Here is a 57,154-nt window from a genome sequence, read left to right as displayed (position 1 = left end):
TGGGCTGCGTTCGCTGTTGACATAGCCGTCTACACCTCCATCTACGGAATATGGTGAGGCCCGGCATGACCCCGCATTCCCCGTCCCAAACGGGCAACCAGACGGCAGTCACTCTGGTCACACTCGGGGTGTCCCTGGTCCCAGCGCTCCTCGCCCTGCTCCCGCTGACCCTGAACGGGGTCCAGCAGGTGCTGGGAGCCCTGGGCCGGACCTCCGCCCCGGAAGGCGCCTCGCTCGGATCAGGAGCCGTGATGCTCACCGCGGCTGCGCTCCCGTTTCTCGCCGGAATCACGGCGGTAGGCATCGGGCGGGCTCGCCGTCTGGAATGGCGCAGGACCTGGGAAGCATGTGCTGCCTCCGCCTTCGTCACTGGCCTCGCGGCGTGCTGCGTAGCCATGGTGTTCGCTGCGATATGAAGATCCGGCTTGTATCCGCCGCAAACAGAGGGCGGAGCACGCTGGGGGAGTGAGGGGCCGCCGCCGAAGAATCCCATCGGCGGCGGGCCTCCCTTTGCAGACCGCCCGGCCGGAAAACCTGAGAACTCCGACGGGCCGGCCTGATGACAAAATCCGTCTTCGTCGCTGTCAGGCTGTCCGCGAGAGGGCGGCCTCCCAGCCCCGAAGGAATCGAGCCGCTAGGTTCTTCACCGTGCCCTGCCTTGAGATATCGGACCTGATCACCGCTACTGATCCGCGCAGCGGCCACCGTCTGCCGGTACGCCGCGGCGATGTGCTGCGCCAGGTTCGCGAGTACGGTGATCAGTGCGCCGCTCGCATTGTCTCGGCCCTGCCTGTGAACCAGGGCGACATCCTCGACCCGGACGCCGTTGACCGGCTGCTGGTCACCGTACACACCGAGTTGCAGCGCCTCAGCGAAGAGCTTCGCATCGGCGAGCGCCTGGTCCATCTGCTCGGCCCGCTGTGCACCGCAGTCCACGCGACCGCGACGCGGTCCGGACCGTTGCGCCTTGTCGATGTCGGCTGCGGCCTGGGCTACCTCGTCCGCTGGCTGGCGGCCACCGGTGCACTCGGCCCCGACGTCGAGCTCGTCGGAGTCGACCTCAACGCCGCCTTGGTCAACGAGGCCGCTCGCCTTGCCCGCTCGGAGGGACTGGACTGCAGCTTCGTCCACGGCAACGCCTTCCACCTGCCCGATGCCGCCACCATCTATATCTCCACCGGTGTCCTGCACCACATCCGAGGTCCTGCCCTGACGGAGTTCTTCCGGCTCCAGGCCGAGTCCTCCGCGCTCGCCTTCTGCCACTACGACATCGCGGCAACCCGGCTTGCGCCGATCGGCGCCTGGGTGTTCCACCGCGCCCGGATGCGCCACCCGCTCGGCCGCCACGACGGAGTGGCCTCCGCGCAGCGCGCCCACAGTGACGCGGCACTGCTGCGGGCCGCAACAGTCCCCGGTATGCGACCGCTGCTGTACGAACCGAACGGTCTGGCAAACCCCTTCTGTACCACCTTGCGTCCCGTCCTCGGCATCCGTCCGCATCTGGAAGTGCCGCTCCGCCAGGCCCTCGGTCGAGCCTCTCGCAGGCTCGTCGGCCCTGAGCAGTTCCCGGAGGGCACCCAATGAGCCCTGCCCTGCCGCTTGCCGCACTCGGCCTGATCGACGCGGCCTTCAGCGGCTTCCGCGCATACGCCGGACGTGATGCCCGCATCCGCAAACACCGCGCCACCACCCGAGCCGCACTGCGCGGCTTGGCTGTCAGCTCCGCCCTGCTTCTTGCCCCCGCCCTGACAGCGATCGCCACGCTGGTCGCCGCGGCCAACCGCTCCCAGGCTCACGCTGCCCTCCTTCGCGGCGCCACCGGCTACCTGCTTCCCCTCACCGCCTACGCCGCCTCGGTCCTGCTCTCCCTCGCCGCGTACTTCCTGCTGCCGTTCCGCGCCAGCACCCTGGCAATGGTCGTCGGCCTCGGCCCCCTGACCCTGCTGCGCCCGCTCGCCATCGCCGCTGCCTGCCTCGGTGCCCTCGCCAACGGCGGTGGCTGGCGGTCCCTGCTCGTCGGCGTGATCGCCGGCACAGCGGTGCTGTGTGTCGAGCCGATCGTCCACCACCGCTGGTACGCCGAGCCGCTCTGACCAGGGCGTGCTACGCAAGCAGACCAAGGCCATAGATGGCCTGGCGCCGTGGGGCGTGGCGATCCGCGAAATCCGTGATGCCGCCCAGACCCGCATCCTGCACGATTCCTTCCCCTCGGCGCCGCCTGAGCGCGCAGCCGGTCCATGCAGCAGCACGGCGTAAGCCGTCCTCTCCGCCTTGCTCGGGGCGGCTGGCCTGGCGCCTCCGGGGTCGGGAATGACCTCGTCATGCCTTTCCATGCCTTGTCCGCGTTCGGAGTGCTGAGCATCGGCCCTCCCGGGCTCGCAGCACTGCCCTGGTACCAGCTCATGCTGGACACACTTGCCGGCCCCACCGCTCCCTGGCGCAGGCAGCAGCACCCGACGGCCTCGGCCGCAGCAGGATCACCGTAGAAGCGGCCGAAGCCGACCCGCAACACACCCGGCGCCGGGGGATCAATACGGGGAGGGCAGGCGGGATACACCACGAGCGCCGACGGTCTCTCAGCGGCACGGTGTTCTGCACGCCGTTGCCGGTGTGGGAGAGGACGGCGTCGCGGCGGGCGAGGGCGGCGGCGCGGGCGGGATCGCCGGGGGAGGTCCAGCCGTGGATGTCGGCGCGGATGAGGGCGCCGATCCATTGCTGGTACGGGTTGTCGAGGGTGGCGGTGAGCGGCGGTTTCAGGCCGTTCGCCAGGTTGCGGTAGGCGACGCGCTCGGCGGTGAAGGTCTGGAGGTAGGGCAGCCGGAGAAGCCAGAGCTCGCCGACCTGCTCGGTGGTGAAGCCGGGGCCGTAGGTCTCCAGGAGGTCCAGGCCGAGGATGGCGTAGTCGATGTCGTCGTCGCGGGCGCTGCCGTGGATGTTGCCGCGGGTGCACTGCGGCCACTCCGGGCGCAGCTCGAACTCCTCCGGCAGGGGATCGAGCGCCGGAATGTAGTCGGTCAGGGGAAGGGCGTCGGCGCGCCGCAGGTAGCGGTCGATCCGCTCGCGCGTCCAGTGGTCGCCGCGCTCGACGGGCTTGCCGAGCATGTTGCCGGCGATCCGGCCGAGCCAGCCGCCGAGGATCTTGTCACCGAGGTCGTCCATGGGGGACTCGTACCCGCTGGTGAGGAGCGATAGGGTCCGAACGGCGCGACCTGCCTCTAAGGGAGATCGATTGTGACGAACAGAGCGACGGCGCGAGTGCTGATCGCCGCTGACAAGTTCAAGGGCTCGCTCACGGCCGTACAGGTCGCCGAACGGGTCACGGCAGGGCTGCGCAGTGTCGCGCCCGGCGCGGTGATCGAGGCGGTGCCGGTCGCCGACGGCGGCGACGGCACCGTTGACGCGGCTGTCGCGGCGGGTTTCGAACGCCGTGAGGTGACGGTGACGGGGCCGCTCGGCGAGCCCGTCAGGGCCGCGTACGCGCTGCGCGGCGACACGGCCGTGGTGGAGATGGCCGAGGCCTCCGGGCTGCGGCATCTTCCGGCGGGCGTCTTCGCGCCGCTCACCGCCACGACGTACGGCACCGGGGAGCTGCTGCGGGCGGCGCTGGACGCGGGTGCGCGCAGCGTCGTGCTCGGAGTCGGCGGCAGCGCGACGAACGACGGCGGCGCCGGCATGCTGACCGCCCTCGGCGCACGGTTCCTGGACGCGGAGGGGGCGCCCGTCGGGCCCGGTGGCGGTGGGCTCGCGGCGCTCGCCACGGCAGACCTGAGCGGGCTCGATCCCAGGCTGGCCGATATCGAGGTCGTCCTCGCGAGCGACGTGGACAACCCGCTGCTCGGGCCGAAGGGCGCCGCGGCGGTCTACGGTCCGCAGAAGGGTGCCTCGGCGGAGGATGTCGCGGTGCTCGATGCCGCGCTGGGGCGGTACGCGGCCGTGCTCGACGACCGTGCGGGCGGCGCCGCGGAGGCCCCGGGCGCCGGTGCGGCGGGTGGTGTGGGCTTCGGCGCGCTGGTCGGGCTCCGGGCCAATTTCCGGCCCGGCGTGCAGGTGCTCCTGGACATGCTCGGCTTCGCCGACGCCCTCGGCCGTGCCGACCTCGTCATCACCGGGGAGGGCTCCCTCGACGAGCAGACCCTCCACGGCAAGGCCCCGGCCGGCGTCGCCGCCGCCGCACGCGCCCGTGACCTGGAGGTCATCGCGGTCTGCGGCCGCCTCGCCCTCGCCCCCGGCGCGCTCGGCGCCGCCGGGATCCGGCGTGCGTACGCCCTTACGGACCTGGAGCCGGACGCCGAGCGGTGCATGGCGGAGGCGGGGCCGCTGCTCGAGCGGCTGGCGCAGCAGATCGCCCGCGACTTCCTGTAGGCCCTGTCCGGGGAGGCGCGAAAACGGGGTGGGCCCGAGCCAGAAGGCTCGGGCCCACCCCGTTTCCGCGTAAGAACTACGGAACTACGGAAGCTCCGCGGTCCGCGCTTCCCGCCGGTTGTTCCGGATCGTGTTGACCCGCCGGGTGGTCGCGAAGAGCGGAATGAGCGCGGCGGCGATGATCTGAAGGGCCGCGCCGGTCTGCAGCAGCAGGTCGCCGCCGGGGACGGCGAAGGCCCAGCACACCAGGCAGGCCATGCTCAGGAAGATCCAGGCCAGGGTGATGAGGGCGAGGCGCCCTCGCGGCTTGGGGTACTCGACGCGGCTGACCATGAGCCAGGCGATGGCGAGGATGGCGAGCACGGTCGGGATGAACGGCAGCTGGAGAAGGACCACCGAGATCACCGTCAGCGCCCCGAAGGGGCTGGGCATGCCCTGGAAGATGCCGTCCCGCACGGTGGTGCAGGAGAAGCGGGCGAGCCGGAGCACCACAGCCAGCAGGACGACCACCGCGGCGACGGCCGACACCCGCCCGTGGGCGTCGTCCGCGACCAGGCCCCAGACGACCACGAAGTAGGCCGGCGCGAGGCCGAAGCTGATGAGGTCGGACAGGTTGTCGAGCTCGGCGCCCATCGCGGAGCTGCGGAGCTTGCGCGCCACGAGGCCGTCGAAGAGGTCGAAGACGGACGCCATGAGCATCAGCAGGACCGCGGTGGCGGCGCTGTGGCGGGCCATGCCGCCGTTGGCGTCGGCGTTGCCCATGAGGTGCGGGACCAGGACCCCGGTGGTGGTGAAGTACACCGCCATGAAGCCGCAGATCGCGTTACCGAGAGTAAGCGTGTCCGCTATCGACAGCCGAGTGGAGAGTGGCATGTCATCGACGTCGTCGATCTCGTCGTCGAGGTCGGCGGCCCAGGCCGCCTGAGCGGTATCAGGATCAATCACGGTCAATGCGAGTCACCCCAGCCACAGTCGCCTGGCCGACCTCGACGGCGGACTCGACGCCCTCCGGGAGGTAGATGTCGACCCGGGAGCCGAAACGGATCAGGCCGATCCGCTCACCCTGCTCGACCTTGGTGCCGGCAGGCACATACGGGACGATGCGGCGGGCGACAGCTCCCGCGATCTGCACCATCTCGATGTCACCGAGCTCGGTGTCGAAGTGCCAGACAACGCGCTCGTTGTTCTCGCTCTCCTTGTTGAACGCCGGGACGAACCCGCCGGGGATGTGCTCCACGGACGTGACCGTGCCCGCGAGCGGGGCACGGTTCACGTGGACGTTCAGCGGGCTCATGAAGATCGCGACGCGGGTGCGCCCGTCCTTCCACGGCATGATGCTCTGCACCACGCCGTCGGCCGGGGAGATGACGCGGCCCTGAGTGATCTCCCGCTCAGGGTCACGGAAGAACCACAGCATGCCCGCCGCGAGTGCGGTGGCGGGTACGGCCACGGCCGCCCAGCGCCCGGAATGACGGGCGCGGGTGAGGCTGACCGCTGCGGTGGCCACGGTCGGGAGGAGCCACGGCGACGCTCCGCGCGCGAGGCGGACCCGGCCGCGTTGTGCAGAGGAATGGCTGTGGGGCATGGAAGACCTTCGTAGCGGAGGGTGCCGCAAGATGGTTCTGGGGACGGCGGCTTTCATGAATGGTATCGGTTGAGACCTGCAACTGGGCAAGCCAGCAGCCGAGTCGATGGCCGAGAAACGATGACTGGGTGTGACCATTATCTCGGGCAAATCGACACATTCAGGACTTTCAGCCCTGGAGTCGGTACTCCTCCAGCAGTCGGCGCCCGATGATCATTTTCTGGATTTCGGCGGTCCCCTCGCCGATCAGGAGCATCGGAGCCTCGCGGTAGAGCCGCTCGATCTCGTACTCCTTGGAGAAGCCGTAGCCGCCGTGGATCCGGAACGCGTCCTCCACGACCTCCTTGCAGTACTCCGCCGCCAGGTACTTCGCCATGCCCGCCTCCAGGTCATTGCGCTGGCCGGAGTCCTTCTTGCGGGCCGCGTTGACCATCATCTGGTGGGCCGCCTCGACCTTGGTGGCCATCTCGGCGAGCTTGAACTGGATCGCCTGGTGCTGTGCGATCGGCTTGCCGAAGGTCTGCCGCTGCTGCGCGTACGACACGCCGAGCTCGAACGCACGCTGTGCCACCCCGCAGCCACGAGCGGCCACATTGACCCGGCCGACCTCGACGCCGTCCATCATTTGGTAAAAGCCGCGCCCGCTGTCGCCGCCGAGCACTCGATTTGACGGAATCCTCACGTCCTCGAGGATCATCTCGGTCGTGTCGACGCCCTTGTAGCCCATCTTCTCGATCTTGCCGGGGATGGTCAGCCCGGGGACCGTCGGATTCGGGCCGAAGCCCGGCTCCTTCTCGATGAGGAAGGTCGTCATGGACTTGTGCGGCGCCGAGCCCTCCGGCTGCCCCTCGTCGGTGCGGCACAGCACCGCGACGAGGTTGGCCGAGCCGCCGTTGGTCAGCCACATCTTCTGGCCGTTGATGACGTAGTCGTCGCCGTCCCGTACGCCCTTGGTGCGGATCGCTGAGACGTCCGAGCCCAGCCCCGGCTCCGACATGGAGAAGGCGCCGCGCACCTCGCCGGCCGCCATGCGGGGCAGGAAGTGGTCCTTCTGCTCCTGGGTGCCGTGCTGCTTGATCATGTACGCGACGATGAAGTGGGTGTTGATGATGCCGGAGACGCTCATCCAGCCACGGGCGATCTCCTCCACCGTGAGGGCGTATGTGAGAAGGGACTCACCGAGGCCGCCGTACTCCTCCGGGATCATCAGGCCGAAGATGCCGAGTTCCTTCAAACCTTCAACGATTTCGGTCGGATACTCGTCCTTGTGCTCCAGCTCGGTCGCGACCGGCAGGATCTCCTTGTCGACGAACGTCCGGACGGTGGAGAGGATCTCCCGCTGGATGTCGGTCAGCCCGTCGGTCTGCGCGAGGCGGCTCATGTGCTCAGTTCTCCCTCAACTCGGGGCGGCCGGGCTGCTCGCCGCCGCGCTCCTTGATGTACGTGGCGGTGGGCACCATCACCTTGCGGCGGAAGACGCACACCAGGGTGCCGTCCTGGTTGTAGCCCTTGGTCTCTACGTAGACGATGCCCCGGTCGTCCTTGGACTTCGACGGCCACTTGTCCAGGACGGTGGTCTGGCCGTAGATGGTGTCGCCGTGGAAGGTCGGCGCGACGTGCTTGAGCGACTCGACCTCCAGGTTGGCGAGCGCCTTGCCGGACACGTCCGGAACGGACATGCCCAGGAGGAGGGAGTAGACGTAGTTGCCCACGACGACGTTCTTGCCCTGGACGGTTGTCGTCGCGTAGTTCGCGTCCATGTGGAGCGGGTGGTGGTTCATGGTCAGAAGGCAGAAGAGATGGTCGTCGTACTCGGTGACCGTCTTACCGGGCCAGTGCTTGTAGATGGCACCGACCTCGAACTCTTCATACGTGCGGCCGAACTGCATTACCCCTCCGGGGTGGTGGTCTGGTTGGAGCCTCTGGTGCATTGTCGCTGGGTGGCGCCTCGGGGTGGGGGTGACTGCGCCGTGGGCGGCTGCCCGCCGGTGGCCGGTTGCTCGCGCAGTTCCCCGCGCCCCTTCAGGCGAGCCCTCACGCCGTCACCTCAAGGGGCGCCAGCCCGTGCGCACGGCGGATCTCGTCCGCGATACGGCCGATGATCTCCGTGATGCCGAAGTCCTTCGGGGTGAACACCGCCGCGACCCCGGCGTCGATCAGTCTCGCCGCGTCGGCCGGGGGGATGATGCCGCCCGCGATGACCGGGACGTCGTCCACGCCCGCCCTGCGCAGGCGGGTCAGGACATCGGGGACCAGTTCGGCGTGGGAGCCGGACAGGATGGACAACCCGACGCAGTGGACGTCCTCCGCGACCGCGGCCGAGACGATCTGCTCGGGGGTCAGGCGGATGCCCTGGTAGACCACCTCGAAGCCGGCGTCCCGCGCGCGTACGGCGATCTGCTCGGCGCCGTTGGAGTGGCCGTCCAGGCCGGGCTTGCCGACCAGCAGCCGCAGTTTGCCTACGCCCAGCTCGGCCGCCGTGGCGGCGACCTTGCGGCGGACCTCGGCGAGCGGGGTGCCTGGCTCGGCGGCCACGGCGACGGGGGCGCTGCTGACGCCGGTGGGGGCGCGGAACTCGCCGAAGACCTCGCGCAGGGCGAAGGACCACTCGCCGGTGGTGACGCCCGCGCGGGCGCATTCGACGGTGGCTTCCATGAGGTTCTCGGTTCCGGCGGCGGCCGACTTCAGCGCCTCCAGCGCCTTGGCCGCCCGGGGCTCCTCGCGGTCCTCGCGCCATGCGCGCAGCGCGTCGACGACCCGGGCCTCGTTCGCCGGGTCGACGGTCATGATGGCCGCGTCCAGGTCGGAGGTGAGCGGGCTGGGCTCGGTGCCCTGGAACGAGTTGACTCCGACGATCTTCTCCTCGCCGGACTCGATCCGGGCCCGGCGCTCGGCGTGCGAGGACACCAGCTGCGACTTGAGGTAGCCGGACTCCACGGCAGCCATGGCGCCGCCCATCTCCTCGATGCGCGCCATCTCGGCGAGGGACTCGGTGACCAGCTCGCTCACCTTGGCCTCGATGACATGCGAGCCGTCGAAGATGTCCTCGTACTCCAGCAGATCGCTCTCCAGGGCCAGCACCTGCTGGATGCGCAGGCTCCACTGCTGGTCCCAGGGACGCGGCAGGCCCAGCGCCTCGTTCCAGGCGGGCAGCTGCACGGCACGCGCGCGTGCGTCCTTCGAGAGGGTGACGGCCAGCATCTCCAGGACGATGCGCTGGACGTTGTTCTCCGGCTGGGCCTCGGTCAGGCCGAGGGAGTTGACCTGGACGCCGTAGCGGAAGCGGCGCTGCTTGGGGTTCTCGATCCCGTAGCGGTCGCGGGTGACGGTTTCCCAGATGCGGTTGAAGGCCCGCATCTTGCACATCTCCTCGACGAAGCGGACGCCCGCGTTGACGAAGAAGGAGATCCGGGCGACCACATCGCCCATCCGCTCGGCCGCCACCTGCCCCGAGTCGCGGACCGCGTCCAGGACGGCGATCGCGGTGGACATGGCGTACGCGATCTCCTGGACCGGCGTGGCGCCCGCCTCCTGCAGGTGGTAGCTGCAGATGTTGATCGGGTTCCACTTGGGGATGCGGCCGACGGTGTAAGCGATCATGTCGGTCGTCAGGCGCAGCGAGGGGACGGGCGGGAAGACATGCGTCCCGCGCGAGAGGTATTCCTTGACGATGTCGTTCTGGGTGGTGCCCTGGAGCTTGGTGATGTCGGCGCCCTGTTCCTCGGCGACCACCTGGTACAGCGCCAGCAGCCACATGGCCGTGGCGTTGATCGTCATGGAGGTGTTCATCTCCTCCAAGGGGATGTCCCGGAACAGCGTGCGCATGTCGCCCAGGTGGGAGACCGGGACCCCGACCCGGCCGACCTCGCCGCGGGCGAGGATGTGGTCGGGGTCGTATCCGGTCTGCGTCGGGAGGTCGAACGCGACCGACAGGCCGGTCTGGCCCTTGGCGAGGTTGCGCCGGTAGAGCTCATTGGACGCCTCGGCCGTGGAGTGCCCGGCGTATGTCCGCATCAGCCACGGACGATCCTTCTGACGCTTCGTCATCGCTGGTGTCCTGTGTCCTGTCCCCGGTCCCGGCTCAGATGTTGCGGAAGCGGTTGATGGCGTCGATGTGCGTGGCCCGCATCTGCGGGTCGCTCACGCCGAGGCCCTCCTGCGGGGCGAGGGTCAGCACGCCGACCTTGCCCTGGTGGAGGTTGCGGTGCACGTCGTACGCGGCCTGGCCGGTCTCCTCCAGGCGGTACGTCTTCGACAGCGTCGGGTGGATCTTGCCCTTGGCGATCAGGCGGTTGGCCTCCCACGCCTCGCGGTAGTTCGCGAAGTGTGAGCCCACGATCTTCTTCAGGCTCATCCACAGGTAGCGGTTGTCGTACTCGTGGTTGTAGCCGGACGTCGATGCGCAGGTCACGATCGTGCCGCCCTTGCGCGTGACGTACACGCTCGCGCCGAAGGTCTCCCGGCCCGGGTGCTCGAAGACGATGTCCACGTCCTCGCCGCCGGTCAGCTCCCGGATCCGCTTGCCCAGGCGCTTCCACTCCCGCTGGTCCTGGGTGTGCTCGTCCTTCCAGAACTTGTAGTCCTCGGCATTGCGGTCGATGATCGCCTCCGCACCCATGCTCCGGCAGATCGCCGCCTTCTCCGGGCTCGACACCACGCAGATCGGGTTCGCCCCGCCGGCCAGCGCGAACTGGGTCGCGTACGAGCCGAGGCCGCCGCTGGCGCCCCAGATCAGGACGTTGTCCCCCTGCTTCATCCCGGCGCCGTTGCGGGAGACCAGCTGCCGGTACGCGGTGGAGTTCACCAGGCCCGGCGCCGCCGACTCCTCCCAGCTGAGGTGCTTGGGCTTGGGCATCAGCTGGTTGGACTTCACCAGCGCGATCTCCGCCAGTCCGCCGAAGTTGGTCTCGAAGCCCCAGATCCGCTGCTCGGGGTCGAGCATCGTGTCGTTGTGCCCGTCGGCGGACTCCAGCTCCACGGACAGGCAGTGCGCCACGACCTCGTCGCCCGGCTTCCAGGCGTTGACCCCGGGGCCGGTGCGCAGCACGACTCCGGACAGGTCCGAGCCGATGATGTGGTACGGCAGGTCGTGACGCTTGGTGAGCGGTGAGAGCCTTCCGTAACGCTCCAGGAAGCTGAACGTCGACACCGGCTCGAAGATCGACGTCCACACGCTGTTGTAGTTCACCGAGCTCGCCATCACCGCGACGAGTGCCTCACCGGGGCCGAGCTCCGGCACCGGCACGTCGTCCAGGTGCAGCGACTTGCGGGGGTCCTTCTCGCGTGTGGTCAGGCCCGAGAAGATCTCCACCTCGTCCTTGTGGACGGTGATGGCACGGTACGACTCGGGGAGCGGCAGGGCCGCGAAATCTGCGGCGGTGCTGTCCGACGCGAGAATCGCGTCCAGGATGTCCTTCACGGTGGCCTCCGGCGAAGCGCGACGTAGACGGGGGGTTCTGTGCTGCTGGTGGTGCCGTCGGTTCGGCGGTGCTGCTTTCCCGTGACGGTCGCACGGGTGGGGCCAGAGCGCGCGGTGGCGCGAGTGTGAATGCCTGTGACGCAGGCGTCCGGGCCTTTGGGGACAGACGGCGCGCGGGGTGTTTCTGCGCGCCGTCCGCCCGGACAGGATTCACGTTATGGCACGGGGTGCCACTCGGCAAGACACTCCGTGCCACCAATTTTGCACAGTTGGCATCACGACGTCACGCCTGAGCAATGAACCGTGGGCCTGCTACGCGCTGTCGCCGCGCAGCGCCTTCTCGATCGTGCGCATGACCTCCGCCGGCGAGGCGTCCGTTCGGGCGACCGCGATGACGACCTCGCCGACCGTGGACACGGTCGCGGTCGGAGCCGGGGCGAGGCGGCGTCCGCCTCCTATGCCGGATCCGAAGGTCACCTTGATGACCTGGAAGGCGTGGTCGAGCTGGGCTTCCACGTCGCCCTTGCCGCCGGCGCGGAGCCAGCGCCGCAGGACGTGGTTGTGGGCCGCGACGACGGCCGAAGCGGCGACTTCCGCCAGGAGCGGGTCGTCGTCGCCGTCGTGGTGGTCGGCCTCGTCGAAGTGGCCGAGGAGGTAGCGGGTGAAGAGCCGCTCGTAGCGGGCGACGGAGGAGATCTCGCGCTCCCGCAGGATCGGGATCTCGCGGGTGAGCCGGTACCGCTCGACGGATACCTCGGGGGCCTCCGCGTACATCCGCAGGACCTCCGTGATGCCCCGGCAGACCGTGTCGAGGGGGTGCTCGTGCGGCTCGGCCGACTCCAGCACCTCTCCGACCCGCACCAGGGTGTCGTCGTGGTCGGGGAAGATCGCCTCTTCCTTGGAGCGGAAGTGGCGGAAGAACGTACGGCGCGCGACCCCGGCCGCCGCCGCGATCTCGTCGACCGTGGTCGCCTCGTAGCCCTGGGTCGCGAAGAGGTGCATCGCGGCAGCCGCCAGGTCCTGGCGGACACGGTGCCGCTGGGCCGTGGCTGCGGTCGTACGCGGGGGCTTGACGGGCTGGGCCATCCTACGTTCCTTGCTTGGCTGTGCGGCGTGCCGCAGGGCACCGGGCAGGGCTTCTCCGCCTTGAGGCTATGAGGCTACGTCAGGGGCACATGGGGACCGTACTGCGTTTCCCCGTACGACCGGGAATCCGGGGCGGACCGCCCCGGATTCCCGGTATGGCTCAGCGACGGGCGTACTCGCGGAAGCCGCGCCCGGTCTTGCGGCCCAGGCAGCCGGCCGAGACCAGGTGCTCCAGCAGCGGGGAGGGCGCCAGCCCCGGGTCGCGGAACTCCTTGTGGAGCACCTGCTCGATCGCGAGGGAGACATCCAGGCCGACGACGTCGAGGAGCTCGAAGGGCCCCATCGGGTAGCCGCCGCCGAGCTTCATCGCCGCGTCGATGTCCTCGACGGTCGCGTAGTGCTCCTGGACCATCTTCACGGCGTTGTTCAGGTACGGGAACAGCAGCGCGTTGACGATGAACCCGGCCCGGTCGCCGCAGTCCACGGCGTGCTTCTTCACCTTGCCGCACACCTCGCGCACGGTGGCGTGGACGTCGTCGGCGGTGAGCACCGTGCGGACCACCTCGACGAGCTTCATCGCGGGCGCCGGGTTGAAGAAGTGCATGCCGATCACGTCCTGCGGGCGGGACGTGGACGTGGCGATCGCGATGACGGGCAGGGACGACGTGGTCGTGGCGAGCACCGCGCCGGGCTTGCAGACCTTGTCCAGCGTCGCGAAGAGCTGCTGCTTGACCGCCAGGTCCTCGGCGACGGCCTCGACCGCCAGGTCCACCTCCGCGAAGGCGTCCAGCGAGCCGGCCGCGGTGACCCGGGCCACGGCGGCGTCGCGCTGCTCCTGGGTGAGCCGGCCCTTGGCGACCGAGCGGTCCAGGGACTTGGCGAGCTGCGCGGCGGCCTTGTCGGCCTTGTCCTGGCCCCGGGCGGCGAGGACGACCTCGTAGCCGGCCTTGGCGAAGACCTCGGCGATGCCGGTGGCCATGGTGCCGGACCCGGCGACGCCGACGCGGCTGACGGGACGGCCCTGGTCCGCCGCGCCGCCGGCCTGCGGGGTGTCGGCGTCGGGGACGACGGTGGCGCTGCCGGAGGCCTCGTACGTGTAGAAGCCACGCCCTGTCTTGCGGCCCAGCAGGCCGGCGGCGGACAGCTGCTTCAGCACGGGGGAGGGGGCGTGCAGGCGGTCGCGGGAGGCCTCGTACATCGCCTCCAGGACCGTCTGGGCGGTGTCGATGCCGATCAGGTCGAGCAGGGCGAGCGGTCCCATGGGCAGGCCGCAGCCCAGCCGCATGGCGGCGTCGATGTCCTCGCGGGTCGCGTAGCGGGCCTCGTACATCGCGGCGGCCTGGTTGAGGTAGCCGAAGAGCAGGCCGTCGGCGATGAAACCGGGGCGGTCGCCGACCGGCACCGGCTCCTTGCCCAGGGCCCGGACCAGCGCGGTGACGGATTCGGTGGCCTCGGGGGAGGTGAGGACGGTGGAGACGACCTCGACCAGCTTCATCTTCTGGGCGGGGGCGAAGAAGTGCAGGCCCAGGACGCGGTCGGGGCGCGAGGTGTGCGAGGCGAGCTGCGTGACGGACAGCGCGTTGGTGCCGGTGGCGATGATCGCGCCGGGCTTCACGATGCCGTCGAGGGCGGTCAGGACCTCACGCTTGGTCTCGAAGTGCTCGGTCACGACCTCGATGACCAGATCCGCCTCGGCCGCGGCCTGCAGGTCGGGGAACGTACGGAATCGGGCGAGGGCGGCGGTGCGCTCCTGCCCGGTGATCCGCTCGTGCCGCACGGCGCGGGCGGTCGACGCCTCCACGGTCTCGACGGCCTGGCGGGCGGCGGCTTCGCTGATGTCGATGCCGATGACCTCATGGCCCGCACAGGCCATGACATCGGCGATTCCGGTGCCCATCGTGCCGAGGCCGATGACGGCTATCAGAAGAGGGCTTTGCGGGCTCTGGGAGCTTTGAGGACGGTCCATCGCGAGACTCCAGATGCTGAGGGTCCCGTGGCCGTGGCACACGGCGCACACGGGTTACGAGGAGTTGGGTGGAGCCGCGGGGCGTGTACGCGGGTATGCGTGCCCACACGTGAGGGTGATGGCGGACCCTGTCCCGGGGCCTCGCCGCGATGGTGCCGAACCGACAACGGCCGCACAAGGTGGCTGCGTCACCAGGCCACTGCGTGCGTTGGTTCGAGGGTAACCGGCCAGTAACCTTCCCGCCAGCCCTGCGCGCATGTGATGTGGGTCGCTGACAGATGAGCGGGGTGCGGGCGGTGCGTACCGCGTAGTCTGTCGCCGGTGGACACCGCATTACGCGAAGAACTCGCCGCGACCCTCACCGAACCGGGGGAATCCCTGGCCGTCCGGCTGGACGCCGCCGTCGCCCTCGCCGAGGCCGGCGACGCCCGCGCCTTCGAGACCCTCGTCATGGTGCTCAACTACCGCGACCCCGGCCTCGCCGACATAGCCGCCCGCGCCCTCGCCCGCCTCGCCGACCCCCGCACCGCCCGGGCCGCCGCCGCCCTCGCCACCAACCCGCTGCGCACCTCCTACGCCCTCCCGGCGATCCGGCTGCTGGTGTCGCTGCGGGCGGCCGAGGCCGTGCCCGCGCTCACGCAGACGCTGGAGCTGCTGCTGGCCGAGCCGGGGTCGCCGTACCGGCGGATCGCGCTGGAGTGCGTGGAAGGGCTGGGTGAGCTCGCCGACCGGCGGGCGGTGCCCGTGCTCCGGTCGGCGAGCGAGGACGCGCGGCTGCGCGAGGCGGCGCGGATCGCGCTGGCCCGGCTGGAGCAGCGCGGCGGTCAGGAAGCCGTCGAGTAGCCCAGCAGGGAGTCGAAGTTGGCGGCGTAGGCATCGTGCGCCGTGGCGCCGTCGATGCGCAGCAGCGCCTCGTCGTTCTCCCGCAGCGAGGAGTCGTCCAGGTTGTGGGAGCCGGTGAAGGTCCACTTGGTGTCCGTGTGACCGGCGTAGTTGCCCTCGACCAGGAGGTACTTCGAGTGCACGAGGTAGGTGCCGTCGTTGAGCTTGCGCAGCTTGATGTTGCTGGAGCCGCTCAGCGTGGAGATGATCGCCGAATTGGTGTTGGAGTAGACGATCTGGACCGAGCAGCCCTCGCTCGCGAGTTCCGCGAGCCGGTCGGCGACCGCCTCCCGGTACAGGTTGAAGGCCGCCACCCTGACGATGGTCTTGTGCGTGGAGGTGCCGACCGTGCTGTTGCCGGTGCAGATGACGTTGTCGAGGATGCCCACCACGACGTCACCCGACTGCTGCGGGAAGAAGTAGTACTTCAGGGTGTCCGCCGTCCCGGTGATGTAGGCGGCGTTGGCCCGGTCCTTGGCGGCCAGCTTGGCGAAGTAGTCCGCGTAGGCGGTGTACAGCGGGGTGTTGCCGACCACGGTGTACGCGTTGTTCCAGTACTGCGCTGTGTTGAGGGCGGTCTGGTTGGCGGAGGTCTGGATGACCACGTCCTCGCCCACGCCCGCGGTGGCGCCCACGCGGGAGAAGGTGAAGAACTTGTTGTGGTTGATCGCGTTGGTGCCCGTTCCCAGGCATGACACGTCGTCATTGAGGGCCGTGCCGCAGAGCGTCACCCAGGAGCTGCTGCTGGTGTTCGTCCCCAGGACCGAGATCAGGTTCTGTGCGGCGGCCCTGCCGCTGTAGTCGTAGTCCAGCACAACCCTGACGTTGACACCCCGGTTGTACGCCGACACCAGCGCGTCCGTGTAGTCCTGGTCGGTCAGGGCGTACAGGGCCGTCCGGATCAGCCGCCCGGACACCGTGTTGTTGATCGCCCCGATGATGTGGTCCTTGATGGCGTCCTGCTCCGCCGTCGTGCCCTTGGGGTTGTTGAACACGGCGCCGGTGGCGATGGGGGCGTCGTCGGCCTGCGCCGGGGCGGCGTTCGGCAGGACGAGCGCGCCCAGCAGCAGTGCGGTGGCCGCTATACGTCTGAGAATGGGGATCACTCCTGTGTCGTCGGTTGTCGAGCAGCCGGGCGACACGGCGGCCCCCCGGCGAGATCAGCCGCCAGTATGGGGCAAAGATCCGTCGATGATCATCTCAAATTCTCACCGTGTGTCACGCGCGTAGCGGACCTCCGTGAGGAGGGTGCCGTCGTACTCCTCCTCCTGCGATGCCCCGTCAGGGGTGAAGCCGGCCTTCTCGTAGAAGCGGCGCGCGCGTGCGTTGTCTGCGAGCACCCAGAGCCGCATGCGCGTGAAGCCCCGGGCTGCGGAGGCCGCGAGGGCGGCGTCGGTGAGCGTGCGCCCGATGCCGGTGCCGATGAGGCCGGGGCGGACGTAGATCGCGTACAGCTCGCCGTCGGCGGGGGTCGTGTCGTCGCCGCGGTAGGGGCCGTGGGCGGCCCAGCCCGTGATCGAGTCGCCGTCGACGGTGACCAGGTTCTCGACGCGGCCGGTGGATCCGGCGAAGAAGTCCCGGCGGCGGGCGGCGTCCTCCTCGACGCTCATCGCGTCGAGGTAGGCGGGCGGCACGATCCCGGCGTACGCCGCCTGCCAGCCCCGCACCCGGATCGCGGCCACGGCGTCGATGTCGGCCTCGGTCATCGGTCGTACGAACGTCATGGCGGCACCCTAGGCAGCCTGGCAGGCCTTGACATGTGACTAAAAGGTCACCTATTTTTGAAGCATGGCAGAGGAACAGGACGCGGTGTTCAAGGCGCTCGCCGACCCGACCCGGCGCAGCCTCCTCGACGCGCTGTTCCATGAGGACGGACAGACACTCAGCTCCCTGGAGGCGCGCTTCGACGTCACGCGCTTCGCCGTGATGAAGCACCTCAGGCAGCTGGAGGAGGCCGGCCTGGTGGTGACCAGGCGGCGCGGCCGGGAGAAGCTCCACTTCCTCAACCCCGTCCCGATCCGGCTCGTCCACGACCGGTGGGTGAGCAAGTACGCGCAGCCGTGGGCCGCCGGTCTGAGCGACCTCAAGAGCCGACTGGAGAGAACGATGGAAAAGGTCTTCGAGCTCTACATCCGCACCACCCCGGAGCGTCTTTGGGAGGCGATCACCGATCCCGAGATCCGCTCCAAGTACAACTTCGGCGCCGGGATCACCTCGGACTGGAAGCCCGGCTCGCGCTACGTCATGGGCGCGCCGGGCGCCCCCGGGCCGCTGGGCGAGGGGGAGATCCTCGAGGTGGACCCGCCGCGCAGGCTCGTGCAGACGATGACCGCGCTGTGGAGCGACGAGGTGAAGAGCGAGGGGGAGTCCAGGATCACCTGGGACATCGAGCCCGTCGGCGACTCCTGCCGCCTCACCGTCACCCATGACCGGCTGCGCGAGGGCGCCAACGACGAGCTCTTCGGCGGTTGGCCGATGATCCTCTCCGGTCTGAAGACCTGGCTGGAGACGGGCGAGCTGCTCACCACGCCGGGATCGCTGCTCTACACCTGAAGCATCAGCTGGGTGGGCGGGTCGGCCGGTGCGGGGACCGGCTCCGGATCCGGTTCCGGGGCCGGGGCCCGCAGCGGCCGCCGGCTCGGTCCGATCCCGTACTCGGTGGCGAATTCGTGCACCTGGCGGGTGATCCGCCGCTGGTACCACGTGGGGGCGTAGGCCCCGTCCGCGTAGAGCGCCTTGTAGCGCGTGAGCAGCCGCGGGTGGTGGACGGACAGCCACGCCATGTACCACTCGCGCGCGCCGGGGCGCAGGTGCAGGACGAGCGGGGTGACGGAGGTGGCGCCGGCCTCGGCGATGGCGCGGACGGTGGCGCGCAGCTGCTCGGGGGAGTCGCTGAGGTAGGGGAGCACGGGGGCCATGAGCACCCCGGACGCGATCCCGTTCTCGTTGAGGGTGCGGCAGACGTCCAGCCGCTTCTGGGGCGAGGGGGTGCCCGGCTCGACGGTGTGCCACAGCTCGCGGTCGAGGAAGCCGACGGAGACGGCGGTGGAGACATCGGTGACCCGCGCCGCCTGCCGGAGGATCTCCAGGTCGCGCAGGATCAGTGAGCCCTTGGTGAGGATGGAGAAGGGGTTGGCGCGGTCGCGCAGCTCGCCGAGGATGCCCGGCATGAGGCGGTAGCGGCCCTCGGCGCGCTGGTAGCAGTCGACGTTGGTGCCCATGGCGATGTGCTGGCCCTGCCAGCGCGGCGCGGCCAGCTCGCGGCGCAGCAGTTCGGGGGCGTTGACCTTGACGATGATCTGCGAGTCGAAGTCCAGGCCGGTGTCGAGGTCGAGATAGCTGTGCGTCTTGCGCGCGAAGCAGTAGACGCAGGCGTGGCTGCAGCCCCGGTAGGGGTTGATCGTCCATTCGAACGGCATGCGCGAGGCGCCCGGCACGCGGTTGACGATCGAGCGGGCCCGCACCTCGTGGAAGGTGATCCCGCGGAATTCGGGGGTGTCGAACGTACGGGTGACGACATCGGTCCCGAAGAGTGCGGCGGTGCCGTCGCGGCTCAGGTTGTCCCAGCGCATGGTGCCTCCTCGTGTTGCCCTTGAATCGAGAATAGAACACCTGAGCGAATAACGTCGAGTGCGATGCTGTGCCCGCAGACGGAAGACCTACGCACAGACCTACGCACCAGAGCAGAGGACGGGCACATGGGCCAGGTAGAGGCCACCACGCAGCGCGAGATCGAGGCGGGTCCGGAAGAGGTGTTCGCCGTGCTCGCCGACTACACCGGCACCCGCGAGAAGCTGCTCACCGAGCAGTTCAGCGAGTACGAGGTCCGGGAGGGCGGCAAGGGTGAGGGCACCCTCGTCCACTGGAAGCTCCAGGCCACCGAGAAGCGCATCCGGGACATCCTCTTCGCGGTGACCGAGCCCACCGCCGGGCAGCTCGTGGAGACCGACCAGAACTCGTCCATGGTGACGACCTGGACCGTCACCCCGGCCGGCGAGGGCCGCTCCAAGGTCGTGACCACGACCACCTGGAACGGCGCCGGCGGCATCGGCGGCTTCTTCGAGCGCACCTTCGCCCCGAAGGGGCTGAACCGGATCTCCGACGCCGTGCTCGCGCGGCTGGCCGCCGAGGTGGAGGGCGCCAAGTAGGGCGCCAGGCCCTGGGGCCTGTCCGGCGGATCTCCGTGGCGTCGCGTGCCCTGGCACCAGCGCTCGCGGCGTTGCCGAAACGCCCACAGGAAACCACCCTGTGGGCGCTCCGGCGCCTTGCGACCGCCGGCGCCAGACCCCGCTCCTTCACCCACGGAGATCCCCCGGACAGGTCCCAGTCACCGATACGGGTGGTTCTGCTCCCCGGAAGGGAATCGTCGCGCCTGCTGATCGTTGTCGGTCGCAGGGCAGGCGCGACGAGGGGAGTGGACGGGTGGGCACGAGCACGCTGACCGAGCCGGCGGCCGACGACGCGGCGGCCCCGCCGTCCGAACCCGTGGCGAGGGCCCCCGAACTCTCCCCGCGCCGGATCCGGTTGATCTTCATCGGCCTGATGCTGACGCTGCTGCTCGCCGCGCTCGACCAGATGATCGTGGCGACCGCCCTCCCCAAGATCGTCGGCGAGCTGCACGGCCTGGACAAGATGTCCTGGGCCGTCACCGCCTACCTCCTCGCCTCCACCATCGGCCTGCCGCTCTACGGCAAGCTCGGCGATCTCCTCGGCCGCAAGGGCGTCTTCGAGTTCGCCATCGTCGTCTTCGTCATCGGCTCCGCCCTGGCCGGCTGGTCCCGCTCCATGGACGAGCTCATCGCCTTCCGCGCAGTACAGGGCATCGGCGGCGGAGGGCTCATGATCGGCGTGCAGGCGATCATGGCCGACATCGTCCCGCCCCGCGAACGCGGCCGCTACATGGGCCTGATCGGCGCCGCCTTCGGCCTCGCCTCCGTCGCCGGACCGCTGCTCGGCGGCTTCTTCACCGACCACGCCTCCTGGCGCTGGTGCTTCTACGTCAACGTGCCCTTCGGGCTGCTCACCCTCGCCCTCATCGCCGTCGTCCTGCGCCTGCCCAAGCCGGACGTCCGCCCTCGCCTCGACGTCCTGGGCGCACTGCTGCTCGCCACCGGCTCGACCTGCCTGGTCCTGCTGACCAGTTGGGGCGGCACGCGTTACGCCTGGGGCTCGGAGGTGATCGTGGGGCTCGGCGCAGGCGCCCTCGCGAGCGCCCTGCTGTTCGTGGTGGTGGAACGGTTCGCCGCGGAACCCGTCATCCCGCTGCGGCTGTTCCGCGACGGCATCTTCAACGTCACGGCGCTGATCGGGGCCGTGGTCGGCGTCGCGCTGTTCGGCGCGGCCAGCTATCTGCCGACCTTCCTGCAGATGGTCGACGGGGTCTCCGCCACCGAGTCCGGGCTGCTGATGCTGCCCATGATGCTCGGCGTCGTCCTCGCCTCCGTCGCCTCCGGCCAGCTCATCAGCCGTACCGGCCGCTACAAGCTCTTCCCGGTCCTCGGCGGCGCGCTCTCGGCGACCGGTATGTGGCTGCTGTCGCGGCTGGATGCGGACACCCCCCGCCCCGAATACAGCGCGTACATGCTGGTGCTGGGCCTCGGCATCGGCCTTACCCTCCCCGTCCTGGTCCTCGCCGTCCAGAACTCCGTACACCCCGGCGACCTCGGCACCGCCACCAGCGCCAACAACTACTTCCGCCAGATCGGCGGTTCCGTCGGCGCCGCCGTCTTCGGCACGCTGTTCGCCAACCGCCTCGCCGCAAGCCTCCCGCAGCGCGCCGGCCTCCCGGACGCGCGGTCGCTGACCCCGCAGCTCGTCCACGCCATGCCGCCGGCGCTGCGCGACGCGTACGTACGGGCGTACGCCGACGCCATGCCGCGGATCTTCCTCTACCTGGTGCCGGTGCTCGCGGTCGGCTTCCTACTGGCCTTCCTGCTCAAGGAGAAACCCCTGGTGACCCAGACCCAGCAGCACCAAGTCCCCGGCGCCCGCACCGCTGCGGGCGTCCCCGTCTGCGGCACCGTCCAGCACTCCGACGGCTCCACCGTCCCCCGCGCCGCCCTCACCCTCATCGACTCCACCGGCCACCAGATCGGCCGCGGGGCCACCGCCGACGACGGCCGCTACGCCCTGTCCACCCCCGGCAACGGCTCCTACGTCCTCATCGCCGCCGCCGGCGGCCACCAGCCCCAGGCCGTCTCCGTCACCGTCGGCCAGCACCCGGTGGAGCTGGATGTCGTCCTCGGCGGCGCCGGCCGCCTCGCCGGCACCGTCCACACCTCCGACGGCGCCCCCGTCCGTGACGCCATCGTCACCCTCACCGATGCCCGCGGCGACGTCATCGCCACCACCCGCACCACCCGCGACGGCACCTACCTCCTCACCGACCTCATCTCCGGCGAGTACACCCTGGCCACCACCGCCCCCGCCTACCGCCCCGCCGCCCTCCCCGTCTCCGTCCAGCCCTCCCGCGAGACCCGCCAGGACATCGAACTCGCCGGCGGCGCCATCCTGCGCGGCATCGTCCGCGCCCCGGGCGGCCGCACCGTCGAGGATGCCCGCGTCACGCTGCTGGACGCCGCCGGCAATGTCCTCGACTCCGTCAGGACGGCCACCGACGGCATCTTCCGCTTCGTCGACCTCGCGGCGGGCGAGTACACCGTCATCGCCTCCGGCTACCCGCCCGTCGCCACCGTGCTGCAACTGGCGGGCGGCGGGCGCACGGAGCGCGACCTGCAGCTGGGGCACGAGGACTGACCGTCCGGCACGGTTCTTGTCCAGGCGCGTCGAGTTCGGGCCCACGGAGCCTGCTGACCCGTTCCGTCAGGATCGGCCAGGCGCCGTGGAGCCAGGAGATGAGCCCGCGGTCGTCACCCCGTTTCCACGTAAGATCCGTCCTCCCTCGCCGGGGCGGTAGGGCTGGGGACGGTTTCGGGCGGTCCCCAGGGCGGGTCCAGCCAGTAGGCACCGGTGAGTTCGGCGTACGGCCCGCAGTGGCCTGAGTGGTCGAGCAGGCACCCAGCGGTGGTGGAGGCACTGTCCATGCCGGAGTAACGCATATATGCACCCGGTGGTACGCCCCGCGCTCCGGCGTTCACCTGTTGGAGGGAAATGCGCCCCTGGCGGAGGACGGAGGCGCGTACATCATCTCTGCATAAAAACAACGGATCTGTAGCCGAATCCGGACATACGACACCGTATTAGGTCATGAGATAGCGGGCGTTGCGGACAAAACTGTTCGGTCATCGAGAACCAAAGCGCTTCATCCAGACGCGGAGGTACTGAGATGTCCAGGTTGATCACCATCGGCCAACGACAGACGTCCGTCGGCGCCTTGATGGTCGTCGTCCTTCTGTGCGCGGGACTCGTCGGTCCCGTCCATCGGGCCGACGCCTTCGGCGCACACTTGTACGGGCAAAGAGCCCTCGCCGTGGCCGCTTCCAAACGCGGGGCGCCCTACGCCTACGGCGCCACCGGACCCGGGCGGTTCGACTGCTCGGGGCTGATGCTCTACTCCTTCCGCGAGGCGGGCAAGCGGCTCCCCCGCACCGCCGAGGGGCAGTACGAGCGCACCTACCATGTCGGCCGCCGCCAGCGCGTCCCTGGTGACCTGGTCTTCTTTCCGGTCGGTGGCGGGATCGTGCATGTCGGTATCTACGCCGGTCACGGCCGGATCTGGCATGCGCCGCGGCCGGGCGGGCGGGTGCGGCTGGAGCGGATCTGGACCCGAAATGTCCGTTATGGGCGGGCGGACTGACGCGGTTACCGGATCTGAAATCGCTGCCCGCCGGGGGTAGCCGGAGGGCCCGGGTGTCTGCTGGAGTGTCCTGTTCAAGAGTGTTGGCCAAAGCAACACGGAACGGGACGGACTTCGGTGCACATATCGCGCATATCCGCGGCCGCGGCGGCCGCTTCACTCGTCGGTGTCGTCGCGGCATCGGGCACCGCTGCCGCGGCCACGCCCACAGTGAGCTGTACGTCACACAAGTCGGGACTCGCGAAGGAGCTGAAGGCGGACATCACGGCCGCGCTCAAGAACCGCAAGAGCATGGTGGCGGTCTCGCTGTACGACCGGAGCACGGGCACCGCCTGCTCGTACAGGGCGGGGGTGAAGTACGACTCGGCGAGCGTGGTGAAGGCCACGCTGCTCGCGGCGCTGCTGCGGCAGGCGCAGGAGGCGGGCAGGGGGCTGACCACGCGGGAGAAGTCGCTGGCGAAGGCGATGATCACCAAGTCGGACAACACGGCGACGACCAAACTGTGGAAGCAGGTCAAGGTCAAGGGCGTCCAGCACTTCCTGAACCTGGCGAAGATGACGAACACCAAGCCCGGCGCCAACGGCTACTGGGGGCTCACGCAGATCACCGCGGGCGATGAGGCGAAGCTCCTCAAGCTGCTGACCTCGAACAACAAGGTGCTGACCAAGGCGTCGCGGTCGTATGAGCTCTGGCTGATGAACAAGGTCGTCACCGGTCAGCGCTGGGGCGTGCCGGCCGGGGCGCCGAGCGACGCGACGGTTCATGTGAAGAACGGGTGGCTGCCGCGGTCGACGCACAAGTGGCGGGTGCACAGCATCGGCGCGTTCACGGGCAACGGCAATGACTACGGGATCGTGGTGCTGTCGGAGGACGACAAGACGATGGACTACGGCATCGCCACGATCCAGAAGATCGCCAGGGCCATCCACGGCGACCTTTGATTCACCCCTCCTCGCAGGGCGTGCCGCGAGTCAGCGCGTACCGTGCGCCGATCCGGTACGTCCCGGCCGCAGGCGCTTGGAGCCGGGTCCACGTTCCGGACTCCGACAGGCAGCCGTGCAGCGAATCCGTGGCGCCCTCGATGCCGAGCCAGGGGGAGTAGGGGATCCGCAGGAGGTAGGAGCCGGCGGCGGGGACGTGGACGGTGAGGTCGGCGGAGCCGGCGTGGGTGACGGTGGCGGGGGCGTCGGCCAGCGGCTGGGTGCCGGTGACGCGGAACAGGCGCCAGTGGGCGTCGTGCCACACGGGCAGGAGCCAGGAGTGGGAGCCCGAGGTGATGAGCTTGGACTCGGCCAGGCCCGCGCCGTCCGGCTCGTCGGAGGGCAGGACGACGTAGCGGACACCCCAGTTGCGCAGCCAGGCGCGATAGGTGGCGGCGGTGAGGGTGCCGTCGTAGAAGAGGGGGTTGCGCTCCACGTCGGCCTGGCGGTTCCAGCCCCGGGCCAGGTTGACGACGGGGGCGAGCCCCGAGGCCTCCCAGTGGGAGCGCAGCGGCACGACCTCGACGCGGCCCCGGTTGGCCTGTAGGCGGCGGAGCTCGGTGATGAGCGGCTTGGCGTGCGCGATGGTGGCGGTCACCGGGGCGGTGTTGATCAGGTCGGCGACCGGTTTGCTGGTCTGCCAGACGGCGACGGCCGAGAAGGTCAGCCAGAGCGCGACGGTCCTGCGGGTCCCCATCCGTCCGGCCAGCGCGGCCGACAGCAGGACCACACCGCCGAAGAGCAGCGCGAGCCGTTCCGCGTTGCTGCCTATGGGCGACGGTATCGCGAAGGTGAGCGCTATCCCGGTCGCGTAGACCACCGAACCGGCGCGCACCGTACGCCAGTCGCGCGGCACCAGCACGGCGGCCAGCACCGCCGCGGCGAAGGGCAGGGCCGCGAAGTACCAGGCGAAGGGCTGCACTCCGGAGAACGGGAACAGCAGCGAGGTCGCCCCGACGACCACCGGCGGGCCGGCGGCGAGGACGTACGCGGGCCGGCGGCGGCCGGTGAGGAACAGGGCGGCGGCCAGGACCTCGACGAACAGCCCCGCGACCGGGCTGCAGGCGGTGGCGAGGGCGCCCAGGAACGAGGCCGCGACGAGGCGCCGGGTGCTGGGGACCAGGGCCCTCGGGATCATGGCCCTCGGGATGCGGGCCTCCGGTACGAGGTCCTTCAGGACCAGGTCGGCCGCCGCCAGGCCGAACAGGATGCCGAGGGCGAAGGTCACCCGGCCCGAGGCGACGTCGCACCAGAGGGAGAAGGCCGCCCACAGCGCCGGCAGCAGCGGCCGGGCGATACCGGAGCGCACCAGCAGGCGGGCCGCGATGGTGGCGGAGAGGGTGGCCGCGAGGACGGCGGTGGTGCGGACGCCGAGCAGGCCCATGACGTAGGGGGAGAACAGGCTGTACGAGGCGGGGTGCATGCCGCCGTACCAGGAGAGGTTGTACGCGGAGTCCGGGTGCTTCAGTGCGAAGTCGGTCCAGGCGTACTGGGCGGCCAGGTCACCGGCGTCGTTGGCGAGAAAGAGCGCCCATATGAGGCTGAGGACCGCCGCGAGGAGGGTGGCGGCCACGACGGGCCGGTGGAGCCGCAGGCGTATGGGGGCGAGTCGGAGTGAGAGGGGCTCCAGCGTGGTGGCCATGGCGGCGATTTCCTTCGGGCGGGTTGGCGACCCCGCACCTGTGGATCTGGAGTCCGATCAGCGACAAAGGACGCTAACACGGGGCTGTGTGGTTGCCTCCGGGAGGAGAACGCACGGGTATCGCATGGGGATCGCACGGGGATCGGGCCGCGATCGCGCGGGCGTGCGCCGGATTCGGCCATTGGCTTACGCGGGGCTGCACCGGAGCCGTACCGTGGTAGCGGAGTCACGGATCGTTGTGAACGGATCGTCGCCAGTCGCGAGCGGAGCGCGCCATGGATCGTCGGGACCTTCGGGTACCGCAGGGCGGGGAATCCCGCTCCGGTCTGTCCGGACGGGTGCCCCTCGCCGTGGTCGTGGTGGACGGTCAGGGCCTGGTCTCGCACTGGAGCACGGGCGCCCGCAGACTGTTCGGGCGGGCCAAGGAGGAGGCGCTGGGCCGGCCGGTGGTCGACCTGCTGCCGGTGTCGGGCACGCTGACCGACGACGCGGACCGTTCGGGCGGTTCGGGCGGCGGCGCGGCGAGCGGAGCCGCGTACGACCCGGACGATGACCTCGGCCCCGATCTCGACGCGTCGCTCAACGGCGAGACGTCCTACCCGACCGCGGGCCGTGCCCGGCTCTGCGACCCGGAAGTGGATGTCCTGTGGTGGGCCTACCCGCTGGTCGGCCCCGGGCCGGAGCGGCTGCTCATGCTGGCCGCCGACGCCGCGCAGCTGCACGCCCCGCCCGAGGAGGCCGACGGCCAGGACGAGTTCGAGCGGATCGCGCCAGGTTTCGCGCTGCACACGGAATTCCCCGGCGCCGAGGAACTGGCCAAGCGGCTGCCGGAGATCCTGCCCAGCATGAGCGTCTCCGAGAGCCGCCGGATCGTCTCCCAGGTACTCGAACTCGGCTATCCGGTGCTGGAGATCAGCCAGCACGACCGGGTGCCCGTCACCCCGGACTGGGGCGTGCCCAAGCGGGCCGAGCGCCGCGCGGGTCAGCGGCGGGCCGCGGCCGGTTCGGCCGCGGTGGCAGGGAAAGCGACAGCGCCACAGCCCGGCGAGGTCGAGAACGACCTCGAATACGCCGCCGTCCGCGAGCACCTGGAGTTCCTCAACGAGGTCAGCGGCCGCATCGGCTCCTCCCTCGACCTGGCCCGTACGATCCAGGAGGTGAGCGCGGCCGTAGTCCCCCGCTTCACCGATGTCGCGGGCACGTATCTGCGCGAGCAGGTCCTGGCGGGCGAGGGCTTCCCGGACGGGCCGCCGGATGTCACCACCATGTGGTACCGGGTCGCGGTCGAGCACAACGACGAGCCGGGGCGCTGGGACGACGTGGTGCCGGTCGGCGAGTCGATGCCGTTCCCCGAGCAGACGCCGTTCTTCCAGTGCATGACCAGCGGCCAGCCGGTGCTGGTGCCCCGGATCACCGAGCCGATGGGCGACGCGATCGCCTCGCAGTTCGAGAAGCGTGACATCCGGCCGCTGATCACCGGGCGGTCGATGCTCGTCGTCCCGCTGAAGGCGCGCAATGTGGTGCTCGGCTTCATGATCCTGCTGCGGCACGCCCAGCGGGCCGTCTTCAACGACATGGACCGGGTGACGGGGGCCGAACTGGCGGCCCGCGCCGGGCTCGTGCTCGACAACGCGCGCATGTACACGTACCAGGAGAATGTCGCCGACACCCTCCAGGACAGCATGCTGCCGCAGATCACCCCGCGCATGCCCGGGTGCGATGTGGCCACCCGCTATCTGCCCGGCACCCGGCTGGGCCGGGTCGGCGGAGACTGGTTCGACACCATCAAGCTGCCCGGCTCGCGGCTGGCACTGGTGGTGGGCGACGTCATGGGCCACGGCCTCAACTCGGCCGCGATGATGGGGCAGCTGCGGACCGCCGTGCAGACCATGGCGGCGATGGACATGCCGCCCGTGCAGCTCCTGCGCAATCTCGACGACCTGGCGCAGCGGCTCGGCGAGCACTATCTGGCCACATGCCTGTACGCCGTCTACGACCCGGTCGAATCCGAGCTGCTGATCGCCAACGCCGGTCACATCCCGCCCGTGCTCGTCAGGGCGGCCGACGGACGCAGCGAACTGCTGGACATCCCCACCGGCGCGCCCATCGGCATCGGCGGCGTCCCATTCGAGACCGTGAAGGTGCCCGTCGCCCCCGGCGACCGGCTGGTGCTCTGCACCGACGGCCTGGTCGAGGTGCGCGGCCAGGACATCGGCCAGGGGCTGGCCGCGCTCTGCGAGAGTGCCGCACACCCGGCCGCCTCCATGGACGACGCCTGCGACACCATCATCCGGGCCCTCAACCGGCCCGGCGGCCGCAAGGACGACGTCGCCCTCCTCATGGCGCGGCTCAACGGCATCCCCCGCGAGGACGTCGCCATGTGGCAGCTCGCCCTCGACCCCCGCGAGGTGGCCCGGGCCCGGCAGCTCACCCGCGACACGCTGGTGCGGTGGGGCTTCGAGGACGCCGCCGAGACGGCCGAACTGCTGGTCGGCGAGGTCGTCACCAATGCCGTACGCCATGCCCACACCCGCCACATCGAACTGCGGCTGGTCCGGGCCGACGCCCTGCTGTGCGAGGTCGCCGACGACGACCACTCGGTGCCGGTGCTGATCGGCGCCGGGCCGCAGGACGAGTTCGGGCGCGGCCTGCGGATCGTCAGCCGGCTGGCCCGGGAGTGGGGCGCGAGCCGTACCGCGCAGGGGAAGACCGTGTGGTTCGAGCAGTCGCTGCCGCCGCGGGGGCGCGGGCGGTAGGGCGGGGGTAGTAGCGGAATCCCGGGTACGGATTGCGCCAGACGCTTGTCAGGGTCAATCCGCCCCTGTAGCACGGACCCTGACTATGCGTTGGCTATGCGGCCGATCCTGGGGAGTGCGCATGAACGTGTCCAGTTCCAGCGGGTATCTGCAGGCGTGGGAGAGCTACTGGCGCGATCTGGCCGACGAACCCGGAGCGGCCTTCTGGGACTCCGAGGCCGAGGTCGCCGCCGCTCTCCATCTCCCGCTCTTCGAGGGCTACTTCGACGACTCGCTGCCGATCGTCGACCTCGGCTGCGGCAACGGCACCCAGACCCGGTACCTCGCCGGGCGGTACGGGCGCGCCATCGGCGTCGACCTCGCCGCGGCCGCCATTGACCACGCCCGGCGGGCGGACCCGCGAGGCCTTGCCGAGTACCGCCGGCTCAACCCGGCGGACGAGGCCGTGGCGCGGGCGCTGCACGCCGAGCTGGGCGACGCGAACGTCTACATGCGCGGCGTCCTCCACCAGTGCGAGCCGGACGAGCGCCAGCCCCTGGTCGCCGGAATCGCCGCCCTCGCCGGCGCCCGGGGCCGGGTCTTCGCCGACGAACTGTCCGGCGCCGCCAAGGGCGTCCTCATGGGCCTGGCCCAGGGCCCCGGCGGCCCGCCCGCCAAGCTGGCGGCCGTCTTCGCCCACGGCATCGCGCCCGGGGAGGTCCCGGACGAGGCGATCCCGGCGTTCTTCCGTACGGCCGGGCTCGATGTGCTGGACCAGGGTGCGATCGCGCTGACGACCACGGAGTACGCGGCCGACGGCTCACGGATCCTGGTGCCGACGAACTGGCTGGTGGCGGGGCGCCGGAGCTGACCGGGCGGTGTGACAAAACCGGATGCGGGGGCGGCCCCTCCTCCGTACCGTGCGAGGCATGGGTATTGCGCGCAACGTCGACGTCCGGGTGATCCACGAGGACGAGATCGAGGAGTGGGGACGGGCCGCCCGGCGAGGGTTCCTGTCGCAGTACGAGGCCGGCGACCTCCCGTGGCGCAAGCGCACGTTCGAGCCGGGGCGCTGGCAGGCGGCCTTCGACGGGGACCGCTGCGTGGGCACTTTCCGCAGCATCCCCTTCGAGCTCACGGTGCCCGGCGGTGCCACGCTCGCGGCGGACGGCATTGCGGGGGTGACGGTGACCTCGACACACCGACGGCAGGGGCTGCTGGGCCGGATGATGGAACGGGACCTGGCCGGTGCGCGGGAGCGCGGCGAGGCGGTGGCCATGCTGTATCCGGCCGAGTACGCCATTTACGGCCGGTTCGGCTTCGGGCCCGCACTGCGGCAGGGCGGATGCGAGATGTCCATCCCCTCCTCCGGCGGGCTTCGCGCGGGCGTCGGCAGCGCCGGCACCGGCCGGATCGACCTGGCGACCATGGCCGAGGTGCGCAAGCACGGACCCGAGCTGTTCGACCGGTTCCGCGTCACCCGGCCCGGCACGATCAGCCGCGCGGCATGGCACTGGGAGGGCGACACCGGGGAGATCGCCCGCCCCGGCGAAACCTTCAAGGAGCCGTTCTACGCCCTGCACCGGGACGCCGGCGGCGAGGTGACCGGCCTGCTGGCCTACCTGGTCGACGACGCCTGGGCCGACGGCGGCCCCAACCACACCCTCAGAGTGCTGGACCACTTCGCCACCGACCGCGAATCCGAAGAGGCGCTGTGGCGGTACGCCTTCTCGGTCGACTGGATCCGCAAGGTGCGCGTCGAGAACATCGCGCCGGACGACCCGCTGCCGCTGCTCCTCAACAACCCCCGGGCCGCCGTGCCGACGGAGGACTGCGCGGACGGCGTGTGGCTCAAGGTCCTCGACGTACCCGCCGCCTTCGGCGCCCGTACGTACCGCGGACCCGGCCGGGTCGTGCTGGAGGTCGCCGATTCCGGTCCCGGCGGCTCCGGGTACGCCGCGGGCCGCTGGGCCGTCGAGGCCGCCGCCGACGGTACGGGGCGGGCGGAGCGCACCGATGCCCCGGCCGACCTGGCCATGGACGCCGGCGCGCTGGGCTCGCTGTACCTGGGCGGTGCCTCGGTGCCGCTCCTCGCGGCGGCGGGGCTGGTGCGGGAGCTGCGTCCCGGGGCGGTCGAGCGGGCGGATGTGCTGCTGCGCAGCTCGGTCGCGCCCTGGTGCCCGGACGAATTCTGAGCCGTTCTCCTGATCAGGACAGCGTGAGCGTCCCCGCGTCGGCGTCCAGCACGGCCGGGACGCCGAGCGGGACGGTCAGGCTGCTGTCGCCGTGCCCGAAGCCCAGTTCCTCCACGACCGGCACGCCGAGCGGGCCGAGCCGGTCCAGGAGGACGGCCCGTACGTCGTCGTAGGGACCGCAGTCGCGCCAGGAGCCGAGGGCTATACCGGCGACGCCGTCCAGCAGGCCGGAGCGCAGGAGCTGGGTGAGCATCCGGTCCAGCTGGTAGGGCCGCTCGCCGACATCCTCCAGGATGAGGATGCCGCCCCGCAGGGTGGACCGGGAGCGCGGGGCGCCGATCTCGGAGGCGAGCATGGCCAGGCAGCCCCCGACGGTGACGCCCTGGGCGCGGCCCGGCACCAGGGGAGCGGCGGTGGGGGAGGTGAGGACCCGGGCCCGGGCGGGCTCGAAGAGGGTGTGGCGCAGGTGCCGCTGCGTGGGCTCGTCCTTGACGAAGGCCACGCCGGCGGCCACGGGCCCGTAGAGCGTGCCGAGGCCGAGGCGCAGGGCGAAGGCCTCATGAAGGACCGTCACATCGCTGAAGCCGACAAAGGTCTTGGGGCCCGCCGCGGCCAGCGCGTCCCAGTCGAGCAGGTCCAGCATGCGCTGGGCGCCGTAGCCGCCGCGGGCGCACATCACGGCGGCGGTGCCGGGGTCGCACCAGGCGTCCTGGAAGTCGCGGGCCCGTGCCGCGTCGTCGCCGGCGAGGTAGCCCAGGCGCGGGTCGCGGTCCCGGACATGCGGGGCGAGCACCGGGTCGAGGTCCCAGGCGCGCAGGATGTCGAGCCCCGCGTCCAGCCGCTCGGGCACCACCGGGCCGCTGGGGGCGACGACGGTGACGCGGTCGCCGGGGACCAGGGGGCGGGGCCGCGACAGAGGTACGAGGGCCGCTTGCTCCACTTGCGTCGCCTGCTTCACTTGCTCAGCTCCAGGGGAGGTGTGCCGGGCGGGTCGAAACCGAAGACCTGCCCGTACAGCGACAGTTCGGCGTGCAGGCAGGTGATCATGGTGTCCTCGCGGCGGAAGCCGTGCCCCTCGCCCTCGAAGGCGAGATACGCGTGCGGAATGCCGCGCCCGGCGACCTCTTCGAGGAAGCGCTCGCACTGCGCGGGCGGGCAGATCACGTCGTCCAGGCCCTGGAGGAGGAGGAAGGGCGAGCGGATCCGGTCGGCGTGGTGAGCGGGGGAGCGCTCGAGATAGCGCTCGGGCACCTCCGCGAGGGGGCCGATGAGGCCTTCGAGGTAGTGGGACTCGAAGTCATGGGTCTCGGCGCCCGCCGCCCAGCTGTACAGGTCGAGGATCGGATACTTGATCGTGCCGCAGGCGTAGACCTCGGTCGAGGTGAGCGAGGCGCCGCTGGTCCAGCCGCCCGCGCTGCCGCCCCGGATCGCCAGCCGCGCCCCGTCGGCGGTGCCCTCGTCCGCCAGCGCCCGGGCGACGGCCGCGCAGTCCTCGACCTCGACCACTCCCCACTGCTCGCGCAGCCGCTCGCGGTACGCCCGCCCGTAGCCGGTCGAACCGCCGTGGTTGACCTCCACCACACCGATGCCGCGCGATGTGAAGTACGCGATCTCCAGGTCCAGGACGAGCGGCACCCGACTGGTGGGGCCGCCGTGCACCCACACCGCGTAGGGCGGCAACTCGCCCTCGGGGGCGGTGAAATCGGGGCTCCGGGGCGGGTACACCTGGGCGTGGATCTCCCGGCCGCCCGGGCCCCTGAAGACCCGCTCGACGGGCTCGGGCAGATACGCCGGGTCCACCGCGTCCTGGTGTGCCGCGCCGATCACCCGGGAGCGGCCGGTTCGGGTGTCGAACTCGACGACCTCGTAGGAGCTGTGGGCGCTCGCGGCGGTGCCGATGACGCGGTCGCCGGCCACGGCGAGCGAGCCGCCGGCCCACTCGGTCCACGGCCCTGGCGCGTCGGTGAGCTCACCGGTGGCGAGGTCCAGTATCCCCAGGCGCTGCGCGCCCACGCCGTGCAGGACCGCGACCTGGCCGCTGTCGACCGGCCCGCTGTTGAGGGGGGCGAACCAGCGCGCCCCCATCTGCCAGAGTGCTCCGGCGAACTCCTCCTCGCGCGGGCACAGGCCGACCGCCTCGCCGGTGGCGGGGTCGACGCGGTGCAGATTCCACCAGCCGGTGCGGTCGGTGGCCGCCAGCAGTGTGCCGTCGGGTGCCCATTCGGCCTGGGCGACCGATTCCCGTGGCCCGCCGATGAGTGTGCGGGGCCCGGCGAGAGTGCCCTCGTCCGTGACCTCGGCGATCCGCAGCTCGGTGCCGTCCCAGGGCATCCGCGGATGGTCCCAGGCCAGCCACACGGCCTGCCGTCCGTCCGGGGACAGCCGGGGCGCGGTGACGAACCGGTGCGTGTCGTCGGCCAGTTCCCGCACCGCGCCCCGGTCCTCGGCGGCGGAGCCGTCCAGCGGCACGGCGGCGAGCACCCGGCGTACATCGCCGGGTCCCTCACCCGTGTACTCCTCGAGGACGCACCACACCTCGCCCCGGTCCAGGTCGATCCGGGGGTCGGCCCAGCGCAGCCCGCCCCCGACCGCCGACACCGGGGTCAGCGGCCTGGGGGCCCCGTCGCCCGGCGCGTCCGGCTCGTATGCGTACAGCCGCTGGTCGGGGAAGTGCGAGAAGACGACTAGGGCCTGTCCGGCGGATCTGGGGCGGATAGGCCGCGGCGTCTGGTGTGGTGCATCGCAAGGCGCCGGAGCGCCCTCAGGGTGGTTTCCTGAGGGCGTTTCGGCAACGCCGCGAGGTGCCGCCCGCCGCGCCAGCGGCTGATGTCGCTGTGGCGTCGCGGACCCGGCCCAGATCCGCCGGACAGGCCCTGGTCCAGGCGCCCCGGCCCAGGCCCGGCCGCCGTACTCGATGACCCGGGTGCGCACATTCCACGGCGCCGGGAGCACCGGCTCGGTGCGCCCGTCCACGCGGCGGCGCACCAGGGCTCTGCGGCCGCCCTCGGCGGGGCGGGGCTCGGTCCACCACACCTCGTCTCCCACCGCGCCGGGCCATTCGGGCCCCCCGTCGTGCGCGGCCGCCGTGCGCGCGTCGATCGGCGAGACCCAACTGCCGTACGGAGCTTGGCGCTTCATCGGGCTCCGCCCCGCAGGAACCGGTCCAGCACCCGCACCCCGAAGTGCAGTGCCTCCACCGGAACCCGCTCGTCGACCCCGTGGTACATCCCGGCGTAGTCGAAGCCCTCCGGCAGCTTCAGCGGCGAGAAGCCGTAGCCGGTGATACCCAGCCGGGAGAACTGCTTGGCGTCGGTGCCCCCGCCGATGCAGTACGGCACGACATGGCCCTCCGGATCGAAGTGCTGGAGCGCCTCGCGCATCGCGGCGTACGTCGGCGAGTCCACGGGAGCCTCCAGCGGCACCTCCCGGTGCTGGAACTCCCACTCGACATCGGGCCCGGTGAGCCGGTCGAGGGTCTGGGCGAACTCCTCCTCGCCGCCGGGCAGCATCCGCCCGTCGACATACGCCGTCGCGTGCCCCGGAATGACATTGATCTTGTAACCGGCCTGCAGCATCGTCGGGTTGGCGCTGTTGCGGACGGTCGGCTCGACCAGCGCGGCCGCCGGGCCCAGCTTGGCCAGCAGCGCGTCGACATCGTCGAAGTCCGGCTCGATGTCGTGCAGCGCGGCGAGTTCGGTCAGCGCGGCCCGCACGGTGGGGATGATCCGCACCGGCCACTCGTGCCCGCCGATCCGGGTGATGGCGGCGGCCAGCCGGCTCACCGCGTTCTCCCTGTTCACCTTCGAGCCGTGCCCGGCCCTGCCGCGCGCGGTGAGCTTGAGCCAGGCGGTGCCCCGCTCACCGGCCCCGACGGGATACAGCCGCATGCCGCCGCCCGCGTGGAAGGTGAAGCCGCCGGACTCGCTGATGCCCTCCGTGCAGCCCTCGAAGAGGCCTGCGTGCTCGGCGGCCAGATAACCGGCCCCGTACGCCGCGCTGTCCTCCTCGTCGGCCGTGAAGGCGAGCACGATGTCGCGCGGCGGCCGCAGGCCCTGCCGGGCCCAGGCCCGTACCGTCGCCAGGATCATCGCGTCCATGTTCTTCATGTCGACGGCTCCGCGCCCCCACACCACCCCGTCGCGCACTTCGCCCGAGAACGGGTGCACCGTCCAGTCGGCGGCCTCGGCGGGAACGACATCCAGGTGCCCGTGGACCAGCATCCCCGGCGCGGCCCGGTCCGTGCCCGCGATCCGGGCCACCACATTGGCCCGCCCGGGCGCCGACTCCAGGATCCGCGCCTCGATGCCGGCGTCGGCGAGCCGCTCGGCCACATACTCGGCCGCCGGACGCTCGTTGCCGTCGCCGCCGCCCCGGTTGGTCGTGTCGATCCTGATCAGGTCCGAGGTGAACCGCACCACCTCGTCCATGGCCTGCTGGTCCATGCCCTGCTCGTCCATGCGCTCATCAACCCCGTCAGCCATATTGTTCCTCCACCGCCGCCGACACGACCGTGGTCACCGCCTTGAAGCACCGGATGCCCTCGTACATCGTCGGCGACACATACCGCACCGTGCGCTCGCCGGTCCGCTCCACCCCCGGCACGACGGCCGCCGCCCCGGCCAGATGCACGGCGTCGAACTCCACCTCGACGCCGAACGGCCCGCCCCGGTGCGGCTCGTGCCGCACCGCCAGCGCGGCCGCCTCCTTGGCCGCCGTCCTGATGTCCGCCGCAGTGCGCGCCGGAGGGCGGCACACCGCCGCGTACCGCGACACGTAGTCCTTGACCGCGACCGTGCGGGCCCGGGGTGCGTAGGACAGGGCGTCCCGCGCGGTGCGGTCGTCACCGGTGACCAGCACCACCGGAACCCCGTACTCGGCGACGACCAGCGCGTTGAGGTGGCCCTCGCTCGCCGGCTCGCCGTTCACCCACACGCCGGTGATGGAGTTGGCGAGATAGGTGTGCGCCAGCACCCCCTCGGTGCCCGCGCCCGTGTGGTAGCCGACGAACGCTATGCCGTCCACGTCCCCGTGCTGTACGCCCTCCACCATCGACAGGTCCTTGTGTCTGCCGGTCAGCATCTGGGCCCGCTCGTCCAGCTGCTCCAGCAGTAGATTGCGCATCGTCCAGTGGGCCTCGTTGACCAGGACCTCATCGGCGCCGCCGTCGTGGAAACCGGCGATGGCGGCGTTCACGTCGGAGGTGAACATGTGCCGGCAGCGCTGCCACTGCTCGCTGCCGGGCAGTACGTCAGCGGGCCAGGTCACGCCGGTGGCGCCCTCCATGTCGGCGCTGATCAGGATCTTCATGGAATGTCACGCTACGCGCTGCCCCCGGATCGCTCCAGGCCCCCCGCCAGGACCTGTGGACAACTTCCGTAGGATCGTCCCCGAGGACCCCGACTGCCCCAAGGAGCCGTGCACGTGAACGTCCCCAGGGTGTTCGGACCCGGCCCGATGCCCGGGAGCCTGACGCTCGGCGGCACGCCCGACGTATGGCTGGCCCGCGTCGCCGACCATGTGCCCGCGCCCGACTTCGAGGCCGGGCGGGCGATGCTCGACGCCGCCGAACGGGCCCGGTACGAGGCGTTCCTGCGGCCCGCCGACCGGGAGATGTACGCCGTGGCGCACATCGCGCTGCGGCGGCTGCTCGGGGCGTACCGGGGTGAGGATCCCGGGTCCGTCGTCCTCGTCCGCGAGGACTGCCCGGTGTGCGGGGGGCCGCACGGCCGCCCAGCCGTGGCCGGGGGCGGCGGGCCGTTCTTCTCGCTGTCGCACAGTGCGGGGCTGGTGCTGCTGGCCTTCGCCGCCACGCCGGTCGGCGTCGATGTGGAGGAGATCCCGGCCCCCGGGGTCGTGGAGGAGCTGCGGGAGGCCATCCTCCACCCCGGGGAGCGCGCCGAGCTGGACGCGCTGCCGCCCGCCGACCGGGCCGCCGCCTTCGGGCGCTGCTGGGCCCGCAAGGAGGCGTACCTCAAGGGCACCGGCGCCGGACTGGCCGACAACCCGGACCGCACGCGCGTCGGCGCCGGCCCGGTCCCGTACCCCGTCCCGGGCTGGACGGTCACCGACCTGGCGGTCCCGGCGGGGCACAGCGCGGCACTGGCGACTGCAACTCCTTGTTAACGAGATTGTGTACAGCTGTCCGAGTCGTTGACTCGGACGGCCGTCGCCCCTACCGTCGCTTGGCGCACCACCCAATGAACGACAGTTCGCAGGACGAACCATGTCTCCGGGAGTGCCAATGCGTCGTACGTTATGCACGTTCCTGGCGGCCACCGCGCTGTTCGCGGCGGCCGCTTGCGGTGGTGGTTCCGGCAGTCCGTCGGCCAAGAGCTCCGACGGTACGAAGACGATCAAGATCGGCGCCATCGCCATCGCGGACACCGCCCCGGTCTATCTCGCGGTCAGCAAGGGCATCTTCAAGAAGCACGGGCTGAACGCCAAGATCACGGCGGTGACCGGCGGCGCGACCAGCATCTCGGGTGTGGTGGGCGGTCAGTTCGACTTCGCTTTCGCCAACACCACCTCGGTACTGACCGCCGCCGCACAGGGCCTGCCGATCAAGGTGGTCTCCAACGGCGCGTCCTCGACCGGAGTGGTGGGCAAGGACTTCTGTGCGGTCCTGGTCAAGAAGGACAGCCCGGTGAAGAGCGCCAAGGATCTTGAGGGCAAGACCATCGCGGTCAACCAGCTCAAGAACATCGGCGACACCACCATCCGGGCGTCGGTGCGCAAGGACGGCGGGGACCCGTCCAAACTCAAGTTCGTCGAGATGCCCTTCCCCGACATGCCCGCCGCGCTGAGCAAGGGCAGTGTCGATGCGATCTGGGTGCCGGAGCCCTTCGTGACCATCGCCACGGGATCGGGTGCCAGGCCGGTGACCTGGCCCTTCGCCGAGGCGGCGCCCGACCTGACGGTGGCGATGTACTTCACCGGCACCAAACTCGCCCAGCAGGACCCGGACCTGGTCAAGAGCTTCACCGCCGCCATCAAGGAGGCTTTCGCGTACGCCGAGGCGCACCCGGAGGAGGCGCGCAAGGAACTGCTGAGCTACACCAAGATCGACGCGAAGACCGCCGACAAGATCATCCTGACGAAGTGGCCCCAGGACATCAATCGGGCATCGGTCGAGACCATCTCCGACGACGCCCTCAACGACGGTGTGCTGACCAAGAAGCCCGACCTGGACGCTCTGCTGCCGTGAGGGGACGGGTGCGGGATATCGCATACGGAATCCTGGGCCTCGGCATACTGTTCGCAGTGGCCGAGGCCGTGCCCCGACTCGGCCTGATATCCCGCGACTTCCTGCCGCCTGCCGACGAAATACTGCATACACTCGGCCGCGATCTGGCCGGCCGTGAACTCTGGACCGCCCTGGGCGAGACCATGCGCGCCTGGGCCATCGGCCTCGCCATCGCCTTCGTCCTCGCGCTCGCGCTCGGCGTGCTCATCGACGCCATCCCCGGAGCCCGCGCCGCCACCACCTCGACCGTCGAATTCCTGCGCCCCATCCCCTCCGTGGCCCTCATCCCGCTCGCCACCCTCCTCTACGGCGCCGACCTCGGCTCCAGCCTCCTGCTCATCGTCTACGCCTCCTTCTGGCAGGTCCTCATCCAAGTGCTGTACGGCGTCGCCGACGTCGACCCCGTCGCCCGCGACACCGCCCGCAGCTACCGGCTCAGCCACTGGACCATCCTGCGCCGCCTCGTCTGGCCGACCGCCCTGCCCTACGTCATGACCGGCCTGCGGCTCGCCGCCGCGGTCGCCTTCATCCTCGCCGTCACCGCCGAACTGGTCATCGGCAGCCCCGGACTCGGCCTCCAGATCCAGCTCGCCCAGTCCGGCGGCGCGGTCGCCGAGGTCTACGCGCTCATCGCGGTCGCCGGCCTCACCGGCGTCGCCGTCAACCTCGCGGTACGGCAGTTGGAGCGACGGCTGCTGTCCTGGCACCCCTCCGTACGAGGGGAGACCCCGCGATGATCCGGTTGCTGCTGCGCCTCGTCAGGCTCCTCGCCCTGCCCGTGGCGCTCGTCCTCGGCTGGTGGGGCTACAGCGCGCTCAGGCCCAGCTTCTACGTGCCCTCGCCGCCGCGCATCGCCACCGCCTTCGCCGACGTGTGGTTCACCCGCCGCCTCCTGGACGACGTCCTGCCCAGCCTCGGCCGCCTGCTGGCCGGTTACGCGCTCGCCGCGCTCCTCGGCATCGCGCTCGGCGTGGCCATCGGGTCGTACCGGAGGCTGCGGCTGACCGCCGAGCCCGTCCTGGAGTTCTTCCGGGCCGTCCCACCGCCCGTGCTCGTACCGCTGATCATGCTGGTGGCCGGGCTCAACGACACCATGAAGGTCCTCGTCATCGTCTCCGGCGCGATCTGGCCCGTACTCCTCAACACCGTCGAGGGAGTGCGGGCCCTGGACGAGGTGCTCGCCGACACCGCACGCGCCTACGGTCTGCGCGGCGCGTCGCGGCTGTGGCACCTCGTGCTGCCCGCCGCGAGTCCGCAGATCATGGCCGGGCTGCGGCAGGCCCTGTCCATCGGCATCATCCTGATGGTCATCGGCGAGATGTTCGCCAGCACCTCGGGCCTCGGCTACACCGTCGTGCTGTTCCAGCGAGGCTTCCAGATACCCGAGATGTGGAGCGGCATCGTGCTGCTCGGTCTTCTCGGCTTCCTCCTCTCTCTGGCGTTCCGGGTCGTCGAACGCCGCGTTCTGTACTGGCACCAGCGGGAGACGCATGCTTGAGATCACCGGCCTGCGCAAGGTCTACGAGGGCCGTGGCCGCACTGTCGAGGCCCTGCGCGCCATCGACCTCAAGGTCGACGAGGGCGAACTCGTCTGCGTCGTCGGCCCTTCCGGCTGCGGCAAGACCACCCTCCTCAAATGTGTCGCCGGCCTCCTCACCCCCACCGCCGGCCAGGTCCGCCTCGCCGGCCGTGCCGTCTCCGGGCCGCCGCCCGGCATGGCGGTGGTGTTCCAGGAGTACGGCCGCAGCCTCTTCCCCTGGATGACCGTCCGTCAGAACGTCGAACTCCCCCTGCGCGAGAAGGGCGTTCCGCGCCCGCGCCGCGAGGAGCTCGTCACCGGCGCCCTCCAGGCCGTCGGCCTGTCCGACGCGGGCTCCGCCCACCCCTGGCAGCTCTCCGGCGGCATGCAGCAACGCGTCGCCATCGCCCGCGCGGTCGCCTACGAGCCCCAGGTCCTGCTGATGGACGAGCCCTTCGCCGCCGTCGACGCCCAGACCCGCGCCGACCTCGAAGACCTCCTCCTCGGCATCTGGCGGCGGCTCGGCATCACCACCGTCCTGGTCACCCACGACATCGACGAGGCCGTCTACCTCGCCCAGCGCGTCATCGTCCTGTCCGGCGCCCCCACCGTCGTCCAGGAAGAACTGCGCATCGACCTCCCCGAGGACCGCGACCAGATCGTCACCCGCTCACTGCCCCGCTTCGCGGAGCTGCGCACGCACGTCTACGGCCACATCCGCGCGGCGAAGGCATGACTGACCACGGGGTCAGTCGAGGACGGACCAGGCGAGGAGCCGGTCGATGAGGGTGCGGTCGCCGTCGATGCGGAGGCGGTCGAGGGGGAGACGGCCGTAGAGGGCCAGGAGGAGGTCGCCGGCGGGGCCGTGGAGTCGGGCGGCGGGCGGTTGACCGCCGTCGGCCGGAGCGCCGGCCGGGACGGGGGCGGCGCCGGAGGGGGTGAGGTCGAGGAGCCAGGACGGGCCTTCGGCGGTGTGGAGAGCGACGCGGGCGGGGGAGTGCGGCCAGGCGCCGCAGGTGCCGTACTCGACGGTGAGGAACTCGTCGATGGCGTCGACCGCGACGGCGGCCGGAAGCGGTTCGGGGCGGCCGGCCGCCTCCTGGGCGTCGCGGGCGTGGACGGCCGCTTCCTGGACCTGGTGGCGGGCGACCGCACCCGCGGTCATGGGTGCGCCGGACGCGCCCCACCAGGTCCAGCACCCCGCCTCCGGCCCGGCCGCCTCCAGCGCGGCGAGCAGCAGGGCCGTCGACTCGGCGGACCAGACCGCCAGGTCGCCCTGCGGTGTGGTGTCGCCGACGGCGCCCGGCTCCGGGCGCTTCTCGGCGGGTCCGGCCGTGACCACGGCGGCCCAGAAGCGGTGCACCTCGCCGAGGTGGGCGACGAGGTCGCGCAGCGACCAGTCCGGGCAACCCGGCACGCGCGCGCCGGGATCGGTGCCGGCGAGCACCTTGCGCAGGGCGGCGGACCGGTCGTCGATCCGGGCGAGAAGCTCGTGGAAGGGCGGCTGCGCCGGCGGCGTCGAGGTCTTCGTCATGCCGGCCTTCCTACCAGCCGCCTACGACAATGCCCTGCCCAGTATCGCCACCAGGCCCTCGGCCAGTTCGTCCCGCCAGCACACGTAGTCGTGGCCGCCGTTGATCTCGCGGTAGTTCACGTCGTAGCCCTTGGCCCGCAGCGCGTCGCGCAGCCGCCGGTTGGCCGGCAGCAGGGCCCACTCCTGCAGCCCGGCCGACAGGCGGAAGCGGACCGGCCGCCGCCGGGTCGCCCGGATACGGTCCGCCAGCCATTCGTCTCCGCGCGTAGAGTCAACGGCGGACGTGGGCCACCAGAAGGCGCCGGACTGGACCAGGACACTGCCGAACCGCTCCGGGCGGCGCAGCGCCGCGTAGGCCGACATCAGGCCGCCGAGGCCCTGGCCCGCGATGACCGTGCGGGAGGGGTCGTCGGTGACGGGCCAGCGGCCGGCGGCCCAGGGGAGGAGCTCGCGGGAGAGGAAGTCCACGAAGCGGTCGTCGCAGGTGAGTTCGTCCCTGCGGGTGTCGCTGTCCAGTGAGTCCGGCATGAGGGCGACCAGCGGCGGGAGCAGTCCGTCGGCGATCAGGTTGTCGAGGAGGGTGGCCACGCCCAGCTCGGGCCCCCACATCTCGCCGTCGAGCAGGACCACCACCGGCAGGCCTGCGAGATCCTCGTACCCGGCCGGGGCGTAGGTCCAGACCCGGCGCCAGTTGCGCAGGTTGGCGCTGCGCATGGTGTGGACGCCGCTCTCCCCCCGCGCGCGGCCGTCGTTGCGCATGCGTCTTTCCCAGTCGGAGACCCGGGAGCGCGGGGCGTTCGGCAGTGCGACGACCGAGAGCGGCTCGCCGCCCCAACGGCCCGGGAAGGACACCCGGTTGAGGGGATCGCGGCGCGTGCGCGTGCGCAGCCGGCGCAGATACGCGGGGCTGCGCGGCCCGGCCTCGTGGCCGGTCTCCGCCGGGCCGTCGTCCACGCACAGCGCGTATGTCGCCCGCCAGTCGCTGCGCATGCGCAGCGTCCAGTGCCAGACATCCGTACCCGGCACGCGCACCATCAGGTTGGCGCCCGGGTCGGCCGGATCGGAGACCTTGTCCGGGACCGCGAGCACCGCGCGCGTGCCGTCGGCCGCCGGATCCCCGCGCCACAGGAAGGTGACCGCGTGGTGCCCCGGATCCCCCTCGATCGGCTCGACCAGCGGGGTGCCCTCGGTCTCCACCGCCCGCCAGAAGTCCTGGGCCTTCTCAGGAGCTTCGGCGAGCGCCGCGATCCGCGGGCTGCGCACGCGTTCCACCGGGGCCGGCCGTGGCGTGCGCGGCGCGTGCCCCGGCGCGTCGGTAGGCGGGCTCCATAGGGAGGACAGGGCAGTCAGCATGATCGGCAAACCCTCCGCGGCGGTCATCATGGCAAAGAGACCCTAAAATGAGGGTCACCTTACCTTGGCTGGTGCTCACTGAACCGCAAAGTACGGCCCGGCTTCTGGAGCTTCCCCCTTACCGCGGGTAGGGGAAACGGTCGTAACGCACGCAGCGTAAGGGGTTATCCCTACGGTTTTCGCGCGAGCCCTTGCGTCAACCGGCCCTCGCCCTCCGGATATTGCCGCTGCACGGCATGGGGAAGGCATGATCATCGCATCGCTGGGTATGCGGGCCGTTCAGGCCGGATGGAAGCCGTACGAAGGAAGGAACGGCCATGACCCAGTACAACAGCGAACCCAACGGGGCTCTGCCGCCCGCGCAGCGCGCTCTTCACCAGATCGCCGTGGGCGGTGAGAGCGCTGCGGCGCTGAGCACGCTCGCGGTGAGTGATGTGCTGCTGCCGGTGCCGGGCGAGCCCGATGCCTCGGGCGTCGGGCCGGAGCCGCAGTCGATCCAGCTGCCGGTCTACGAGCAGGAGGACGGCACGAAGCTGGTGCCGGTCTTCACCGACGAGGTGCGTCTGACGGAGGCGCTGCCCACGACCCAGCGCTACCGCATCGTGCCGCTCGCGGTGCTCAGCAGCAGCTGGCCCTCGGACGAGCTGACGCTGTCCATCGACGCCGGATCGCCGGACACCCTCACCATCGGCGGCGAGGGCGTCCGGGCGCTGGCAGGCCTGTCCAGCCAGTAAAACGGCCGGTGAAGCGGTCAGCGGGCAAGCGGTCGGTAGACGACCAGGGCCTCGTTGACCTTGTCCAGGAGCAGCTCGGTCGGCGCGGGTGCCACCTCGCCGTCATAGGCGAGGTGCGCACCCGCGCCGAGCCCGCTCACGCGCAGCCGGCGCAGCAGGGCGGCCGAGTAGACCGGCGAGTGCGCCAGAGCCCCGGTCAGAGCAGCCGCCAGCAGCCGCGTACGGGCGAAGGGGCCGCCGTCGACGATCCGTACGTCCAGTAGGCCGTCCGCCGGATCCCGGCGCCGGACCGGGGCGAGCCCCACACCGCGATAGGCGCCGTTGCCGGCGAACAGCAGCCAGATCGGACGCCGGCGGCCGTTGATCACGGCCTCGACCGGACGCGTCGTGCGCAGGACGTGCACTGCCGCGAGCACCCCGGCGGGCCAGCTGCCGGTGCGGCGGGCCCAGCGCTCGCGGTAGCGCACCAGCTCCGGGTAGGCGCCGATGCTGAAGGTGTTGAGAAACGGCACCGGGTCGGCTCCGCTTGCGTCCAGGGACGTGAAGCGGGCGACATCCACGGCGACGGCCGTGCCCGCCATGACCGCTCCGGCGGTGTCCTCGACCGTCTCGATGCCCAGGTCCAGCGTGAAGTGGTTGTACGTACCGCCGGGGAACGCCGCCAGCGGCACCCCGTGCCGCACCGCCACCGCCGCTGCCAGATTCACGGTCCCGTCCCCGCCGTGCACGCCCAGCGCTCCGCCGTGCTCGGCCGCCTGCCGGGCGGCCTTCTCCAGAAGCCCGGCCAGGTCGTCGTCCTCCGTCCGCTCCGTCACCGAGGCCTGCGGCAGGGCGGCCCGCAGCCGCTCGGCGGGCGGGCTGAGCAGCGCGGGCGGCCCCGACGCCGCATTGACCACGACATACAGCCCGCGCCCTTCCACTAACGCAGGAGCGTCCGCACGCGGCTGCGCGGCGGGCACCAGGTCCTTGCGGGCCGGTACGAGCCCCCGCAGCGCGAAAGCCGCGCCCGTGCCGATCGCCGCGCCCACCAGCACGTCACTCGGATAGTGGACGCCTGTGTAGATCCGCGAGAAGGCCACCGACCAGGCAACCGGCGCCACCACCGCGCCCCAGCGCGGTGACTCCAGCGCCACCCCCACCGCGAACGCCGCCGCCGACGCGGAGTGTCCGGACGGGAACGACGTCGTGACCGGCTGGTTCCGCAGCCGCCGGATCACCGGCACCGCCTCCAGCAACGGCCGCGACCTGCGCACCGCCCCCTTCCCGACCGTGTTCACCGTCGCCGACGCCAGCGCCAGCGAACCCACCCCGCGCAGAGCCGCCCGCCGGCCCGGGCGACCGCCCACCACCGCGATACCGGCCGCGACCCCGAACCACAGCAGGCCGTGATTGGCGCTCCGGCTCAGCCTCGGCAGCACCGGCTCCGCGGCCGGCCATCGCCGCGCGGCGACCTGGTGGAACAGGGTGCGGTCCCAGCCGCTCAGGGCGCTCAGTTTTTGCTTCATGCGCATGCGCGTACCCGCCCCGGGCGGTTTCACCTCCGGCCCCCGGGTAGGCGCAGGTCATGAGCCCTTACGACGACGGCGGGGTCGACCCCGCGGACCTCGACGAGCGGAACCTGCTGCGCGAGCTGGAGACAGTGCACCGCACCCGGCACGAGACCCTCCTCTACGGCTCCCCGGCCGCACTTCAGGCGCACAACACGCGCATGGCCGACCTCGAAGGTGAGTACCTGCGCCGTCACCCCCACCGCCAGGTGTCCTCCGCCCGCACCCGCGAAGGCGCCCGGGAGCGCTGAGCCCCCGTACGTGCAACCGTGGTCATAGACACCGACGCCCACCCGGTATCTGCGGCCGACGGTCGGCGATTGAGCCAAAGCGGAGCGGCCGCTGTCGAAAAGGAGAGCGCGCGCAGGTCGTGAGGAACGAGCGACCGAGCACGGTCGACTGTCGACAGCGGCTGAGCGCAGCGGCGGAGAAATCGCCGCAAAAAAGAGGGGGTGCCCGTGCCCGCCGCATGGCCCGACCCCGGACTCCCGACCCCGCCCTACCTCGCCGCGGCAGCCGCAGACGGCGACCCGCACCAGGTCCCCGCCGCGGCGTCCGGCTACTGGGAGCGCCGCGGCCTGCCCACCGGCCCGGATCAGGTCGCCGCGGCCCCGGGCGCGGAGCCGCTGCTGCTGGCGCTGCTCGCGGCGATCGGCGGGGACGCCGTCGTGGTGGCCCGGCCCGCGGCCGCGTGGCACACCGCGCCGGGGCGGCTGTTGGGGCGGCGTATGTTCAGTGTGCAGACCCCTGCGGAGGGCGGCGGGGCCCCGGATCCGTTCGCGCTGCTGGAGACGGTACGCAGGGCGCGAGCGGAGGGCGTGGACCCGCGGGTGCTGGTGCTGTCGGCCGCGGACGACCCGACGGGCACGGTGACGCCGCCGGAGCTGCTGCACGAGGTGTGCGAGGCGGCGGCGGACGCCCGGCTGCTCGTGCTCTCCGACGAGACCTACAGCGACACCGTCCAGCCCGGCGTCGTCCTGCTCAGCCCCGCCGAGATCCTGCCCGGGCAGACCGTGATCCTCGCCGACCTCGGCGCGTCCCTCCTGCCGCCCGGCTGGCCCGCCGCCGTCGCCCGCTTTCCGGACACCGAGCAGGGCGTACGCCTGCGCATGGAGACCCTGGGCATCGCGGCGGGGCTGCGCAGCGTGCTGCCGGTGCCCGTCGCGTCGGCGGCCGCGTACGCGCTGGCGGAGCCGGAGGATGTACGGGCCCATGCCGCCGCCGCGAAGCGGCTGCACGCGCTGGTGGGCGCGGCCGCGTACAAGGCGGTGACGGGGGCGGGCGCGCTGTGCCGGCCGCCGGAGGCGGGCTTCCAGATGTACGCGGACCTGGAGCAGTTGCGCACCGGGCTGGACGCGCCCGGCCTGGAGGCCTGGCTGGGCCAGCGGCTGGGACGGCCGGTGTCCGGCGGCCACCGGTTCGGCGACGACGCGTCGGCGCCCCGCGTGCGGATCGACGTCGGCCCGCTGTGCGGTGCGGGCGAGCAGGAGCGCTCGGCCGCGCTGCATGCGCAGGACCCGCTGGCCCTGCCGCATGTCACGGCGGCCCTGGCCGCGCTGGGAGCCGCCCTCAGTGCGCTGTCCGGCGGCTGACCACCCGTCGCCAGGCCTGCGGGGCGGCGGCGATGGTGACGGTGAGCGCGACCGCCACGACCACGCCCTGCCAGGGCTCGGGGAAGAGCGAGCCGCCCAGGATCCCGATGAGCTGGTAGGCGGCGGCCCAGGCCAGGCAGGCAGGTATGTCGCCACGGGCGAAGCGCCGGGGCGGCAGCTCGGACAGCAGACAGGCGACCATGACCGGGATCCGCCCTGCCGGGATGAGCCGGGACAGCACCAGAACCGTCACCCCGTGCTGCTCCAGCCGGCGCTGGGCCGCCTGGAGGCGGCCGGGCTCGGCGCGTTCCTGAAGCCGCTTCAGCCAGCGGGAGCCGTTGCGGGACCGCACCCCGCGGTGGCCGAGCCAGTACAGGGCCATGTCGCCGACGAAGGCGGCGAGCGCGGCGGTGACGAAGACCAGCGCCAGGGCGAAGGGCGCGGCATGGTGGTGGAAGGCCACGACGGCCGCGGTGCTCACCAGGGCGCCGGTCGGGATGACGGGCACCAGCGAGCCGAGGGCGACCAGCAGGAAGAGCGTCGGATAGCCGACCACCTGCTGGGTGGACTCCGAGGACGTCGAGGTCTGCTCGGCCAGAAAACCGATCACAGGATCACAGCTCCACGCTCTGCCCGTGCCCGAGCAGGTGCACGGCCGCGGCGGGCGCGGCATGCGCCGCGAGCCGTACGAACTCGTCGCCGGGGGAGTGGAATTCGTGCGGGCGCACCGCGTCCATGCCGATCGGCCAGTACGTCCCGAAGTGGATCGGCACCGCGCTGCGCGCGCCGATCCGGGCCAGCGCCTGTGCGGCACGGCCCGCGTCGAGATGGCCCGAGCCGAGGAACGGACCCCAGCCACCGACCGGCAGCAGTGCGGTGTCGCACGGGCCGACGGCCTCCGCCATCGCGTCGAACAGCCCGGTGTCGCCCGCGAAGTAGGTCCTGGCCGCGCCCTCCACCACGTATCCCAGCGCCGGGGACCGCCGGGGCCCGTACGGCAGCCGCCGCCCGTCATGCGCGGCGGGCACCGCCCGTACCGTCACCCCGTCCACCTTCACCTCGTCCCCGGGCTCCACCTCGACGAAATCCAGCCTGCGCATGCCGCGCAGCCGCCGCAGCCCCGGAACCGCGTCCTGCGCACCGCGCGGCAGGAGGATCCGCGTCCCGGGCGCGAGCCGTGCGAGCGAGCCGAGGTGCAGATGGTCCATGTGCAGGTGCGACACCACCACCACGTCCGCCTCCACGGCCGCCGGGGGCGGCACCGCGCCTCCGCGCCGCCGTAGATGAGCCAGCCGCGACGTGAACAGCGGATCCGTCAGCACCCGCACCCCCGAGTCCCGCACGGTCACGGTGGCATGACCCCACCACGTGATCTCCACCGCCGCCACGCCCGTCACGCCCGCCTCCTCGCCTCATGCCCGAGCCTATGCCTGTCCAAGCAGCACCCCGTGCCACGCTTGGACCATGAACTTGCGTCGGTGGCGGTCCCTGGGACGGACGGTCGGTCGCGTCCTGGCGGTGTGGGCGGTGGCGACGGCGACGATGGCGGTGCTGGCCGGGATCCTCCCGGACTTCACCATCCAGTCGCCGACCGGCGACAGCCCGACCCGGATCGCCGCCACCGCGGCCGTCGGGGCAGGGGCCTTCGGCCTGCTGAGCGCGCTGGTGTGGCCGGCGCTCGTACGCGCGCTGCTGCTGGTCCCGGCCCTGGTCCTGGGCGCGTTGGTGTTCTTTCTCAACGGCTCGCTGCTCCTGATCGCCCTGCGCATCGCGCCCGACTGGCGCGGCGACGTGACCCCCGCGACCGCCGTGGTCATCGCCGCCGTGATGTCGGCGACCTCGTCGGCGACCAGCACCGCCCTGGCGATGCGCGACGACGAGGCCTACGGCCGCAGGCTGGCCCGTCTGGCGGGGCGCCGCCGCGCGGCGGTCGACGGGGAGACGCCCGGGATCGTGTTCATCCAGCTCGACGGCGTCGGCCACGACGTCCTGCGCGAGGCGGTGCGCCCGATCCGCCGAAAGGGCCGCACCCGCCCGCCCGCGATGGAGACCGTGGCCGACTGGCTCGACACAACCCACCGCCTCATCCCCTGGCGTACGGACTGGAGCAGCCAGACCGGATCCAGCCAGCTCGCCATCCTGCACGGGTCGAACGAGGACGTGCCCGCCTTTCGCTGGTACGAGAAGGAAACCGGCCAGCTGATGGTCTGCAACCGCCCCTCCGGCGCCGCCGAACTGGAACGCCGGGCGGTGGCCCGCACCGGCTCCCCGGGCCTGCTCGCCGAGGACGGAGCCGGCGGCGGACTGGACGGCGCGAGCCGCGGCAACCTGTTCAGCGGCGGCGCGGAACAGCTCGCGCTCGTGATGTCGGTGGCGGCCCAGCGCGGCGGCTTCTCGCGCCCGCGCACCGGCTATTTCGCGTACTTCTCCGATCCCGCCAACGCGGTCCGCACCGCGGCCGCCTTCTTCGCCGAAGCCGGCCGCGAGATGTGCGAGTCGACGGCGTCCCTGCTGCGCCGGGACCGCCCGCGCGTGGGGCGCGGCGGCCTCTACCCGTTCCTGCGCGCATTCGCGACCGTCGTGGAGCGCGATGTGGCCGTCGCGGCGGTGATCGGCGACATGCTCGCCGGGCGCACCGCGGTCTACGCCGACCTGGTCGCGTACGACGAGGTGGCGCACCACTCCGGCCCGCGCAGCGGCGACGCGATGAGGGTCCTGGCCCGCCTCGACCGGATGATCCGGCTGATCGCCGACGCCGCCCGTTACGCGCCCCGCCGCTACCGCATCGTGCTGCTGTCCGACCACGGCCAGAGCCACGGCGAGACCTTCGCCGCCGCGTACGGGCTGAGCCTGAAGGACCTGGTGCGCGCCGGGTGCGGGCTGCCGGTGCCGCGCAGGGCACGGCGTACGGCCAGCGGGGCCGAGGCCCGCACCGCCGCCCGGGCCGCGCTGCGCAGGCCGGAACACGGCCGGCGCGGCGCCGAGGAGGACGCCGCATGCGCAGGCCCGGTTTCCGACCCGGTGGTGCTCGCCTCCGGCAACCTGGGCCTGATCAGCTTCCCCGACCTGCCCGGCCGGGCCACCCGCGAGGAGATCGACCGCCGCCACCCCGCCCTGCTGCGGACCCTGGCGGAGCATCAGGGCATCGGCTTCGTCCTCGTGCGCAGCGAGCCGCGCGGCCCCCTGGTGCTCGGCCCCGGCGGCGCCGAGCACGAACTCGCCACCGGCCGCATCACCGGCGGCCCCGACCCGCTTGCCCCCTTCGGCCCCGGCGCGGCCGCGGCCGTCCTGCGCACGGCGGGTTTCCCGCACGCCGCCGACATCATGGTCAACTCCGCCTGCGACCCGGCGACCGGCGCCGTGCACGCCTTCGAGGAACAGGTCGGCTCCCACGGCGGCCTCGGCGGCGACCAGAACCGCGCCTTCCTGATGCACCCGTACAGCCTGGACGGCCCCGAGCACCGCCTCGTCGGCGCGGAGGCGGTCCACGCGGTGCTGCGCGGCTGGCTGCGGCCACGGGACGCCGAGGGCGGGACGCACGACGGGACACGCGAACCGGGCCGGAGCAAGGCCCGGACGGGGCATTGACCTGAAAGCGCCGTCCGCATCACGCTGGCGCCGCGGCAACAGGCACGACATGAGGGGAGGGCCGCGATGGCGTACTACGAGGACCTGAGCCAGTACGGCTACTTCACGGAAACGATTCCTCCCGGCATCGACGCCGTGTCCGTCGGCTGGCTCGATCCCGGCCACGCCTACCCCGCCGCCGCCCCCGCCCCCCTGTTCGCCGACCGGCTCTTCGCCCTGGCCTGCGACCACCTCAGCACCATCACCAGCCGCTGGCACGGCTGCCGCCTGTGCCCCCGGCGGCTCTTCGGCGGCGGCCGCACCTACCCGGTCAGGGTCACCAGGAACGGCCGCGAAATCCTCGTCGGCCACGGCGAGATCCGGCTCCAGACCCGCCTCGGCCAATGGCTCATCGCCCCCGACCTGATCGTGCACTACGTCATCACCCACCACTACGCCCCGCCCGATCCCTTCGTCGAGGCGGTGCTCGAAGGCCGGGTCGTGGCACACACCCTCTAGGCCCTCGAACCGGGCCGGGGACGGGCCGGGGCTCACAACCCCCACAACCCCTTGCCCAGCGTGGTGAGCCCGCCTGCCAGGGCCAGCGCGAGCACCATCTGCCGGGCCCGCCGCTCCGGCACCCGCTCGCCGAGCGTCTTCCCGATCACCGTGCCCGCCGCGAGCGCCGCCCCGGCCAGCAGCCAGACCGGCGCCGCCAGCCTCGGCACGCCGTTTGCCACTACGGAGAACGCGTTCACCACGACCCCGTAGAACTGCGCGTTCGGCACGAACTCCCGTACCGTCCAGCCCGCGTTGACCGCGTACAGCGACACCGCCGGGCCGCCGACCCCCGCCGAGGAGTTCATGAACCCGCCCGCGGCACCCGCGGCCACCGCTCCCCTGACGCCCCGCAGGGCCGGTACCCGGGCGCCGCGCATCACCAGCAGCACGGCCGCGCTCACCAGCACCCCCATGCCCACCAGCAGCACCGGCTCCGGCAGCCGCGCGGCCGTCCAGGACCCGGCCGGCACCGTGCACGCGGCAGCGACAACCAGCGGCACCATCGCGGCGGGCCGGACCTCCCGCCAGCCGTCCACGAGCCCGACAGCGCTGATGACCCCCGCCGCGCAGTTCGCGAGCACCACGCCCTCGGCCGGGCCGAGAAGCAGGACCAGCGCCGGCACCGCCACCAGCGCGAATCCCATCCCCGTCAGCCGCTGCACGGACGCGCCCAGCGCGATGATGCCGCCCAGCAGGACGTCGGCGGTCCAGCCACCGGTCATTGACGGCTCCTCGGAATCCGGCGGCCAGGGTCGAACCACAGGAGTATCGGCCAGGCGCGGCACGCGCGCACCGGCGTTTACGCGGCGGCTTTCCGCGAGACCTGAACGAACCGCAGCCGGACCCGGGGCGGCACGCGGTCAGTTGATACCGAACTCCAGCCCCAGCCCCGCCGCGTATTCCGGCAGGCCCTCCGGTGTGGCGCCCGCCCAACCCACATAGCCGTCCGGGCGGATGAGGAAGATGCCGGTGCCGTATGCCTCGTACGCGGCGATCCGGACCGTCGGGATGTTCAGTGCCGGCAGGTCGTCGGCCGCGTCCACCGTCAGCAAGGTCCAATGGGGGCCCTTGTACCGCGTGAACAGGTGCACCCCTTCCCGCTTGCCGTCCGGGGCCCGGTCGCCGGCGCTCAGGGCGGTGTCGGGGAGGTCGGGCCCGCGCGCAGCGCCTCGCCGCGTACCCGTTGTCCGCCGAGGCGGGCCGCGAGATGGTCCAGGACCACGACCGGGGCTTCGACGAGGGGATCGACGCGGTCATCGCGGGGGTGGCGGCGACGCTGCTCGGTCGCGGGGTGTGACGCTCAGGCGGGACGGATCACGAGGCCGGAGTGTACGAGTACACGGTCGTCGCCACCGCGCAGATGCCCGGGGGCACCACCTCCGCGCGCAGCACCTTCGCCGTCGGGTCGTAGTCGACGCCCTCGGCCTCGAAGGTGCCGGTGCAGATGCTGCGCTGCGGGAGCGTCAGCAGACTGGTGACCGTGCCGGTGACCGCCGTGCCGTCCAGGGCGTGCGGCAGGTCGACCTGCAGCAGGTCCTTCGCGGTGTCGTCCGAGGCGCACACCAGCCGGGTGTCCGAGACGAAGTCGCAGCCCTGGATGTCGCTGACCTGCTTGTCCAGGGTGATCTGCCCCGCCTGCGACAGCGTCCCGCCGGTCGTCGGCGTCGAGGGATTGAGCAGCGGCGCCGGGAACACCTGCAGCCGGTTCTGGTCGCCCCACTCGCCCGAGACCAGCCATTGCGCGTCGGGCGAGATCGCGGCGAAGGAGTTGTTGAGCTTCTCGCCCGAGTCGAGCTGATGGACGTACGTGTACTGCTGCCCGGCCGGGGTCGTCACCGCGTACATCTTCGACGTCGCCGTGTCCTCGCCCTGGTACGCGTCGAAGACATAGCCCTTCGCCGCGTCCGGGTCGCCGACATGCACCCACCCCTGGATCCGCAGCGACAGCGGGATCGACCCCAGCCCCCGGTACACCAGCGAGCCGTCGGCCAGGCTGGCCAGTCCCTGGCTGCCGGTGAGGGAGCTCACGGACGCCGAGCCCGCCTCCGTCCAGCCGCCGGGGGAGGCGGCATGGGCGGTGGCGGTCGCGGCGGCGGTCAGGGTCACGGCGCCGGCCAGTACGGCGGCGGTGCGCAGCGCGGGCTTCATGGCAGGCGAGCGTAGACGGGCCGTACCTGCGCGCTCTACGCGTAAGTCAGCCGACGTAGTCGAAGTTGGCCGGATCCGGGCCGAGGCGGTGGCCGTTGTCGAGGGCGCCGATGCCGGCGAGGTCGTCGGCGTCGAGCTCGAAGCCGAAGACGTCGAGGTTCTCGCGGATGCGGGAGGGGGTGACGGACTTGGGGATGACGACATTGCCGAGCTGCAGGTGCCAGCGCAGCACGATCTGGGCCGGGGTGCGGCCGTGCTTGGCGGCGAGGGCGGCCAGCGCCGGGTCCTCCAGCAGGCCCTTGCCCTGGCCGAGGGGCGACCAGGCCTCGGTGGCGATGCCGTGGTCGGCGTGGAAGGCGCGGAGTCCGTCCTGGGGGAGGTTGGGGTGGAGCTCGATCTGGTTGACGGCGGGGATGGTCGAGCCGCTGTCGAGGAGGTGCTGGAGCTGGGCGACGGGGAAGTTGGAGACGCCGATCGCCTTGGTGCGGCCGTCGGCGTAGAGCTTCTCGAAGGCGCGCCAGGTGTCGGGGTACAGACCGCGCCCGGGGTTCGGCCAGTGGATCAGATAGAGGTCGAGGTAGTCGAGGCCGAGCTTGTCGAGCGAGGCGTCGAACGCGCGCAGCGTGGAGTCGTAGCCCTGCTCGGAGTTCCAGAGCTTCGTGGTGACGAAGAGCTCCTCGCGGGGCAGCCCGGCGGCGGCGAGGGCCTGGCCGGTGCCCTTCTCGTTCCGGTAGATCGCGGCGGTGTCGATGCTGCGGTAGCCGGCTTCGAGTGCGCTGGAGACGGCCGCCGCGGCCTCGGTGTCCGGCACCTGCCAGACGCCGAAGCCGAGCTGCGGCATCCTGACGCCGTTGTTGAGGGTGATGAAGGGGACCTCGCTGGCCTTGCTCACGAGCAGGTGATCCTTTTCGTCGTTATGTCGTTACGTCATCGGACTTTCCCTCAGCGTGAACGATCTCCCGGCCGGTCCCATTCCCGCGGCGCGACCGCGTCAGCCGCGGTAGAGGAGCTCGATCTCCTGTGCGTACGCCTTCTCGATGGCTTTGCGCTTGAGCTTGAGCGAGGGCGTGAGCAGGCCGTGCTCCTCGGAGAACTGGCCGGGCAGGATGCGGAAGGTGCGGATCGACTCGGCCTGTGAGACGAGCGTGTTGGCGGCGACGACGGCCCGCCGGATCTCGGCCTCCAGATCCGGGTCGCGGACCAGGTCGGCGATGGAGGTCACCGGCTTGTCGTGCATGGCCAGCCAGTGGGTGACGCCCTCGGGGTCGAGGGTGATGAGCGCGGAGATGAAGGGGCGGTCGTTGCCGAGGACGACGCACTGGCCGACCAGGGGGTGGGAGCGCACACGCTCCTCCAGGGGCACCGGGGAGACGGACTTGCCGCCGTTGGTGACCAGGATTTCCTTCTTGCGGCCGGTGATGGTGAGGTAGCCGTCCTCGTCGAGGGCGCCGAGGTCGCCGGTGGCGAGCCAGCCCTCGTGGAGGAGTTCGTGGGTGGCCTTGGGGTTGTTGAGGTAGCCCTCGAAGACCTGGTTGCCGTAGAGCCAGATCTCGCCGTCGTCGGCGATGTGGACGGTGGTGCCGGGGATGGGCAGGCCTACGGTGCCGAAGCGGGTCTGCTCGGGCGGGTTGGCGGTGGCGGCGGCGGTGGACTCGGTGAGGCCGTAGCCCTCGAAGATGCGGACGCCGGCGCCGTCGAAGAACAGACCCATCCTCCGGTCCATCGCAGAGCCGCCGGAGAAGGCGTGCCTGACCCGGCCGCCGAGGGCGGCGCGCACCTTGCCGTAGACGAGCTTGTCGTAGAGCTGGTGCTGCACGCGCAGGCCGGCGGTCGGGCCGGGGCCGGTGCCGAAGGCCTTGGCCTCCATCGCTTCGGCGTGCCGCACGGCGACGTCGACGGCCTTCTCGAAGACGCCGAGCTTGCCTCCCGCCTCGGCTTTGCGGCGGGCGCCCTGGAAGACCTTCTCGAAGACGTACGGGACGGCGAGGACGAAGGTCGGCTTGAAGGAGGCCATCGCCGGGAGGAGTTCGGCGGCGGCCAGATTGGGCTGGTGGCCCAGACGCACCCGGGCGCGGACGGCGGCGACCTCGACCATCCGGCCGAAGACATGGGCGAGGGGGAGGAAGAGCAGGGTGGAGGCCTCGTCGCCGGGCTTGGAGTGGAAGACCGGCTCGTAGAGGTTGATGACGTTGTCGGCCTCGGCCATGAAGTTGGCGTGGGTGATGACGCAGCCCTTGGGGCGGCCGGTGGTGCCGGAGGTGTAGATGACGGTGGCGATGGCCTCGGGGGTGACGGCGTTGCGGTGGCGGTGCACGACGTCGTCGTCGATCTGGGTGCCGGAGGCGGCGATCTCGGTGAGGGCGTCGGAGTCCAGCTGCCAGAGGCTGGTGAGGTGCGGCAGCTCGTCGATGACGGCGCCGATGGTCATGGCGTGGTCCTCGTGCTCGACGACGCACGCGACGGCTGCGGAGTCGTGCAACATCCAGCGGACCTGCTCGGAGGAGGAGGTCGGGTAGATGGGGACCGGCTGCGCCCCGATGCTCCACAGGGCGAAGTCCAGCACCGTCCACTCGTAGCGGGTCCTGGACATCAGGCCGACGCGGTCGCCGAAACGTATCCCCTGGGCCAGCAGGCCCTTGGCGACGGCCATCACCTCGTCCCGGAAGCCCGCGGCGGTCACGTCCTGCCAGGACATGTCGGCGGCATCGGAGGCATCGGCGGCGGACCCGGCCGGTGCTGTCGTACGGCGTCCGAGCACGACTCGGTCCGGCTCCTCGGTGGCGTTGGCGAACACCGCGTCCGCCAGTCCGCCCGCCTGGGGTGCCGTCACCAGTGGGGGAATGGTGAACTCGCGCAAGAGTCGCTCCTCGACCGCTAGGGGCGCCCGTAAGCTACCTGATCCTCAGGAGCGGGGGGAGGGTACGAGCGGTCACCCGGAGTGACGGCGAATCGTACGTCTGTGCTGGTGGCGGCCATCGTCCCTGTTACCGCAAGCAACGCCGGCCGCGCGCCGGGCCGCGCGGCCCGGCGCGCGGCCGGCGATCTCCACCAAATCTGCTCCCGCCCATCACTGATGACGCTGCTACGGTGCGGCGACCGGTGCCCCTGCGGCGGTGTGACCGCGCTGTTGTACGGGCTGCTCGGGCGCCCTGGTCCGCACGAGGACCAGCACGGCGACGCCGGCCAGCAGCCCTACCGCCCCGGCCACCACGGCGGCCGTGTCGAGTCCTGATGCGAAGGCGGCCCGCAGTGCGTGGTCGACGGTGTCCCGTTGTGCGGCCGGCATCCGGGCGAGCAGTTCGCGTGCTCCGCCACCGGCCAGGATCCGGGCTGTGGCGTGGGGATCCTGTATACCGTCGACAGTCAGTGAATTTTGCATACGGGTCGTCAGCAGTGTCCCGAAGACGGCGACCCCGAGCGCGTACCCGAGTTGGCGCATCGTGTTCACCGCGCCGCCGGCCATCCCCGCCTGCCGTGGCGGTACGCAGGCCAGCGCCGCCGAAGCGACAGCGGGGTTGACCAGACCGACGCCCAGCCCGGCCAGTACCAGGCCCGCCGTCAGCGCCGTCCACCCCGAGTCCGCGTCCAGCACCGCCTGGGCCAGTGCGCCCGTACCGATCAGCAGCAGCCCGCCCCCGACCACCCACCGGTGCGGCGCACCGTGCAGCAGCCGCCCGCCGAGCCCCGCCGCCAGGAACGCGGCCAGCGCGAGCGGGATCAGCACCAGGCCGCCGCGCACCGGGCTCATACCGAGCACCGTCTGCAGCCACAGCGACGTGTACGGCAGGAAGCCGAAGGCCGCCGAGTTGAGCGCGACCGTACCCACCATCACCCCGAGGAAGGAGCGGTTGCCGAACAGCCGCAGATCCAGCATCGGATGGCCGGCCCGCCGCTCGGCCACCACGAACAGCGCCAGCGCGGCGACGGAGACGGCCAGCGCGGCGAACGTACGGCCCGAGCCCCAGCCGACCGTGTCGGCGCGGATCACCGCATAGGTCGCCGTACCGGCGAAGGCGGCGAACGCCGCCGTACCGGCCCAGTCGATTCGCGCGCCCGCCCCGCCCCGCGACTCACGGACCACCCGCAGAGTGAGCCAGACCGCCGCCGCGCTCACCGGCAGATTGACGAAGAACACCCACCGCCAGCTCAGCCCCTGCGTCAGCAGCCCGCCCAGCACAGGCCCCAGCGCCGCCGCTGCACCACTGACCGCGCCCCACACCCCCAGCGCCACCGACCGGTCCCGGCCCTGATAGGCCGCCCCCAGCAGCGACAGCGTGGTCGCGAACATCGCGGTCGCGCCCACCCCCTGCACCGCCCGCATCGCCACCAGCGCACCGGCGTTCGGCGCCAGCCCGCACGCCAGCGAGGCCACCGCGAACAGCGCCGTCCCCGCCACGTACACCTTCCGCCGCCCGATCACATCGGCCGCCGAGCCCGCGCCGAGCAGCAGCGCGGCGAGCGCGAGCGCGTACACGTCGATCACCCACTGCAGCTGCGACAGCGACGCGTCCAGCGTGTCCGCGATGTCCGGCAGCGCCACGATCACGATCGTGACGTCGATCAGCAGCATGAAAGTCCCCAGACAGACCGCGACCAGCGGCCCCCACTTACGCATCGGTCTCTCCCTCGTTCCGTGGTCGGTTGCCGTACGATCGCCACCCGGCGCGCGAAAGATCCAGCCAGAGCCATCCCGGCGCCGGATTCCGACAGCCATAAGGTGATCAGCGGTGGATTCCCACGACTTCGG

General features: G+C 71.5%; 51 protein-coding genes and 1 pseudogene (2 of these 52 running past the window's edge). 24 read left to right on the top strand and 28 right to left on the bottom strand.

Translation table 11 applies throughout. The annotated features are described in order from the left end of the window. The 3 genes from OG607_RS08720 to OG607_RS08710 all read left to right on the top strand — a co-directional run. Positions 1-57 carry the 3' portion of a DNRLRE domain-containing protein gene (locus OG607_RS08720; protein ID WP_405720827.1) on the top strand. The gene continues 6,156 nt to the left of window position 1, outside the view, so 57 of the gene's 6,213 nt are visible here — the last part of the coding sequence; its start codon lies off the left edge, out of view; the stop codon is at positions 55-57. A 591-nt stretch (positions 58-648) separates the two neighbouring features. Further along, the gene (locus OG607_RS08715) at positions 649-1,584 is read left to right on the top strand and encodes a class I SAM-dependent methyltransferase (protein ID WP_405720824.1); all 936 of its coding nucleotides are present in this window, start codon (positions 649-651) and stop codon (positions 1,582-1,584) included. Next, positions 1,581-2,093 carry a hypothetical protein gene (locus tag OG607_RS08710; protein WP_405720821.1) on the top strand — a complete coding sequence of 171 codons (513 nt, stop codon included), beginning with the start codon at positions 1,581-1,583 and terminating at the stop codon, positions 2,091-2,093. The genes OG607_RS08715 and OG607_RS08710 overlap by 4 nt, the downstream gene beginning before the upstream one ends. A gap of 502 nt (positions 2,094-2,595) precedes the next feature. Here the strand turns inward: OG607_RS08710 and OG607_RS08705 are convergent. Continuing rightward, positions 2,596-3,159 (bottom strand): annotated as a pseudogene (locus OG607_RS08705) (ADP-ribosylglycohydrolase family protein); the annotation flags it as partial. A 72-nt stretch (positions 3,160-3,231) separates the two neighbouring features. On the opposite strand from OG607_RS08705, the gene OG607_RS08700 reads away from it, so the two are divergent. After that, the gene (locus OG607_RS08700) at positions 3,232-4,362 is read left to right on the top strand and encodes a glycerate kinase (protein WP_405720818.1); all 1,131 of its coding nucleotides are present in this window, start codon (positions 3,232-3,234) and stop codon (positions 4,360-4,362) included. An 84-nt stretch (positions 4,363-4,446) separates the two neighbouring features. Here the strand turns inward: OG607_RS08700 and OG607_RS08695 are convergent, their stop codons facing one another. The 8 genes from OG607_RS08695 to OG607_RS08660 all read right to left on the bottom strand — a co-directional run bounded on the left by OG607_RS08695 (position 4,447) and on the right by OG607_RS08660 (position 14,418). Next, positions 4,447-5,313, bottom strand: a complete 867-nt coding sequence (locus tag OG607_RS08695; protein WP_405720816.1) for a CDP-alcohol phosphatidyltransferase family protein — start codon at positions 5,311-5,313, stop codon at positions 4,447-4,449. Further along, positions 5,300-5,947 carry a phosphatidylserine decarboxylase gene (locus tag OG607_RS08690; protein WP_405720813.1) on the bottom strand — a complete coding sequence of 216 codons (648 nt, stop codon included), beginning with the start codon at positions 5,945-5,947 and terminating at the stop codon, positions 5,300-5,302. Before OG607_RS08690 ends, OG607_RS08695 begins: the two co-directional genes overlap by 14 nt. 169 nt (positions 5,948-6,116) lie before the next feature. Then, a complete protein-coding gene (locus tag OG607_RS08685) occupies positions 6,117-7,328 on the bottom strand; it encodes an acyl-CoA dehydrogenase family protein (protein WP_405720810.1) in 1,212 nt (403 codons plus the stop codon). 4 nt (positions 7,329-7,332) lie between these two features. Beyond that, positions 7,333-7,836: a MaoC family dehydratase gene (locus OG607_RS08680; RefSeq protein WP_405720807.1), complete on the bottom strand. Its 504-nt coding sequence runs from the start codon at positions 7,834-7,836 to the stop codon at positions 7,333-7,335. Positions 7,837-7,981: 145 nt separating this feature from the next. Beyond that, positions 7,982-9,994 (bottom strand): protein meaA, encoded by a 2,013-nt coding sequence (locus OG607_RS08675; RefSeq protein ID WP_405720804.1) that lies wholly within the window; start codon positions 9,992-9,994, stop codon positions 7,982-7,984. A gap of 34 nt (positions 9,995-10,028) precedes the next feature. After that, positions 10,029-11,366 carry a crotonyl-CoA carboxylase/reductase gene (gene ccrA / locus OG607_RS08670; RefSeq protein ID WP_405720801.1) on the bottom strand — a complete coding sequence of 446 codons (1,338 nt, stop codon included), beginning with the start codon at positions 11,364-11,366 and terminating at the stop codon, positions 10,029-10,031. Positions 11,367-11,678: 312 nt separating this feature from the next. Then, on the bottom strand, positions 11,679-12,452 hold the full coding sequence (locus tag OG607_RS08665) for a TetR/AcrR family transcriptional regulator (protein ID WP_405720799.1): 774 nt from the start codon (positions 12,450-12,452) through the stop codon (positions 11,679-11,681). 160 nt (positions 12,453-12,612) lie between these two features. After that, the gene (locus OG607_RS08660) at positions 12,613-14,418 is read right to left on the bottom strand and encodes a 3-hydroxyacyl-CoA dehydrogenase family protein (protein WP_405720796.1); all 1,806 of its coding nucleotides are present in this window, start codon (positions 14,416-14,418) and stop codon (positions 12,613-12,615) included. Positions 14,419-14,739: 321 nt separating this feature from the next. Between OG607_RS08660 and OG607_RS08655 the strand changes: the two genes are divergently transcribed. Beyond that, positions 14,740-15,261 (top strand): adenylosuccinate lyase, encoded by a 522-nt coding sequence (locus tag OG607_RS08655; protein WP_405720793.1) that lies wholly within the window; start codon positions 14,740-14,742, stop codon positions 15,259-15,261. Here OG607_RS08655 and OG607_RS08650 read toward each other — a convergent pair. After that, positions 15,243-16,406, bottom strand: coding sequence for a phospholipase D-like domain-containing protein (locus tag OG607_RS08650; protein WP_405720791.1), 1,164 nt, complete (start codon positions 16,404-16,406; stop codon positions 15,243-15,245). The genes OG607_RS08655 and OG607_RS08650 overlap by 19 nt on opposite strands. A gap of 102 nt (positions 16,407-16,508) precedes the next feature. Beyond that, positions 16,509-17,024 carry a GNAT family N-acetyltransferase gene (locus tag OG607_RS08645; RefSeq protein ID WP_405720788.1) on the bottom strand — a complete coding sequence of 172 codons (516 nt, stop codon included), beginning with the start codon at positions 17,022-17,024 and terminating at the stop codon, positions 16,509-16,511. Between the two features lie 64 nt (positions 17,025-17,088). On the opposite strand from OG607_RS08645, the gene OG607_RS08640 reads away from it, so the two are divergent. Continuing rightward, positions 17,089-17,853, top strand: coding sequence for an ArsR/SmtB family transcription factor (locus OG607_RS08640; RefSeq protein WP_405720785.1), 765 nt, complete (start codon positions 17,089-17,091; stop codon positions 17,851-17,853). Here OG607_RS08640 and OG607_RS08635 read toward each other — a convergent pair. Then, positions 17,844-18,872, bottom strand: coding sequence for an Rv2578c family radical SAM protein (locus OG607_RS08635; RefSeq protein WP_405720782.1), 1,029 nt, complete (start codon positions 18,870-18,872; stop codon positions 17,844-17,846). The two genes, OG607_RS08640 and OG607_RS08635, sit on opposite strands and share 10 nt — an antisense overlap. A 126-nt stretch (positions 18,873-18,998) precedes the next feature. On the opposite strand from OG607_RS08635, the gene OG607_RS08630 reads away from it, so the two are divergent. The 4 genes from OG607_RS08630 (at position 18,999) to OG607_RS08615 (ending at position 23,998) form a co-directional block, all read left to right on the top strand. Beyond that, positions 18,999-19,448, top strand: a complete 450-nt coding sequence (locus tag OG607_RS08630) for an SRPBCC family protein (protein WP_405720779.1) — start codon at positions 18,999-19,001, stop codon at positions 19,446-19,448. Positions 19,449-19,722: 274 nt separating this feature from the next. Further along, positions 19,723-22,056 carry an MFS transporter gene (locus tag OG607_RS08625; RefSeq protein WP_405720776.1) on the top strand — a complete coding sequence of 778 codons (2,334 nt, stop codon included), beginning with the start codon at positions 19,723-19,725 and terminating at the stop codon, positions 22,054-22,056. 529 nt (positions 22,057-22,585) lie between these two features. Continuing rightward, on the top strand, positions 22,586-23,056 hold the full coding sequence (locus OG607_RS08620; RefSeq protein ID WP_405720774.1) for a C40 family peptidase: 471 nt from the start codon (positions 22,586-22,588) through the stop codon (positions 23,054-23,056). 117 nt (positions 23,057-23,173) lie between these two features. Further along, positions 23,174-23,998 (top strand): serine hydrolase, encoded by an 825-nt coding sequence (locus tag OG607_RS08615; RefSeq protein ID WP_405720771.1) that lies wholly within the window; start codon positions 23,174-23,176, stop codon positions 23,996-23,998. 1 nt (position 23,999) lies between these two features. Here OG607_RS08615 and OG607_RS08610 read toward each other — a convergent pair whose 3' ends face one another. Next, positions 24,000-25,679 (bottom strand): MFS transporter, encoded by a 1,680-nt coding sequence (locus tag OG607_RS08610; RefSeq protein WP_405720768.1) that lies wholly within the window; start codon positions 25,677-25,679, stop codon positions 24,000-24,002. Between the two features lie 275 nt (positions 25,680-25,954). Here OG607_RS08610 and OG607_RS08605 point away from each other — a divergent pair, with 275 nt between their 5' ends. The 3 genes from OG607_RS08605 to OG607_RS08595 all read left to right on the top strand — a co-directional run bounded on the left by OG607_RS08605 (position 25,955) and on the right by OG607_RS08595 (position 30,609). Next, on the top strand, positions 25,955-28,435 hold the full coding sequence (locus OG607_RS08605; protein WP_405720765.1) for a SpoIIE family protein phosphatase: 2,481 nt from the start codon (positions 25,955-25,957) through the stop codon (positions 28,433-28,435). 127 nt (positions 28,436-28,562) lie between these two features. Continuing rightward, positions 28,563-29,285, top strand: a complete 723-nt coding sequence (locus tag OG607_RS08600; protein WP_405736632.1) for a class I SAM-dependent methyltransferase — start codon at positions 28,563-28,565, stop codon at positions 29,283-29,285. A gap of 58 nt (positions 29,286-29,343) precedes the next feature. After that, entirely contained in the window at positions 29,344-30,609 is a 1,266-nt protein-coding gene (locus tag OG607_RS08595) for a GNAT family N-acetyltransferase (protein ID WP_405720762.1), read from the top strand. 13 nt (positions 30,610-30,622) lie between these two features. Here OG607_RS08595 and OG607_RS08590 read toward each other — a convergent pair whose 3' ends face one another. The 4 genes from OG607_RS08590 to OG607_RS08575 are packed head-to-tail and all read right to left on the bottom strand — an operon-like array spanning position 30,623 to position 35,916. After that, on the bottom strand, positions 30,623-31,567 hold the full coding sequence (locus OG607_RS08590) for an LD-carboxypeptidase (RefSeq protein ID WP_405720759.1): 945 nt from the start codon (positions 31,565-31,567) through the stop codon (positions 30,623-30,625). Beyond that, a complete protein-coding gene (locus tag OG607_RS08585; protein WP_405720756.1) occupies positions 31,564-33,747 on the bottom strand; it encodes a prolyl oligopeptidase family serine peptidase in 2,184 nt (727 codons plus the stop codon). Before OG607_RS08585 ends, OG607_RS08590 begins: the two co-directional genes overlap by 4 nt. Next, entirely contained in the window at positions 33,744-35,090 is a 1,347-nt protein-coding gene (locus tag OG607_RS08580) for a M20/M25/M40 family metallo-hydrolase (RefSeq protein ID WP_405720753.1), read from the bottom strand. Before OG607_RS08580 ends, OG607_RS08585 begins: the two co-directional genes overlap by 4 nt. After that, positions 35,083-35,916: a M55 family metallopeptidase gene (locus OG607_RS08575; protein WP_405720750.1), complete on the bottom strand. Its 834-nt coding sequence runs from the start codon at positions 35,914-35,916 to the stop codon at positions 35,083-35,085. The genes OG607_RS08580 and OG607_RS08575 overlap by 8 nt, the downstream gene beginning before the upstream one ends. A 114-nt stretch (positions 35,917-36,030) precedes the next feature. Between OG607_RS08575 and OG607_RS08570 the strand changes: the two genes are divergently transcribed. The 5 genes from OG607_RS08570 (at position 36,031) to OG607_RS08550 (ending at position 40,107) form a co-directional block, all read left to right on the top strand. After that, complete coding sequence (locus tag OG607_RS08570; RefSeq protein ID WP_405720747.1) at positions 36,031-36,732, top strand: 4'-phosphopantetheinyl transferase family protein; 702 nt, start codon at positions 36,031-36,033, stop codon at positions 36,730-36,732. Positions 36,733-36,850: 118 nt separating this feature from the next. Then, positions 36,851-37,813, top strand: a complete 963-nt coding sequence (locus OG607_RS08565) for an ABC transporter substrate-binding protein (RefSeq protein WP_405720744.1) — start codon at positions 36,851-36,853, stop codon at positions 37,811-37,813. 8 nt (positions 37,814-37,821) lie between these two features. Continuing rightward, on the top strand, positions 37,822-38,589 hold the full coding sequence (locus tag OG607_RS08560; protein WP_405720741.1) for an ABC transporter permease: 768 nt from the start codon (positions 37,822-37,824) through the stop codon (positions 38,587-38,589). Next, the gene (locus tag OG607_RS08555) at positions 38,586-39,350 is read left to right on the top strand and encodes an ABC transporter permease (RefSeq protein WP_405720738.1); all 765 of its coding nucleotides are present in this window, start codon (positions 38,586-38,588) and stop codon (positions 39,348-39,350) included. The genes OG607_RS08560 and OG607_RS08555 overlap by 4 nt, the downstream gene beginning before the upstream one ends. Then, the gene (locus tag OG607_RS08550) at positions 39,343-40,107 is read left to right on the top strand and encodes an ABC transporter ATP-binding protein (protein WP_405720736.1); all 765 of its coding nucleotides are present in this window, start codon (positions 39,343-39,345) and stop codon (positions 40,105-40,107) included. Before OG607_RS08555 ends, OG607_RS08550 begins: the two co-directional genes overlap by 8 nt. Before the next feature lie 12 nt (positions 40,108-40,119). Here the strand turns inward: OG607_RS08550 and OG607_RS08545 are convergent, their stop codons facing one another. Together OG607_RS08545 and fes are read right to left on the bottom strand one after the other, a co-directional pair. After that, complete coding sequence (locus OG607_RS08545) at positions 40,120-40,905, bottom strand: maleylpyruvate isomerase family mycothiol-dependent enzyme (RefSeq protein ID WP_405720733.1); 786 nt, start codon at positions 40,903-40,905, stop codon at positions 40,120-40,122. 21 nt (positions 40,906-40,926) lie between these two features. After that, positions 40,927-42,168 (bottom strand): enterochelin esterase, encoded by a 1,242-nt coding sequence (fes, locus tag OG607_RS08540; RefSeq protein WP_405720730.1) that lies wholly within the window; start codon positions 42,166-42,168, stop codon positions 40,927-40,929. Positions 42,169-42,575: 407 nt separating this feature from the next. On the opposite strand from fes, the gene OG607_RS08535 reads away from it, so the two are divergent. Then, on the top strand, positions 42,576-42,992 hold the full coding sequence (locus OG607_RS08535; RefSeq protein ID WP_405720727.1) for an SseB family protein: 417 nt from the start codon (positions 42,576-42,578) through the stop codon (positions 42,990-42,992). Between the two features lie 17 nt (positions 42,993-43,009). On the opposite strand, the gene OG607_RS08530 is transcribed toward OG607_RS08535, so the two are convergent. Further along, entirely contained in the window at positions 43,010-44,503 is a 1,494-nt protein-coding gene (locus OG607_RS08530) for a bifunctional phosphatase PAP2/diacylglycerol kinase family protein (RefSeq protein WP_405720725.1), read from the bottom strand. 53 nt (positions 44,504-44,556) lie between these two features. Between OG607_RS08530 and OG607_RS08525 the strand changes: the two genes are divergently transcribed. Continuing rightward, positions 44,557-44,790 carry a DUF6158 family protein gene (locus OG607_RS08525; RefSeq protein ID WP_405720722.1) on the top strand — a complete coding sequence of 78 codons (234 nt, stop codon included), beginning with the start codon at positions 44,557-44,559 and terminating at the stop codon, positions 44,788-44,790. A gap of 207 nt (positions 44,791-44,997) precedes the next feature. Next, positions 44,998-46,131 (top strand): aminotransferase class I/II-fold pyridoxal phosphate-dependent enzyme, encoded by a 1,134-nt coding sequence (locus OG607_RS08520; RefSeq protein WP_405720720.1) that lies wholly within the window; start codon positions 44,998-45,000, stop codon positions 46,129-46,131. On the opposite strand, the gene OG607_RS08515 is transcribed toward OG607_RS08520, so the two are convergent. After that, on the bottom strand, positions 46,109-46,741 hold the full coding sequence (locus tag OG607_RS08515; protein ID WP_405720717.1) for a DedA family protein: 633 nt from the start codon (positions 46,739-46,741) through the stop codon (positions 46,109-46,111). The genes OG607_RS08520 and OG607_RS08515 overlap by 23 nt on opposite strands. A gap of 4 nt (positions 46,742-46,745) precedes the next feature. Beyond that, positions 46,746-47,528, bottom strand: coding sequence for an MBL fold metallo-hydrolase (locus OG607_RS08510; protein ID WP_405720714.1), 783 nt, complete (start codon positions 47,526-47,528; stop codon positions 46,746-46,748). Between the two features lie 67 nt (positions 47,529-47,595). On the opposite strand from OG607_RS08510, the gene OG607_RS08505 reads away from it, so the two are divergent. Further along, a complete protein-coding gene (locus OG607_RS08505) occupies positions 47,596-49,719 on the top strand; it encodes a phage holin family protein (protein WP_405720712.1) in 2,124 nt (707 codons plus the stop codon). Positions 49,720-49,785: 66 nt separating this feature from the next. Continuing rightward, positions 49,786-50,217, top strand: a complete 432-nt coding sequence (locus OG607_RS08500; RefSeq protein ID WP_405720709.1) for a hypothetical protein — start codon at positions 49,786-49,788, stop codon at positions 50,215-50,217. Positions 50,218-50,249: 32 nt separating this feature from the next. Here the strand turns inward: OG607_RS08500 and OG607_RS08495 are convergent, their stop codons facing one another. From OG607_RS08495 to OG607_RS08470, 6 genes are all read right to left on the bottom strand, one after another. Continuing rightward, on the bottom strand, positions 50,250-50,981 hold the full coding sequence (locus OG607_RS08495) for a TSUP family transporter (RefSeq protein ID WP_405720706.1): 732 nt from the start codon (positions 50,979-50,981) through the stop codon (positions 50,250-50,252). A gap of 138 nt (positions 50,982-51,119) precedes the next feature. Beyond that, positions 51,120-51,350, bottom strand: a complete 231-nt coding sequence (locus OG607_RS08490) for a hypothetical protein (protein WP_405720703.1) — start codon at positions 51,348-51,350, stop codon at positions 51,120-51,122. Positions 51,351-51,573: 223 nt separating this feature from the next. Then, positions 51,574-52,407: a hypothetical protein gene (locus OG607_RS08485; RefSeq protein ID WP_405720700.1), complete on the bottom strand. Its 834-nt coding sequence runs from the start codon at positions 52,405-52,407 to the stop codon at positions 51,574-51,576. Between the two features lie 46 nt (positions 52,408-52,453). Continuing rightward, a complete protein-coding gene (locus OG607_RS08480; RefSeq protein WP_405736630.1) occupies positions 52,454-53,248 on the bottom strand; it encodes an aldo/keto reductase in 795 nt (264 codons plus the stop codon). Between the two features lie 150 nt (positions 53,249-53,398). Then, a complete protein-coding gene (locus OG607_RS08475) occupies positions 53,399-55,264 on the bottom strand; it encodes an AMP-dependent synthetase/ligase (RefSeq protein WP_405720697.1) in 1,866 nt (621 codons plus the stop codon). A gap of 225 nt (positions 55,265-55,489) precedes the next feature. Continuing rightward, positions 55,490-57,022: an MFS transporter gene (locus OG607_RS08470; RefSeq protein ID WP_405720694.1), complete on the bottom strand. Its 1,533-nt coding sequence runs from the start codon at positions 57,020-57,022 to the stop codon at positions 55,490-55,492. 112 nt (positions 57,023-57,134) lie between these two features. On the opposite strand from OG607_RS08470, the gene OG607_RS08465 reads away from it, so the two are divergent. Further along, positions 57,135-57,154, top strand: the start of a protein-coding gene (locus OG607_RS08465) for an Lrp/AsnC family transcriptional regulator (RefSeq protein WP_405720691.1). 955 nt of this gene lie beyond the right edge of the window; only the first 20 of its 975 coding nucleotides appear in the window; the start codon lies at positions 57,135-57,137; the stop codon falls past the right edge of the window.

The organism is Streptomyces sp. NBC_01537 (assembly GCF_045040445.1).
Lineage (GTDB): Bacteria > Actinomycetota > Actinomycetes > Streptomycetales > Streptomycetaceae > Actinacidiphila.
Note: the sequence above shows the minus strand (reverse complement) of the source record. Positions and strands in the feature narration are given on the sequence as shown.

Excerpts from the sequence above, each read along its gene's own strand:
- OG607_RS08710 (WP_405720821.1), top strand. The coding sequence starts at position 1,581 with ATGAGCCCTGCCCTGCCGCTTGCCGCACTCGGCCTGATCGACGCGGCC.
- OG607_RS08690 (WP_405720813.1), bottom strand. The coding sequence starts at position 5,947 with ATGCCCCACAGCCATTCCTCTGCACAACGCGGCCGGGTCCGCCTCGCG.
- OG607_RS08685 (WP_405720810.1), bottom strand. The coding sequence starts at position 7,328 with ATGAGCCGCCTCGCGCAGACCGACGGGCTGACCGACATCCAGCGGGAG.
- OG607_RS08680 (WP_405720807.1), bottom strand. The coding sequence starts at position 7,836 with ATGCAGTTCGGCCGCACGTATGAAGAGTTCGAGGTCGGTGCCATCTAC.
- OG607_RS08675 (WP_405720804.1), bottom strand. The coding sequence starts at position 9,994 with ATGACGAAGCGTCAGAAGGATCGTCCGTGGCTGATGCGGACATACGCC.
- OG607_RS08665 (WP_405720799.1), bottom strand. The coding sequence starts at position 12,452 with ATGGCCCAGCCCGTCAAGCCCCCGCGTACGACCGCAGCCACGGCCCAG.
- OG607_RS08660 (WP_405720796.1), bottom strand. The coding sequence starts at position 14,418 with ATGGACCGTCCTCAAAGCTCCCAGAGCCCGCAAAGCCCTCTTCTGATA.
- OG607_RS08645 (WP_405720788.1), bottom strand. The coding sequence starts at position 17,024 with ATGACGTTCGTACGACCGATGACCGAGGCCGACATCGACGCCGTGGCC.
- OG607_RS08640 (WP_405720785.1), top strand. The coding sequence starts at position 17,089 with ATGGCAGAGGAACAGGACGCGGTGTTCAAGGCGCTCGCCGACCCGACC.
- OG607_RS08635 (WP_405720782.1), bottom strand. The coding sequence starts at position 18,872 with ATGCGCTGGGACAACCTGAGCCGCGACGGCACCGCCGCACTCTTCGGG.
- OG607_RS08630 (WP_405720779.1), top strand. The coding sequence starts at position 18,999 with ATGGGCCAGGTAGAGGCCACCACGCAGCGCGAGATCGAGGCGGGTCCG.
- OG607_RS08620 (WP_405720774.1), top strand. The coding sequence starts at position 22,586 with ATGTCCAGGTTGATCACCATCGGCCAACGACAGACGTCCGTCGGCGCC.
- OG607_RS08610 (WP_405720768.1), bottom strand. The coding sequence starts at position 25,679 with ATGGCCACCACGCTGGAGCCCCTCTCACTCCGACTCGCCCCCATACGC.
- OG607_RS08605 (WP_405720765.1), top strand. The coding sequence starts at position 25,955 with ATGGATCGTCGGGACCTTCGGGTACCGCAGGGCGGGGAATCCCGCTCC.
- OG607_RS08595 (WP_405720762.1), top strand. The coding sequence starts at position 29,344 with ATGGGTATTGCGCGCAACGTCGACGTCCGGGTGATCCACGAGGACGAG.
- OG607_RS08585 (WP_405720756.1), bottom strand. The coding sequence starts at position 33,747 with ATGAAGCGCCAAGCTCCGTACGGCAGTTGGGTCTCGCCGATCGACGCG.
- OG607_RS08580 (WP_405720753.1), bottom strand. The coding sequence starts at position 35,090 with ATGGCTGACGGGGTTGATGAGCGCATGGACGAGCAGGGCATGGACCAG.
- OG607_RS08575 (WP_405720750.1), bottom strand. The coding sequence starts at position 35,916 with ATGAAGATCCTGATCAGCGCCGACATGGAGGGCGCCACCGGCGTGACC.
- OG607_RS08565 (WP_405720744.1), top strand. The coding sequence starts at position 36,851 with ATGCGTCGTACGTTATGCACGTTCCTGGCGGCCACCGCGCTGTTCGCG.
- OG607_RS08555 (WP_405720738.1), top strand. The coding sequence starts at position 38,586 with ATGATCCGGTTGCTGCTGCGCCTCGTCAGGCTCCTCGCCCTGCCCGTG.
- OG607_RS08550 (WP_405720736.1), top strand. The coding sequence starts at position 39,343 with ATGCTTGAGATCACCGGCCTGCGCAAGGTCTACGAGGGCCGTGGCCGC.
- OG607_RS08545 (WP_405720733.1), bottom strand. The coding sequence starts at position 40,905 with ATGACGAAGACCTCGACGCCGCCGGCGCAGCCGCCCTTCCACGAGCTT.
- OG607_RS08535 (WP_405720727.1), top strand. The coding sequence starts at position 42,576 with ATGACCCAGTACAACAGCGAACCCAACGGGGCTCTGCCGCCCGCGCAG.
- OG607_RS08530 (WP_405720725.1), bottom strand. The coding sequence starts at position 44,503 with ATGCGCATGAAGCAAAAACTGAGCGCCCTGAGCGGCTGGGACCGCACC.
- OG607_RS08525 (WP_405720722.1), top strand. The coding sequence starts at position 44,557 with ATGAGCCCTTACGACGACGGCGGGGTCGACCCCGCGGACCTCGACGAG.
- OG607_RS08505 (WP_405720712.1), top strand. The coding sequence starts at position 47,596 with ATGAACTTGCGTCGGTGGCGGTCCCTGGGACGGACGGTCGGTCGCGTC.
- OG607_RS08500 (WP_405720709.1), top strand. The coding sequence starts at position 49,786 with ATGGCGTACTACGAGGACCTGAGCCAGTACGGCTACTTCACGGAAACG.
- OG607_RS08495 (WP_405720706.1), bottom strand. The coding sequence starts at position 50,981 with ATGACCGGTGGCTGGACCGCCGACGTCCTGCTGGGCGGCATCATCGCG.
- OG607_RS08485 (WP_405720700.1), bottom strand. The coding sequence starts at position 52,407 with ATGAAGCCCGCGCTGCGCACCGCCGCCGTACTGGCCGGCGCCGTGACC.
- OG607_RS08480 (WP_405736630.1), bottom strand. The coding sequence starts at position 53,248 with ATGCCGCAGCTCGGCTTCGGCGTCTGGCAGGTGCCGGACACCGAGGCC.
- OG607_RS08470 (WP_405720694.1), bottom strand. The coding sequence starts at position 57,022 with ATGCGTAAGTGGGGGCCGCTGGTCGCGGTCTGTCTGGGGACTTTCATG.